A 56,363-nucleotide genomic window follows, 5' to 3' on the forward strand; every position below is an offset into this window, starting at 1 on the left:
GGAGCTGGAGGAGCAGGCCCTCGCGCTCAAGACGGCCTTCTACGACCAGTTCCTGCCGGCCGTGGACCGGGTGGCGGTCTGACCGGGCACCCGCCGGGTGCGCAGGCCGGGGCCGCGGTCCGTCGGTGGGCGGGAAGGCGTGGGCGTCAGCTCGCGGCCGTGGGCCGGCGTCGGCGTCGGTACGCATACCCCGCTGCGGCGGCGGCCAGGGCGGCGGCGCCGCAGCCGAGGAGGAGTCCGCCCGTGGGCCACGGCCGTCCCGGCTCCGGCGCGGGCGGGGTGCTGGCCGCGCACGTGCGGCGCTCGGCCGCGTCGGCCGGGGCCACCCGGTAGCGGGCCCACACCCCCTCCCGGTCCGCCCGCCGGACCTCGTACAGCCCCGGTGCGGCATCGCAGCGGACGGTGGCGGTGGCGGTCACCGCCGCCTTCTCCCCGCGCAGGACGGGCCGGCCCTCGAACCCCGGCGAGTCGAGGGCCTGGTCGTAGCCCTCCGCCATGGCCGTGGCGGTCACCCGCTGCCCCGGCCGGAACGTGCGTACGTCCCAGGGGGTCTGCGGCCAGGAGTCGGCGGCCGGCCAGTGCTCCTCCACGCGCTCCGGCGGCAGCGCCGCCGCCTTCGCCGGACAGGCGGCGCGTTCCGCCGCGCCGATGTCCGCGACCACGACGGTGACCCAGCGGCTGCCCTTGACCCCGTCGGCCGGGCCGTCCGGCAGGGTGATCTCCACCGGGTACGAGCCGGGCCGGGCCGTGCAGGACACCGTGGCCACCGCAGTGAGCACCGGATCGTCCATCCGCAGGGTCCCGTGCCCGGTGAAGGCGGGGGAGACCACCCACTGCCCGTTCAGCCCCGGCAGGTGGCCGGGCGCCCGGAGCGCGACCCGCTCACCGGGGCGCGCCGGCACCCGCGCCCCCTCCGGCAGCGGCTGCGGGGCGGGCCCCGCGCTCGCGGTCCCCGGGAGGGCGGTCAGCACCGCCAGCGCGAGCAGGGCCGCGCGTCCCGCGTACCCCCGCCCCCGGCCGTCCCTCCGTGCACCGCGCATCACGCCACCTCCGCCGTCGGCCCTGCCTCCGGACAGTGAGAGTGCCGCGTCGCGCGCGGGGTTCCCGGGCTGCTCCGGCGCGCCGGGAAGGCTGCGCGCGCGGGCGCACCCGCCAGCGTCCCGAATCTCAAACCCCTCTGTCAACAGGGGAGTTAGGAAACCTTACGATCAGCACTTTATTGGTCCAGACCTGTTGACTGCGCTGGATTCGGAGGTCTAGATTCCCGGCGACGCGGCAGTCACCGCCCCGCCGCCCTCCGGCCCGTCCTCCCGCTCCGTCCCCCACCCCGGCCTCCCGCCACCCCGGCCTCCCGCCACCCGGGTCCGGAACCCCGGCGCACCCCTCACGGCGGCGGCTCCCGAGCCGCCGGCACCGTCCTGTCGCCACGCCGCGTCCCCGTCCCCAGGAGGTACTGCCTTGCACAGCCGCACCCGTGCCCGCACCCGCAGCCGCGCCCGGACCCGACTCGTCTCCGTGCTCGGCTCCACCGTGCTCGGCGCCGCCGCCGTACTGAGCGTCCCCGGCCCGGCGTTCGGCGCCAACCTGCTCTCCAACGGGGACTTCGAGACCGGTTCCCTGTCCGGCTGGTCGTGCAGCGGCGGCCTGGGCTCGGTCGTCGGCTCGCCCGTGCACGGCGGGACCAAGGCGCTCGCCGGCGCGGCCACCGCCTCCGACCACGCCAAGTGCACCCAGACCGTCGCGGTCCAGCCCAACACGACGTACTCCCTGTCGGGGTGGGTCCGCGGCAACTACGTGTACCTCGGCGTCACCGGCGGCGCCTCCACCTGGACCCCCTCCGCCACCACCTGGTCCAAGCTGACCGTCTCCTTCACCACCGGCGCCTCCCAGACCAGCGCCCAGGTTTACGTCAACGGCTGGTACGGCCAGGGCACTTACCACGCCGACGACATCAGCCTCGACGGCCCCGGCGGAGGTGCCGACACCCAGGCGCCCACCGCCCCCACCGGCCTCACGAGCACCGGGAAGACCTCCTCCAGCGTCTCCCTGAACTGGAACGCGGCCACCGACAACGTGGGCGTCACCGGCTACGACGTCTACCGGGGCACCGCCAGGGTCGCGAGCTCCGCCACCCCCGGTGCGACCGTCACCGGCCTGAGCGCGAACACCGCGTACACCTTCACCGTCCGCGCCCGCGACGCCGCGGGCAACACCTCGCCCGCCTCCGGCGCCGTCACCGTCACCACCGACCCCACGGGCACCCCGACCGGCTTCAAGCAGGCCGCGCCCTACTTCTACCTCGGCTGGGGCAACCCGCCCAGCCCCACCACCGTCATGAACGCCACCGGGGTGAAGTGGTTCACCATGGCGTTCATCCTCTCCTCCGGCGGCTGCAACCCGGCCTGGGACGGCCAGCGCCCGCTCACCGGCGGCGCCGACCAGAGCACCATCAACGCGATCCGGGCCGCCGGCGGGGACATCGTCCCGTCGATCGGCGGCTGGCAGGGCAACAAGCTCGGCCCCAACTGCTCCTCGGCCCAGGCGCTCGCCGCCGCCTACCAGCAGGTCATCGATGCGTACGGGCTCAAGGCCGTCGACGTGGACATCGAGAACACGGACGAGTTCGAGAACGCGGCCGTCCAGGACCGGATCCTCGGCGCCTTGAAGATCGTCAAGCAGAACAACCCGGGGCTCCGCACCATCCTGACCTTCGGCACCGGCACCACCGGCCCGACCAGCTGGGGCAACCGCCTGATCGAGCAGGCCAAGGCGCAGGACGCCGGCATCGACGTCTTCACGATCATGCCGTTCGACTTCGGGAACGCCTCGACGGACATGTACGCCGCCACGGTCTCCGCGACCGAGGGGCTGAAGGCCAAGCTGAAGTCCGTCTTCGGCTGGGACGACGCCACGGCCTACGCCCACATCGGCATCTCGGGCATGAACGGGATCAGCGACACCCAGGAGACGACGACCGTCCAGAACTGGACCGACATCCGCAACTGGGCCAACTCCCACCACCTCGCCCGGCTGGCGTTCTGGTCCGTCAACCGGGACCGCGGCTGCCCCGGCGGCGGCCTCCAGGAGACCTGCTCGGGCATCGCCCAGAGCGACTGGCAGTTCACCGGGCTGACGGCCGGCTTCACCGGCTGACCGGGCACCCCGGCACCCGGGTCCGGCTGGCCCGGCGCCAGGGGTCCGCACCGACGGCCGGCGAGCCGCCCCGCACTCAGCGGGGCAGCTCGTCGGCCAGCAGGTCCATCAGCAGCCCGTCGTGCCAGGTGCCGTCCGCGCCCCGCTCGTAGCGGCGCATGATGCCCACGGGCCGGAAGCCCGCCTTCTCGTAGCAGCGGATGGCCGCGGCGTTGTCGGCGGCCGGGTCGATCACCAGGCGGTGGTGGCCCACCTCGTCCACGAGGTGCCGGGCGAGGGTGAGCACGGCATCGGTGCCCAGCCCGCGGCCGTGCACGCCGGGATCGAGGAACAAGTCGATCCCGGCGTGCCGGTAGTCCGGCTCCTCCTCGGCGTGCCACTGGATCCCCCCGATGATCCGGTCGCCCTGCCGGACGGTCAGGAAGTGGAGTCCGGGGTCCGCCAGGTCCTCCGCGATCTCCTTCTCGAAGTCCGGTCCGCCGCGCCACCGGGCCAGGACCTCGGGCGTGGCGCGGATGGCGGCCAGCGCGGGCACGTCCTCGGGCACTGCCGTACGGAGCACGATCGCGGTTCCGTGGAGCTCGGTCATGGGACGACAGTAGCCGCCGGGCCGGAGCCGGCGCGCGCCGGTTTCCGGGGTCAGCTGAAGACGTAGAGCTTGGTCACGCGGCCCCAGCCGACGCCGCCGATCTTCGAGAACAGGTTCTTGATGTTGCCGGGGTTCAGCTTGATGCAGCCGTTGGAGTAGTAGTCGTTCGGGTTGCTGTTGGTCCAGCGCTCGGACTCGATCGTGCCCTGGGTGCCGTTGGGGCGCATCTCGCTGTGGATGAACAGCTCCGTGCGCTTGGTGCCGTTGTGACACTTGTGGTCGGAGAGCTTGATCACGTAGCCGTTGATGATCCCGTCGAAGTTCGTCCGGTGGAACTCGATGTTGTACGTGCCGTTGGGCAGCCAGCCCTTGCCGACGATGCAGGCGTTCGTGGACTGCCCCGAGCCCGCCTTGTAGCTCGCAAGCACCTTGTCGGGCCCCGCGACGCTCTTCATGAGGTACAGCCGGGAGTTGGTCACCGAGCTCTTGTCGAACTTCAGGTAGTACGCGGGCACCGCCGCGGGGGCGGCCGCCGCCTGCCCGGCCGTCGGATCGGCCTGGGCCGGCCCGACCGCCGCGGAGAGCAGACCGGCCGCGAGGGTCGTCGCGAGGGCCACGGGAGCGAAGCGGAAACGATTGCGCATGACGGCACTCCTGAAAGCGAGGGGACGGACCGGGGGCCCCGGCGGGAGGCTGGTACGGCGCTCCCCCGGCGGCCGTCGCCGAGTCTTGTGCGAGGCGCCTCCGGGCACAACGGCGTCCGCTGTCCCGGACAGCAACTGCCGTGTCCGGGCTGGTCGCAGGCGCGCGCGTGGCGGGGGCGGGGGCCCGTCCGGGGGCCGGCCGGGCCGATCCGCCCGTCCCGCCCGGGCCGCAGCACGGTGCGAGGAACCGCCCAAAGAGTGGCAGAAACCTTTCTTTTGGCGGATGTCCTTGACCGCACCTGTCACTGATCTTGCGTAGGCTCGGCCCCCGGGGCGGCATCGCAACCGCGAACCGCCCCCAATCCCTGCCTTTGCCCACACTGTTGAGGAGACCCGTGCGCCTGACCATCGACCGACGCCTCACCGCCGGTGCCGCCCTGCTCGCGGCCGTGGCCGCCGCCGTGCCCGCGACCGCCCACGCCGCCCCCGCGGCCGCCCCCGCCGCGCCGGCCGCCGCCCGTACCGCCGTACCGGCGCCCGACCTGGAGGGGATCTCGCAGGCGCTGCGCAACACCCTCGCCGCCGGCGCCCCGGGGGCCATGGCCCGCTTCAAGGGACCGGACGGCATCCAGTTCCGCAGCGAGGGAGTCCAGGACCGGACCACGGGTGCGGCCATGGACCCCAAGTCCCGCTTCCGGATCGGCAGCGTCACCAAGACCTTCTCCAGCGTGGTGCTGCTCCAGCTGGTCGACGAGGGCAAGGTCCGGCTGGACGACCCGGTCAACACCTACCTGCCGGGCCTGCTGCCGGACGACCGCATCACGGTGCGCCACCTGCTGACCCACCGCAGCGGCCTCTCCGACTACACCAACGCGATGTTCGCCCAGACCGTCCCCGGCTTCGAGGCCGTGCGGAACAAGGTCTTCACCTACCAGGAGCTCGTCGACCTCTCCCTCAAGGAGCCGCGGACCACCGAGCCGGGCGTCTCGTACAAGTACTCCAACACCAACTTCGTCGTGGTCGGCATGATCATCGAGAAGGTGACCGGCCACCGCGTGGCCAAGGAGTACACCCAGCGCATCATCAAGCCGCTGAAGCTCAAGAACACCTCGTACGTGCACCCGGCCACGGCCATCAAGGGCGTGCACGCCCGCGGCTACCTGCACCCGGACGAGGAGGGTGCGCCGCTCGTCGACTCCACCGAGCAGACGGTCTCCTGGGGCCAGTCCGCCGGCGCGATGATCTCCAACGAGGCCGACCTCAGCACCTTCATGTCGGCCCTCCTGCGCGGCAAGCTGCTCTCCGCGAAGACCCTGGAGGCGATGACCACCGTCACCCCGACCGACGCCACCAACACCCGCTTCTACGGGCTGGGCCTGCGCCGCTACGACCTCACCTGCGGCACCCAGGTCTTCGGGCACACGGGCACCGTCCAGGGCTTCTACACCTACGCGTTCACCACCCGCGACGGCAAGCGCAGCCTCAGCGCCATGGCGAACACCTCCAACCGCGGCCAGGCCAACACGGCCCTCGGCGGCACCCTGGAGGCCGCGTTCTGCGGCAAGAAGGCCTCCGCCTCGGTCATGAAGCGCGGCTTCGCCCCGCTGCGGGCCGCCGAGCAGGACCTGCCCGAGCGCGGCTCCCGCTGATGCGGCACACCCCCGCCCGGCCCGCGCGGCCCGGCGGGGGTGTCCCCGTACCGCAGGTCAGGCCGCGACCGCGGCGGTGACCACCAGCGGGGGGCGGGTCCGCTCCGCCGTCCACTCCCGGCTGCGCACGTGCTCCGGATCGGCGAGCAGGAGCGCCTCGTCCACCGTGGGCCGCCGCTGCACGACCTCCCGGAACCCGGACCGCTCCAGCAGCGCCGGCAGCACGTCCACCGGCCACGCGTGGTTGCGGACCTCCTGCCAGGAACCGTCCGTGCGCCGCAGCTGCACCGGCATCTCCTCGCCGGGCCGGTACACCGCCCCCGCCGTCCCCACCCGGAGCGAGGCGTACTCCAGCCCCGTGCACGCCGGGTCGGTCGTCAGCAGGACGACCGGGCCGCCCGGCCGCAGCAGCCGGCGGATCTCCGTGAACACCGCCAGCACCGCCCCCTCGTCCGGCACCGAGGCGAGCACGTGATTGCACATCACCGCGTCCGCGGAGCCGTCCGGCAGGCCCGTCACCCGCCCGTCCTCGACCAGGTGGAACCCGGCCACCGCGGTCGCCGTCCGCCGCGCCAGCTCCAGCATCTGCGGAGAGGTGTCGGCGCCCAGCACCCGCATCCCCGTCACCCGCGCCGCCCGGTCCGCCACGCGCCCCGGCCCGCACCCGTAGTCGACGAGGACCCCGCCCGCACCGCCGAGGCGGGAGGACAGGGCCTCGAACACGAACGGATACCCGAGCAGCCAGTCCGTGGCCGCCGAGACCGCGGCGAAGGCTTCGGCCCCGGCCTGCCCGGCCCAGGCACCCCCCTCCGCCGCGTCCGGCTCTCCCGCTCCCCGCTTCGCTTCGCCTTCCCTGCTCACAGCTCCCCACTATCGGCCCGGGACCCCGCCCTCCGGGGGGTACGACACGGCTCGTCAGCGCAGCGGGCGCCCGCGGTGGTGCGGGAAGCGGTGCTCCCGACCCGGCCCCCCGGGGCGGCCGAAGCGGAACCTAGCGAAAGTCGTACGGCTTGCGCGCGTTCCAGTAGGTCACGTCGGCCGAGGCCCAGGTGAACTTCGAGGGCAGGCCCTTCGCATCGAAGACGTCCTGCTCGTAGCCCGGACCCGAGTCGCCCGTCCGGTCGCGCAGCGCGATGCTCAGCCCCCCGTCCGTGTGCGTCCCGGCCCCGTCGCGGAACAGGGCCACGGCCGCGTAGACCGTGGCTCCGGGCCGCAGGGTGAGCCGCGCGGCGCCGCCCGGCGCGTCGTGGCGCGAGTGCCCCAGCACCCGGTCCGAGTCCCCGAGCATGACGGACGGGTACGAGGTCACCCAGCAGGGCCGGGAGTCGGCGTTCTCCGCGCTGATGAGCAGGTGCTCGCCCGGCTTCCCCGCCTGGCGGTGCACGACCATGAAGGAGAGCTCGTCCCCCGCACACGCGCGGACCTGTCCGGAACCCCCGGCGGATGCTTCCCCCGCCGGCCGCCGGACCGTGCCCGAGGCGCCCGCCGTACCGGCGTGGGAACGGGAGGCGGCGGCCGCCTTGGCGGGAGCGGGAGCGGCAGCACCCCCGGAGGCGGCGGTGTCCCCGCCGGCGCCCGCCTGCGCCACCGCGCCGCTCCCCGCGCCCTTGCCGGCGGCCGGGCCGTCCGCGCCGCCCGCCGCCGCGCCGCCCCCGCAGGCGGTCAGCGCCAGGGCGAGGCCGGCGGTGGACGCCGCGAGGGCGGCGGTACGGATGCGGTGCTTGTGCATGAGGAGGCTCCCCGTGTCTGGTGCGTTCCGCACGGGCTGGTCCCCGTGACTCCACCACCCTCGCGACCCGGGCTGGCGTCGCGTTCATGCACCGCTGACGTTCCGCTGATGCCCACGGACACCGCGCCGCGCCCGGGCCCGTCGGCGCCCCCTCACGACCGGTCGGACAGCCGGACCAGCGCCGCCGCGTGCCGCTCCCGGTAGTCCTCGCACGCGGCCACCCGCAGCAGCGCGGCCAGCACCTGCACCGCGCCCTCGTCGAAGCCGAAGTCCTCGGCCTGCCGCGCCGCCTCGTCCAGGCGGCGGATCCCCTCCGCCCGCTCGCCGAGCCCGATCAGCGCCTCCCCGGCCGCCGCGAGCAGCATCGCCCGCGGGGCGGACGGCAGGTCGGGCAGGTGCAGCGCCGCGGCCGCCGTCGCCGTGTCGAGCGCCTCCTGCCACCGCCCGGCATCCAGCCGGTGCCGCGACAGGTGGTACAGCGCCAGCCGTTCGGTGTGCGCCAGCCCCGCCGCACGCGCCAGCTCCGCCCCCCTTACGCAGCCCCGCGCAGCCTGTTCCAGATCGCCCAGGGCGGCCTGCGCCAGGGAGAGGTTGACCAGGGCGGTGGCCTCGCCGCCCAGGTCCCCGCAGCGGGCGGCCAGCGCGGGGGCGGCCTCCAGATGGGGCAGCGCCTCCGCGATCCGCCCCTCCTCGGTCAGCACCCAGCCCAGCAGTGCCAGCACCCGCGACTCGGCGTTCGCATCCCCCTCGGCACGCGCCGCCGCCAGGGCGGTGTACAGCAGCGGCGCCCAGCCGTCGAGTACCCGCCACACCATCAGCGGCCACATCACCAGCACCACCCGCCAGGTCCGGCCGTGCAGGCCCGCCGCCTGCGCCGCGCCCGCGGCCAGCACCAGGTCCTCGCGCTCCGCCGCGTACCAGGCCATGGCCTGGTCCCGGCCCGCGAACTCCGGCACCAGCGCCGGCGGGTGAAAGTCCGCGGGCGGGGCGAAACACGCCTCCCCGTCCTGCTCGGCCGCCGCCGCGGCCGCGAGCCCGGCCGCGCTGTAGTGGTCGAGCACCCGCTCCAGCGCACCCGGCCGCGCCGGCATCCCGCGCGCGTACAGCCGCGCCAGGTCGTGGAGGGTCCACCGGGACGGCGTGCTCTGCGTCAGCAGGTGCGCGGCGGCCAGCTGGTCGAGGGCGGCCTCCGCGCAGGCCGCCCCGGTGCCCGCCAGGGCCGCCGCCGTGCCGCGGTCCACGTGCGTTCCCGGATGCCGTCCGAGCTGGGCGAACAACTCCGCGGCCGCGGACGGGAGCTGCCGTACCGACAGCTCCAGCGCCGCCCGGACCCCGGTGTCCTCGGCGTCGAGCAGGGCGAGCCTGCGGTTGGCGTCCGAGAGCTCGTCCGCCATGGCGGCCAGGGTCCAGTGCGGCTGGTCCGCGAGCCGGGCGGCCGCGACCCGCAGCGCCAGCGGCAGCCCGTCGCACAGCTCCGCCAGCCGGCGGGCCGCCGCCGGCTCGGCCTGCACCCGCTCAGCCCCCAGCACCGCGGCGAGCAGGGCCGTGCTGTCCTCGGGCCCCAGGACCCCGAGGGGCACCGGCCGGGCCGCGTCCGAGGCGATGAGCCCGCGCAGCCGGTGCCGGCTGGTGACCACGGTGACGCAGCCCGGCCCGCTCGGCAGCAGCGGCCGCACCTGCTCCGAGGTGCGGGCGTTGTCCAGGACGACGAGCAGCCGGCGGTCGGCGGTCAGCGAGCGGAACAGCGCGGCGGCCGCCGCCTCCGACTCCGGCATCCGGCGCGGGGCCACCCCCAGGGCCGGCAGGAACTCCCGCAGCACGTCCATGGCCGAGGGCTCGCCGGTGTCGCTGAAACCGCGCAGGTCGGTGTGGAGGCGGCCGTCGGGGAAGAGGGAGTCGTTGTGGTGCGCCCAGTGCACGACCAGGGCGCTCTTGCCGACCCCGGCCGGGCCGGTGACCAGGCACACCGGGGCCTCCCCGGACGCGGCCCGGGACAGGGCGGCGAGCTCGGCCCGGCGGCCGTGGAACCCGCGCGGCGCACGCGGCAGCAGATCGGCCGCGAGCAGGGCCGGGCCGGGCGCGAGGGGTGCGGGCGGCGACGGCGCGGGCCCGGCCGCCGGAGTCGGCGGGGCCGGGGCCTCCTCGTCCTCGTCGGGGCCGCCGTGGCCCCGCAGCGCCAGCGTGTAGGCCCCGGCCAGCTCGGGCCCGGGATCCACGCCCAGCTCCTCGGCGAGCAGCTGCCGGGTGCGGTGGAACCAGTCCAGTGCCTCCGAGCGGCGGCCGGCCCGCCGCAGCGCCGACACGAGCGCGGCCGACAGCGACTCGTTGAGCGGGTGCGCGGCGGCCTCGGCCCGCAGGATCGCCGCCGCCCGGGCGTGCTCGCCCAGCCGGCCGTAGCAGTGGGCGAGCTGTTCGACCGCGGCGAGCCGGTGCTCCTCCAGGGCGTGTGCGGCCGCCTGGAGCGGGGGGCTGGGGTGCACCCCGGTCAGCGCAGGGCCCTGCCAGAGCGCCAGCGCCTCCTCGTACATGGCGGCCGCATCCCCCGGCGAGCCCTGGCCGCGGGCCAGGGAGACCATCTCGTCGAAGCGGTGTGCGTCGAGGAGCATGTCGGGCATCCGCAGGGTGTACGTGGCCCCCTGGGTGGCGAGTTCCACCCCGTACGCCCCGGCCTCCGCGGAATCCAGCAGGACGCGCAGCCGGGAGACGTGCCCCTGGATCACGCTGCGGGCGCGCGCGGGGGGCTCCTCGTCCCAGAGGGCCGCGGTGAGGTGGTCCACCGACACGGGATGGTTGGGCCGCAGCAGCAGGGCGGCGAGCAGACTGCGCCGCTTCGCCGGACCGAGCGGCAGGTCCCCGGCCCCGGTGGCCACGGCCACCGATCCGAGCAGCCGGAACTCCACGAAAACCTGTACCTCTCCAGAAGCAGAACGACGGACAGCCTATCGGCCGTACGGGTGCACGTGGCGCGGGAGTGGCCCGCCACGTGCGCAGGGGAGGCATTGCGGCCGCCGCTCCGGGGGGAGGTGGAGATCACCGAGGCCGACCGCGCGGCCACCGAGGCGGCCGCCCCGTCGGCCCCGCCCGTCAGCCGTGGCCCCCCTCGGCCCCCGCCCGTCAGCCGTCGCCCTTCAGCAAGCGCGACCGGAACAGCTCCAGCACCTCTTCCAGGGCGTCCCGGGTGGGCTGGCCCGGCTCGTCGATCAGGTGCTCGGTCAGGACCGAATGCGCGGAGATCCGGCCCGCCGGGTTCGCGGCGCTGTCGTCGAGCTCCACGGCGACGAAGCCGTCGCCCAGCTCCCGCCGCAGGAAGGCGAAGCGGTCCGCGGGCACGAACTTGTCGCCCTTGAACCGCAGCCCCATGACCTTCAGCCCCTCGCGCTCGCAGCGCCCCCGCACCACGGCCAGGTCCTCCGGGCTGATGTCGATGCTCCGCCTGCGGTCCGCGGTGACCGGCAGCGGGAGCGAGGGCTGCGAGAGCACCGGGGCGAGGAGCCGGTCGTCCGTGGCCATGGCCAGGGCGAAGCCGCCGGTGAGGCACATGCCGACGGCCCCGACCCCCGGCCCGCCGCACCGCTCGTGCTCGTACGCGGCCAGTGCCCGCAGCCAGTCCACCACCCGGGAGCTGCGGCCGGTGGCCAGCACGGTGAACTCCCGGCTGACGCACACCTTCAGCACGGTCGAGGCACCGTACAGCGCGGTGGCCAAGGCGCCCCGGGTACCGGGATTCGGGTCGCGGCCGGGCGTCCCGAAGAGCACGGGCAGTACGGCGGTGCAGCCGAGGGCCGCCACCCGTTCGGCGAACTCCAGCACTTTGGGGGTGATCCCCGGGATCTCCGCCATCACGATCACGGCCGGGCCGGTGCCCCGGCGGAGCACGCGGTGCGTGGCGCCGCCGTGGCTGAAGGCGGTCTGCTCGTAGCCGGTCAGGTCCTTGTCTGCCATCGGGTCAACTCTTTTCAGAGGGCGGGACGTCGGGCCGGCCGGGGCCCCGCGGCGGGGCCGGCCGGTGGAGCGCACCGGCCGAGCCTACCCGCGAGTAGCGTGGCGTGGCGCCGTATCCGCCCCGCGCGCCGACGCCCGTGCCGGCGGGCGTCCCCGGATGCGGGGGCCGGACCGGCGGCCGATCATGAGGGGCACCACCGCACGGCCGGCCCGGCGCCGGCTGCTCACCGCGGGCCCACGGGCCGTGCCCGGCAGCCCGCCCTATGCCCGCGCGACGGGGCTGGGAGTGCCGATGCCCGAGCACGACGCCGCCGACCGGCCGTCCGCCGCGGCCTGGGGCAACCTGGCCTTGGTCACGGTCGGTTTCACGCTCACCTTCTGGGCCTGGGACCTGATCGCGCCCCTGGCGGGCAGCTTCGACGACCGGCTGCACATGAGCTCGTTCGCCCAGTCCGTGCTCGTCGCCGTGCCGGTGCTGGTCGGCTCCCTGGGCCGGGTGCCCGTCGGGGCGCTGACCGACCGTTACGGGGCCAGGCTGCTGTTCCCCCTGGTCAGCGCCCTGACGATCGTGCCCGTACTGCTGCTGATCCCGGCCAAGGGCTCGTACCCGGCGCTGCTCGCCGCGGGCTTCGCCCTCGGCCTCGGCGGTACGACGTTCGCCATCGGCGTGCCCCTCGTCAACGCCTGGTTCCCGCCCTCGCACCGGGGCGCGGCCCTCGGCATCTTCGGCATGGGCATGGGCGGCGTGGCCCTGTCCGGCTACTTCACCCCGCGCATGTACCGGCACTCGGAGAACCTGCCGTTCCTGGTCATGGCCGGTGCGCTGGCCGCGTACGCGGTGCTCGCCGCCGTGCTCCTGCGCGACCGGCCCGGACGGCCGGTCCCGACCACCCCGCTGACCGCCCGGCTGGCCGGGGCCGGTCGGCTGCGCGTGACCTGGGAGCTGTCCGCCCTCTACGCGATCGGCTTCGGCGGCATCGTGGCCTTCGGGGTGTACCTGCCCACCTACCTGAAGACGTGGTACGAGCTGGGGGCCACCGACGCCGGGACCAAGGCCGCCGGATTCGCCCTGGTCACGGTGGTGTTCCGGCCGGCGGGCGGGTGGCTGGCCGACCGCGTCGACCCGGCCGTGGTGACCGCCTGCGCCCTCGGCGCGGTGGCGCTCCTGGCCGTGGTGCAGGCCTTCGACCCGGCGCTCGACCCGACCGCGACCGTCTGCCTGCTCCTGATGGCCGCCGGCCTCGGCACTGCGAGCGGCTCGGTGTTCGCCCTGGTCGCCCGGGTCACCCCGCAGCCGCAGGTCGGCAGCGTGACCGGCATCGTCGGGGCCATGGGCGGACTCGGCGGCTTCCTGCCGCCCCTCGTGATGGGTGCCGTCTACAGCGCCGAGGGCTCGTACTCCATCGGCTTCATGCTGCTCTCGGACCTCGCCCTGGCCGGCTGCGTGTACGCGTTCGGGCGCATGCGCGCGGCCGGCCGGGGTGCCGGGGCCGTCAGATGACGTGCCGGCCGCCGTCCACGGTGAGCACGTCGCCCGTGGTGTAGGCGGCGCCGATCAGGTACTCGACGGCCCCGGCCACGTCCTCCGGGGTGCCGACCCGGCGCAGCGGGGTGTTGGCGGTGATCCACTCGCGCGAGCTCTCCCACACCTCCTCGGCGCCCTCGTACCAGGGGGTGTCGATGAGGCCGGGAGCCACCGCGTTCACCCGTACGGCCGGTCCGAGCTGCGTGGCCAGCAGGCGGGTCATGTGGTTCACCGCAGCCTTGCTGACGGCGTAGGGGACGGAGCTGCCCAGGGCCCGGGTGGCCGACACCGAGGAGATGTTGACGACCGAACCCGCGCCCGAGTCCCGCAGGTGCGGGGCGGCGGCCGTGATCATCTGCCAGACCCCGATGACGTTCACGTCGAAGATCTGCCGCCAGGCCTCGGCGTCCGCCGCGCCGAGGTCGTCGAGCGGGATGAAGCGGGTGGTGCCGGCGTTGTTGACCAGCACGTCCAGCCGCCCGTACGCGTCGACGGCCGTCTGCACGATCCGGCGCGCGTCGGCGGGGTCGGCCACGTCCCCCTGCACGTACAGCGCGTCGGGCAGTTCCGCGGCCAGGGCCTTGCCCGCCTCCTCGCTGCGGGCCGAATTCACCACGACGCGCAGTCCGCTGCCGGCGAGGCGGCGGGCTACGGCGGCGCCGATCCCGGACGAGGACCCGGTGATCAGTGCGACGCGGCTCTCACTCATGCGTATCTCCTGCGTGGCTCGGGGAAGATCGACTGCCCTGTCGACGCGGGAGCGTAAGCTATCGCTATATGGAATCCAAATTCCGTGATGCGGAATCAATGGAATTCGGGTCGAGTCGGCCGTGCCGAGCTCCACCCTTCGGCGTGCAGCCGCTCGAACCCGTCCAGGAGCAGGTCGAGTGCGAACTCGAACTCGAACTGGTCGTCACAGCCCCCGCCCAACACCGACCCCTCGTCGTGCGCGCGCACCGCGAGGATCTCGGCGATGTGCGGGTAGCGCGCGGCCAGGCCGCTCCGTGCCTCCTCCTGTGCCTGCTGCTCCTCGGGCGTGCCCGCGGCCGGGGTTCCGCCCGGTGCGGCCGGCGCGAGTTCCCGGGTGAACCCCCACACCCGGCTCCCCAGGGCGTGCATCGCGTGGTGGGCGAGGTCCACGGAGAGCCCGCCGGACCGGAGCAGGCCGATCACCGAGTCCAGGTACCCGAGGGCCCCCGGCGTGGGTCCGGTGCGCGATTCGATGACCTGCAGGGCCCAGGGGTGGCGGAGCAGCACCTGTCGGGCGGCCAGCACCCGCTCCCGGACGGCGGCCTTCCAGGGGGCCGCGCCCTCCGTGCCCTCCGCGTCCGCCGCCGGTGCGCCGATCTCCCCGACCACCACGTCCACGATGCCGTCGAGGAGCTCCTCCTTGTTGGCCACGTGCTTGTAGAGCGCCATCGGCACCACGCCCAGCTCCTGGGCCAGGCTGCGCATGCTCAGCGCCTCGATGCCCGCGCGGTCGGCGTGCGCGACGGCCGCCCGCAGCACGCGGTCCCGGCTCAGCGGCGCGCGGCGCGCGGCATCGGTCCTTCCGGCCATCCCCGACCGCCTCCCGTCCGACCGGCCGGCGCCGGTCCTCCTTGACGAGTGTACGGCGTACACCCTAGCGTCTGGGTGCCGGTGTACGCCGTACACCTCGCGTGGCCGCCCGTGGCGCCCGTGCGCCCGTCCGCCGTGCGCCGGCCGCCGAGCGGAGAACCGACCGAAGGAGACCCCGTGCCCTCACAGAGGAAGCTCGCGACAGCGGCGGGCACCTGCTACCTCGTCACCCACGTCACGTCCATAGGCGCCCTCGTCCTCTACGGGCCGCTGCTGAAAGGGGCGGACCGGCTCACCGGGACCGGCGCGGGCACCGGGGTGCTGCTCGGAGCCCTCTTCGAGGTGCTCCTCGCCCTGTCCGTGGTCGGCACCGCCATCGCCCTCTACCCCGTGGTCCGGCGGCACGGCGAAGGCGCCGCCGCCGGCTACCTCGGCCTGCGCACCCTGGAAGCCGCCGTGATCGCGGTCGGAATCGTGAGCCTGCTGGCAGTCGTCACCCTGCGCCGGGAACCCCCGGGCGGGGCGGCTCCGGAATCCCTCCTCGTCACCGTGCGGGCCCTGGTCGCGGTCCACGACTGGACCTTCCTGCTGGGCCCCAATTTCGTCCTCGGCGCCAACACGGTCCTGATCGCCCACCTGCTGTACCGGTCGCGCCTCGTACCGCGGTTCATCGCCGTCCTGGGGCTGGCCGGCGGCCTGCTGATCTTCGCCTCCGCGACCGCCGTCCTGTTCGGCGCCTACGAGCAGCTGTCGGTCTGGGGCTCGCTCGCCGCCCTGCCGGTCTTCGCCTGGGAACTCGCCCTGGCCGCCCGGCTCCTCACCCGCGGCTTCCGGACCGCGGACCCGGCCGCCGCCTGAGGCCCGCGGCCGTACCCCTGCCGCCGCCTGAGCCCCGCATCCGTACCTCGGCCGAGGGCGCCCGGCCCGGCGTGGTGTCCGTTCCCCGGCCGCCTGAGTAGCCGTACTCAGGTGCGCCCGGCGGGGGCGGCAGCACCATGGTGATCACCGCGGGGCCGGCAGTCGCCCGCCCCGGCGGATCCCACCGCCTCACCCGAGGAGTTCCATGTCCCCCCAGCCGCTGCGCACCCGGGCCCGCCTCGCCTTCGGCAGCCTCGCGCCCCGCCTCGACCTCGCCCCGGGCGTGCTCGGAGAGCTCGTACGGCGCAGGCAGCACGGCGACGGGAGTGCGCGCCGCGGCGCGGGACCCGTGTGGGAGGCCTGACCGTGTCCCCCGACCGCGTTTCCCTCGTGCCGCGCTTCCTGCGCTCCTTCGCGCGGACCGCCTTCGGCAACTGGCTCTCGGGCTCCTACCTCTGCCTGGCCCTCGTACTGATGCTCGCCGGCTCGGGAGCGGACGGCAGTCAGGAGGCAGGGCTCTTCTCCCTGCTGCTCGCCGTGCCGACGGGCGCCGTGCTGCTCTCGTTCGTGAACTCCCTGGACGCCTCCGCCCAAACCGGCGCGGCCATCTACACGATCCTGCTCGTCTCCTACACCGTCCACGCCTTCCTGCTGGGCCTCCTGGCCCGCGCCGCCCGCCGCGCCCTGGGCCGCGGCGGCCCAGGGCGCCGGGAGCCTGGGGGCCGGGAGCCTGGGCGACGCAGCTGAGACCCGGCCGCCGAGAGCCCGCCGGGCCGCGGCCGAGAGCCGGCCGCGGGGCAGCGGTGACCAACCCGATCGCCGGACGGGCGGTGTGTGCCGCGGATCCGCGTCAGGGGGCGTCGTACCAGGAGAAAGCGGCGATCCGCCAGCCCTCGGGGGTGCGCACGAACTGGAAGGTCTTGGTGCCCACGCCCTCGAACGGCTCCCCGTCCAGGACCCCGGACTTGCCGTAGCCGCCGATCCGCGAGGCGACGTCCCCGGAGATCTCGGTCCGCTCGGACGTCTCCCACTCCGAGAACCCGGTCAGCCGGCCCCCGCTCAGCAGCTCCTCGCGCGGCCCGATGAACTCGTCGACGGTGTACGACGTGAAGTCGTCACCGGCCTTCACGATCACCCCGCCCGGGATCATCAGCCGGCGGATCCGGGCCAGGTCGGCGGCCTTCCCGTCGCGGTTGTCGAAGGCGCCGAAGAACTCGGCGGCCAGTACGTCTATTTCGGCCTTGGACATGGGACCGACGGTAACACCTGTACCACGCCTTCCGGTTGGCCGGACGGGGCGCGGAGCGGGGAAGGAGGACGGCCGCCCCCGGGAAGACCCCGGGGGCGGCCGCCATCGCACGGAGCAGGGTCAGCGACCCAGCAGCCCCAGCATGCGCTTGCCTTCCTTGGACTCGCCCAGGGTCTTCCAGAGCTTGGCCGAGCTGGTGGAGGCGTACACGCCCGGGGCGCCCTGTTCGGCGCAGCCCTCACCGTACGAGACGATGCCGATCTGGTAGGTGCGCCCGGCCACCTTGCGGAACAGCGGGCCGCCGCTGTCGCCCTGGCAGGAGTCCTTGCCCTCGACACCGGCGCAGACGTTGACCGTCTTGTCGTAGGTGCGGTTGGTCGCCTTGCACTCCGGGTGCGACAGCAGCGGAACCTGCACCCCGCGCAGCCGGTCCGGGTAGTTGGTGATCTCGGTGTCCGTGTTGCCCCAGCCGATGACCGTCGCCTTGGCGCCCGGGCGCAGCAGCGCGTCGGTGCCGGGGGTCGGCAGCTTCACGGGGGCGATGCCGGTGACCGGCTTCGCCAGCTCGATCAGCGCCAGGTCGTACGCCTCGTTCTTCTTGTAGCGCGGGTGCGTGACGATGTTGAGCACGTTGCGCAGCTGGCCCTGGTTCTTCTTGGACAGCACGGTCCGGCCGACGGTCACCTCCAGCTGCTCCGCCTTCTCGCCGGTCACGCAGTGCGCGGCGGTGAGGACGACGTTGGGGGCGATCAGGCTGCCCCCGCAGAACTGGCGCTGCACGGGGCTGGCCTTGCCCTTGCTGAGCAGGGCGGCCATCCACGGGTAGACGCCGTCGGGCAGCTCGGTGCCGCCGATGATGTACGCGGCGGGCTTGTGCGGCTGGGCGCCGGACGAGCCCTGCGGCGCGGTGGCCGCCGTGGCCGCGGTGGCGGCCGAGGCGACGAGCGCCAGGGCGGCGCCGGTCGCGAGTGCTATGGATGCCGACCGGCCGGTGCGGCCGGACAGGTGCTTGCTCATAGGGGGGTGGTCTCCAATGTCCTGTTTCGAGCAGTAAAGGCCCGTATAGGATGGGCTGTTGATCCCATCAAACGAACCGCCCTGCCAGACTCGAAACAGCCCCCGGAGGTTCACTCCCGTCGCAGACTTTCCGGAGTCGACGGGCCAGGTCGGATGCCGAGCGCATCCCAAGGCGGAGGGTGGACCGCATGACCGGACGTACGTGGTCTGCCCGGCAAAGCGGCGAGCCGCGGCGCGGTGCCAGCGTCGCGGGCCAGGCACGTTCCGGAAGGCATGGCCTAGAGCAGGGGCTCGGCGAGGAGTTCCGCCAGCCAGTGGGCGCGCGCGGTGCCGCACGCGTCGTCCGCGTCGGCCGCCGCCTCGGGGAAGACGCGGCCCCAGGAGCAGGCCCGGCCGAGTGCGCCGAGCCGGCACGCCAGCCCGGCAGCCCGCCGCAGGTCCGCGGCCGTGCGGCCGGGCCCCGTCCACGGCTCCAGGTACGCGTCGCGCAGCCGCGGCAGCGCCTCGGCACCGTGCCGCTCGCGCACCACCCGGGCCGGCACCAGCAGGCTGCAGAAGGGGTGGGCGACGGCCGCGTCACCCCAGTCGAAGAAGGTGAACCGGCCCGCCGACGGGGCGAAGAACTGCACGTCGTGCAGGTCGGAGTGGTCGAGCGTGTCGGCGATCCCGTACCCCGCCAGCTCCGTGCACCAGTCCGCCAGGCGGGGCCGCAGGGCGAGCAGCCGGGCCCGGACCTCCGGGTCCAGTACGGCGTTCTCCTCGACCAACCGGTCGAACACCCCCGGAAGGGCCGTCGTGCGCAGGCTGGGCACGCCCAGTGCCTCCAGCCGTTCGGCGTGGGGGAGGAGGGCCTGCTGCATCAGGGCGTACTGGCGCAGCGGCTCCTCCCAGACCCGGGCCCCGTCCGCACCCGCAGCCTCCGCCGCGCCCCCCACGCTCTCCACGGTCTCCGGCGCGAGCGTGTCGCGGAAGACTCTGCCGCCGTCCGGGAGTAGGGACCAGCCCCGCGCGGGGTCGACGGCGAGCGGCCGCAGGACGTGCCCGGGGACCCACCGGGCCAACGCCTCGCCCAGACCGGCCTCGAACGCGCTGGCCGGCGGGTTCGCCTTGAACCACACCGCGTCCCCGCCCGCCACGGGCAGGCGTACGAGGACCGACCAGGGCCGCAGCCGCACCCGGTACGGACCGGCGGGCTCCAGCCCCTGCCCGGCGAGCGCGCGCTCCGCCCAGCCGAGGGCGGCCACCCGCCATTCGGGCCGGTCCCACGGAGTCACCCCGTGCGGGAACTCGCCCCGGTCCACCGTTTCCGCACCGTCATGTGCCATCGCACCATCCCACCACCGCAGCGCACCGCCCCTCAACGCATTTCGGGGCGGGACCGATGGGGCGACGGCCCCGCCGGGGCGCTTGGAGCCCACCGCCCGATCTTCGCCGTGCGCACGGCGGGCACGCCATCGAGCGCTGTCCGCGCCTCCCGCTGTGGAGGGCGGTCATGCCGCGGCGCGAAACCCGGAACCCGGTGCACGGGAACGCTCCCTAATCGCGCAGCGACCGCAAGCAGGCCTCGGTGAACTCCGCCACGTCCGCGTCCAGTTGACGGAGGCTCGCCGCGGTCGGCGTCTTCCGCGCCTCCGCCGTGACGACCACCGTGATCATCAGGTTGCTGTCGCGGACGTCCAGCTCCCGTATCTGGCGCAGTTCGGAAGGCGGGTTGAAGTTGAACTGGTACGCCTCCTTGCCCACTCCCTCCACCAGGGCGAACCCGTTCTTCGCGCGGCTCTGCCGCCGCTCCTCGCGAAGCCTTCCGTGCACGTCGCGCGCGAAGTCGACGCTCTCGGTGAAGGCGAAGTCCAGCTCGACCGACACGTTCCCGTACTGCGCAGGCCCCTCCTCAGCAAGCTTCTGGATGCACTTGAACCCGGGCGCCCCACCGCCCTCGCGGTTGCTCCGGTCGGCGACCTCCTTGCGCGCGCCCAGCGTGTCGGGGAGCTCGTCGTAGGGCAGGGCGTTGCAGATCTCGTCGGTGGCCACCCACGGGTACCCGCCCTTCCCCTCCTGCGCGACCTCCTTGTCGCCCGCCCCGCAGGCGGCGGTGACGAGTACGAGCCCCAGCCCGACGACGGCGTGGCGGAACGTTCCCTGACGGCGCATCGAGTGCCCCCCTGTGGCAGTCCGTGTCCGGGTGTCCCCTCCATTCCCCCGGACTCCGGACATCCGCGCAAGAGGGTCGCCCCCCGGCCCCCGACCGCTCACCCCTCAGTCGGCGCAGCCGCTCCCCTTGGCCATCGGCGCTGGCGGCGCGGCTCGGCACCCCGCCGCCGAGTTCCCGGGACAGCGCGCGCCACACGGGCAACCGTCGGATCAGGCCCGCCCTTCCGTCCCCGCCACCTGCGCCGACCACCGGTTCAGGTCGGCCAGGGCCTCCGCCGATGCCGAGGGGGCCGCCCAGCCCACGTACCCGTCGGGCCGTATGAGGAACAGCCCCCGGCCGTAGGCTCCGTAGGCGCCGAGCCGTGCCGTACGCAGGCGGCGCAGCGGCGGGAGCTCCGCCGGCAGGTCCGTGTCCACGGCGAGCAGGGTGAAGTGCGGGCCCCGGAAGACGTCGAACAGGCGCAACCCGTCCCGTCGGCCGTCGGGGGCGCGGTCTCCTGCGGTGAGTGCCTCTGCGGCCAGGTCCTGACGGGTTTCGCGCGTCAGCGAGGAACGGCGGTGGTGCAGTCCGAGCTGGCGGGTGGCGGCTCCGCGGCGGTCCTCGCCGCGGTGGATGCGCGTGGAGAGCCCCAGCATGTCGGCCGCCTGCGGCAGGCGCTCCTCCTCGTAGGTGTCGAGCAGGGCCTCGGGCGCCCCGTCGCGCAGTACCGCAGCGAGCTTCCAGCCCAGGTTGTAGGCGTCCTGGATGCTGGTGTTGAGTCCCTGGCCGCCGGCCGGCGAGTGGATGTGCGCCGCGTCCCCGGCCAGGAAGACCCGGCCTTCCCGGAAGCGGTCGGCGAGTGCGGCGTTGACCGTGAAGTCGGAGGCCCAGCCGACCCCCGTCACCTCCTCGGCCCGCAGGTGGGTGAGGTCGGCCACCAGGGCGCGGACCTCGTCGGCAGAGAGCTCGGGGCGGGCCTCCGGGTACTGCGCGACGAACTGGAACTCCCGGGTCTGCGGCAGCGGGCACAGCGCGGCGAAGCCGCGACTCCCGTCCTCGGCCGGCGGGAAGATGTGCCAGTGGTCACGGTCGAGGGAGTCGATGACCAGATCCGCGACCACCATGGGCGTGGGGTCCACCTGCTCGCCCGTCATCTTGATGCCGGTGAGCCGGCGGACGGTGGACCGCCCGCCGTCCGCGCCCACCGCATACCGCGCACGGACCGTGGCCGATGATCCGCCACCCGCCTCATCCCCGTCGCACCCGGCCGCCGCCCGGAGTTCGGCGGTGACCCCCGCCGAGTCCTGGGCCAGGCCGGTCAGTTCCACGTCGAACCGCACGTCTCCACCCAGCTCGCGCAGCCGCGCCAGCAGGATTTCCTGGGTGCGCCACTGGGGCAGCATCCACGGGCCCGGGTACGGATCCTGCTCGCTGGGCCCGGTCTCCTCGAACATCCGGTGCTCGCCGAGGCGCACGCCGTCCTTCCAGGCCATCCCGCCCGGAGCGGGACCGCCCCGGTGCAGCACCTCCTCGAGCACCCCGAGGTCGTCGAGCACCTCCAGTGTCCTGGGCTGGATGCCCTTCCCCCGGGAGCCGGGGAAGAGCCCCGGTGCACGCTCCACCACCAGTGGACGCACCCCGCGTCGCGCCAGGTCGCAGGCCAGTGCCAGGCCGGTCGGCCCGGCTCCCACCACGAGTACGTCCATGTCGGTTTCCGTCTGCGGCACGCCGATTGCCATCCCCGTCCCCTTTCCATCCTCCTTAACGGCGTTAAGGAGCTTGTGGCGACAGCGTGCCCTTAACGCCGTTAAGCTGTCAAGGAGGAATGTGGCGGACCGCCGCGGATTCACCCGAGAGAGGTAGCGATGACCCCCAAGAGCGAGCCCGAATCCGCCCGGACGCCGGAGCCCGGGCCAGGCTCCCCACCGCCCCGGATCCCGCCGCTCAGCCGCGTCACCGTCGCGGAGGCGGCCCTGCGCCTGCTCAACGAGACCGGTCTGGAGAAGCTCACCCTGCGTGCCATCGCGGCGGAGCTGGACGTCAAGGCCCCGGCCCTGTACTGGCACTTCAAGAACAAGCAAGAGCTGATCGACGAGATGGCCACGCAGATGTTCCGTAACATGGCCGCCTCGCCATCGGAGGAGGGGCCGGCCGAATCGCCCGTGCCCGCCTGGCGCGACATGGTGCTGACCTCCAACCACGGCCTGCGGCGCGCCCTGCTCGCGTACCGCGACGGCGCCCGCGTGTTCAGCGGCTCGCGGTTCACCGGCACCGACCACGCGGAGCAGTCCGAAGCCCACCTCCGGGTCCTGGTGGAGGCGGGCTTCGAACTGCCCCAGGCGGTCCGCACCCTGGCCACGACCTTCGCCTACACCATGGGATTCGTCATGGAGGAGCAGGGCGTCCATCCCGTGCAGGGGGAGCGGCGCGAGGGCTACGACGTGTCGGAGCGGGCGGACCGGCTGTCCAGCTTCCCCCTCGCCGCGGCCGCCGGAACCCACCTGTTCGAGGACTACGACGCCCACTTCGAAGAGGGGCTCCACCTCATCCTCGACGGGGTCGGCGCCCGCTACGGCGTGCACTGACCCATGGCCTCAGGCGCGGTCGCCGCCCCGCTCAGCGCGGCGAGTCGCCGGTCCACCTCGTCGGCCGTGGCCGCGCGCCAGTACGGCGGTCCGGTCGCCGGCGACGGCGAGCAGGGTCGGGAATGCGGTGACGCCCAGTCCCGCGCGCGCCGGAAATCGGATTCCGCCTCGGCCCGGGCGTCCGGGCTCTGGGAGGCGGTCACGACCGCCTCCCCGTCCAGCCCGGCAGCCGCGGCGATCCTCCGGTAGGTCGCGGGGTCGGACAGGTCGTGCCCGCCGACGTAGAAGGCCGCCTGCATCGCCGTGGCCCGTTCCGCGGCCCGGCCGGGGGCGGCTCCGCGGAGTGCGGCCGGGCCGCGGGCGGCCGCGGCCACGACGAAGGAACCTTCGTCCACCAGCCGCCGGTAGGGCGTGCCGATCTCGGCACTGGTCAGCTCGCTGATGCGGTCGTTCGCGCCCTGTATGTAGCCGAAGGCGCGTACGGGGACCCGGCGCTCGCCGGTGAAGAGCCGATTCCGGTGACTCCGGACCGCGTTCCGATCATGCCGTGCGCCCCTGCTGTCGGTCGGGGCGGGGGGATCGATTCTTCCTGGTCCGAACGGGTGAGAAACGGCGTGACTCCGGTGGTGGCCGCTGCGCTTGGGTACGGGGGTGTCCGGGGGCCGTTCGCGTCGGCGCGGGGCCGGCACTACACCGTCACGAAGGCGACCACCCGCAAGGGCAGCGGGGACTTTGGTGATGGCAACGGCATAGGGAACAAGGGGGAGTTGAGGACATGGCACGCTTCAAGCGCCTGTGGCGCATGCTCGTGACCGCGGGGGCGGCACTGGTGCTGTTCACCGGGATGGCGACCGGTACCGCCCAAGCCGCGACGGGGACGTTTTCCTACCGGTCCTCCCAGTCGGGAGACCTGGAGATGGAGGACCCCGACAACGGGGAGTGCAGGCTGCTCCTCCAGGGCGCGGTCAAGGCGTTCAACGGCACCGACACCACTGCCAGGCTCTTCGCGGACCGGGGCTGCGAGGAGCCCCTGGCCTCGATGCGACCGCGCGAGTCCCGGACCTTCCGCGCACCCCTCCCGCGCAGCGTGATATTCGGCTGATCCGGAGTCCGGAAGGTGCGTCCTAGGCGGGGCAGTCGGCGAGGGAGCCCCACCGGAGGAAATCCTCGCCGCCCTCGCCGCCGAGGATCAGCACCGCGTACTTCGTGTACGGCCAGTTCGCCCAGGTACGGGCCTCCCGGCGCAGCGCGTCGCGGACTCGCGCTCGGCGGTCCCGGCCCAGGTCTCGCGCATGGCCCGGCTCCACCAGGGCTTCTTCGCCCACACGTACACCACCCGGCTGGCGGGGTCGAAGCCGACGGCCATCGTGTCGTGGCCGAGGCGGTCCGGGCCGGCCGAGACCCCCGGGGTGGACTGCCAAGAGGAGATGATGCGCTTGGCCATGGCGTCGGCCACCCGGATCACGTCCGGGTCGGTGCTGGGGACCTGCGCCGCCCGCAGGCCGGACTCGTCGGGCTGCCAGTCGGCCGCCTGCCCCGCGGGCGCGGGGGTGCGCTCGGTGATGGACACCTCGCATCCGGTGTTCGTGCGGAAGTCGTCCTCCCACACGATGCTCGGCCCCTCCCTGCGGGCGGTATCGACCACCACGTACGACCGGTAGGGGAGTTCGGGGTAGCTCCTGACGAGGTCCCGGAGGCCCAGGCACACCGTCCGGGACACCTCCTGGACGGCCACCGGGGGGAGTGCGTTGCCACCCATCGCCACGTACACCTCCCGCCGGGCCCGGTGGAACGTGATGGTGCGCGTCAGCGCCGGGTAGGCCTCGGCATCCAACCAGGCGCCCGTGCCCATCGCGCCGGGGGCGTCGTTCTCCGCCTGGCCGCGCGGCGGCCGGGACTCCCGCCAGGTGGCGAGCGTGGCCTCGTTCGTGCCGGCCTTGGGGTCGGCGGTGCTCCGGCCGGTCCCGGCCGGCTGCCCGACGACCGCGGCCCTCCCGCCCGCGGCGCCCGGGGACGGGGTGGAGGCCGCGGACGGGGGCCCGCCGGCCGCCCCGCCGCCGGTGGCTGCGCCCGGGCCGCTCGTGGCGGACGGCAGGGAGGCGAGTACGGCGCCCACCACGCCGCCGACCGCCACCGCGCCCGCGACGATCCCCGCGTACAGGCGGGCGCGGGAGCGGGCCGTGGGAAGGGGGTGCCAGGCGGGGTCGGGCAGGATGGGGAGGGCCCACTCGGCGGACACGAGGCTGCCGGCCACCGTCGGGGCCATGCCGGTGACCGCGCCGATCACCTGGGTGCTCTGGGCGGCGAGGAGGTGCGCGCACTCCTGTGCCGCGGAGAACGCTGACGGGCGGTCCCCGGGCTCCTTCGCCAGGGCCCGGGCCAGGAGTGCTCGCAGCTCCGCCGGTACGCCGTCGAGGTCGGGCTCGCCCGACATGACGCGGAAGGCGACCGCTTCGGGGGCGCCGGAGCCGAACGGGAGCCGCCCCGTGGCCGCATGGGCGACGAGGGCGCCCCAGGCGAACACGTCCCCGGCCGGCCCGGCGGCGCCGGAACGGTAGTGCTCCGGGCTGATCCAGCCGGGCGTGCCGGTCATGACCCCGGTACGGGTGACGCTCGTCCCGTCGGCGGCGTGCGCGATGCCGAAGTCGAGGACCCGGGGGCCGGCGGGGGACAGGATCACGTTCTGCGGCTTCACGTCCCGGTGCACCACCCCGGCCTGGTGGACGGCGGCCAGTGCCTGCGCCGTCCCGGTGGCGAAGGCGTGCAGCACGGCGCCCGTCAGCGGGCCGTGGGCGGCGAGGTACTGGCCGAGGGTCGGGCCGGGCACGTACGCGGTCGCCAGCCAGGGCGCGGCGGCCTCGGGGTCGGCGGCCAACAGCGGTACGAGGCAGGGCCCCTGGACGCGGGCGGACAGCTGCACCTCGCGGCGGAACCGGGCGCGGAACTCGGGATCCGCCGCCTGCGCGGCGTGGACGACCTTCACCGCGACCCGCAGTCCGGCGGGGTCGAGGCCGGCGTGGACGGTTCCCATGCCGCCGGATCCGAGCCGTCCGATGATCCGGTACGGGCCGATCCGGGACGGGTCCCCGGGGAGGGCGGGCAGGACCCGCCCGCCGCCAACGCCGGCAGTGCTCAAAGCCGTCTCTTCTCTTCTGTTCTCGGGTTCTTCTGCCGTCGGGTCGCGGCGGCCCGGTGGTCCACGGGTGCAGCCGAAGGGGCCGCAGACGGGCAGGCCCGGAGCCGGACGGCAGGTGCAGGTGCAGATGCTAGCCGGGTCCGGGCGGGTGCGGCGGGCCGTCTCAGGCGGTGGGCAGCGGCGGCCGGGGTGCTGTCCGTGGCCCCGTCAAACCCTGGGCGGGCCACGCCCCTTGGTGGCCCGGGACACCCGGCCCCGGGCCGTCGCCGCCTTCCCCTAGCGCAGGCGCAGGAACAGCTCCACCGGGTCCATGTCCGCCGCCTCCAGGACCGGGTGCAGGTCCCTGGCCGCGGCATCGCCCGTGGCCGTCGGACGGGAGCTGCCGCGCTGAAAGGTGGCCGACGGGGTGGCCGGGGGCTGGATCCGGTGGCTGCTCCACTGGAGGCCCACGCGCCGGACGAGCACCGGCCGGTGCCAGGCCATGAAGCAGGGGATCCCCCGCCCGGTGGCCCGGGCGAGGACCGGGCCGGACCACAGCCCGCCGGGCAGGTCCGACACCACCGTGACCGCCTTCGCGCACGCTCCCTGAGGGTTGCTCACCTCCCGGAGCTCCCACACCCCGTTTTCATACGAGGCGTTCAGGCCGGCTGCCGCCAGCGCCTTGCGGGCCTCTTCGACGGGGTCCGGTACGGCGCGGGCCTGCGCGCGCAGGGCCCGGAGGTCGGAGGCGGTGGCCACCGGGGCCCAACGGGTGGCTGCCGGCAGGAACAGGTCCGCCGCATCACGGGTCCGTGCGCGGGCCACCGCGGCCCGGCTGCGGCGCCAGGCCGCGGCCGCGGGGGGATCCGCGTCGGGCCCCTCGATCTCGTCGTGCAGGCTGAGCAGCGACATGTGGACGGCGATCACCGCGTCGATCCGCTGCCACAACTCCTCCGGGGCCTCCCCGGCCTTCGGGGCGCCCGAAGCCCCGGAAGCGGGCGGGGTGTCGGCCGACCCGGCGACGGCGGGCTCGTCCTCCGGCTTGCCGTCCACGCTGGTCAGGGCGGCGATGACATCCACCGCGACCTCGCGCCAGCCGTAGTCGTGCTCGTCCCACGCCCCTGCGGCGAGCAGCCGCAGGTAGAGCCCCGAAACCGCCAGCACGGCCAGCACGGCCGGAAGGGACCGGGACGGCCGCCGCGCGCCGTCCCCGGCCTCCGGAGCCGCCTGCGGCGCGTCCTGAGCATCCTGCGCGTCCTCGGCCAACTGCCGGACCAGGCCGCTGATCCACGCACGCGCGGCCTCCCGGGCCTCTGCCGGGACGGAGGCCGGAACCGCCTCCTCCGGCGCGAGGTGCGGCTGCTCCTCGGCCAGCGGGCCGAAGGCCAGCGCGGTCAGGTCCGCGCCCAGGGTCCTGCGGGATTCGGCGAGCACCGCGGACAGGGTACCCGGCTGCGCCCCGGGACCGTCGGCCCCGGGCTCCCGCAGGCGCAGCACCTCCGCTTCGAAACGCTGCGCGGCCGCCGGATCGCCGAGCAGTTCGTCCACCGAGTAGCCGTGGGAGAGGTGCCCGGCCGTCCCGGCCTGCTCGGCGCCGTACAGGAAGGCCACGGCCGATTCGAGGCGAGGGCCGCCCGCCGGCTCGCAGGTCGCGCGTATCGCGGATCCGGGTGCCGGGGCGGCGGACAGTTCGAGGACGGCGGTGAGCGCGCCGTCCGGGAACGAGCCGGCCTTCTGCCAGGAGCCGGGAGCACCGGGGGTCCGGGTGATCTCCACGTCCACCCGCGCCCCAGCGGGGCGGCGGGCGAGCACGGGCCGGAGGGTCAGGCCGTCCGCCCGCACCCCGAGCAGCACCAGCGCGGGCGCGGCGGTCCCGAGCGCCGGACCGCCATCCGTACCGGCGCCGGCACCGGCCCCCGGAGCGCCGGCGGTGCCGGCGTTCCCCTCGGCCGCGAGCAGCGCCTCGTCCACCACCGCCAGCACGGCGAGCTCGCAGTCGGCAGCAGCACCCGCGCCCGGCTCCCCGGCCGCGCCCGGGCGGGCAGCCGGGTCAGGGCCGTTCGCCGCCGCCGGCGCAACCGCCGCTCCGAGGCCGTCCCCGGCCGGGTCCGGGCCGCCGATCAGGGCCTGCCAGCCCTCCCCGATGCGCCAGGCGACGGCCTTCCCGCGGGCCGCCCCGCCCTCCCCGAACGCTCGGCCGCGGGCCGCCGGGGGCAGCTGGTCGCGGAGGGGCCGGTGCAGATTGTGCACGAGCTGCACACCGGTGCCTGCGGGTGTCACCTCGGGTGCCTCGCAGTGGAGTTCGGTGAGCCGGTCGGCCAGGTGGCGCAGGTGCTCCTCCCACCACGGCGTGAGGTGCACCGCCCCGGGCAGCGCCTCCAGCCAGTCGGCCAGGTCCGCGATGAGGGGGTGGGAGGCGCCGCCCTCGGTCGCGACCACGGTCCACAGCCCGCCGTCCCCGCCCCAGCCCGACCGGGTCGGATCAGCCGGGCCGATCGCGACCCGGCACGCGCCGTCGCCCAGCAGCAGGGCCAGCCTCGGGCGGAACGCGCTCCGGCCGCCCCGGCACGCTGCCAGCCCGTGGAGGTACCCGCGCCCCGCCTGCCGTACGTCCGCCGCCCCGCGGGCGGCGTGCGCCGCGTCGCCGAGCACCGCCACCCGGGCCCCGAGGCCGAGGGCCCGCGGGACGGCCTCCGCCTCAAGGAACCCGAGGTCCGTGCGGCAGCCCAGCAGCAGCAACTCCCGCAGCGGCGCCCCGTCCGCCCGCTCCTGCCACTCCCGCAGCAGGGCCGGCGGGAGGGCCGGGCCGGACCGCACCTCCGCCCACGCACGCGCCGCGGGTGCGTCCGTACCGCCGGCCGGGGCCGTCCCGCCCCCCGCCGCAGGCGCCGTGCCGCTGCCGCCCCCCGTGCCCGTACTGCCGTTCCCGGTCTTCGCGCCGGCTCCGCTGCCCGTCATTGCGTCCGCTCCGATCCCCGTCCTGCGCCACGCCCTGCATCCAGCCAGCGCCGAAGATACAGCGGGCAGCTGACACCAACTCAGCCAGGGGTGCGGGCCGCGGCCGCAAGCGACTGATCACCAGGCGTTCCGTTCCGTTCCCCCCGCCCTCGCCCGGGTGCCCGCGGGGCCTGCCTGAAGCCCGCCGGGGGGCCGTGGCGCTCCGGCTGCTCAACCGTGTCCGGCGCGATCCACGGGATGATCCCGGCCTTCGCCGTGACACGGCTGACCCGAACTCCGGACCCGCACCCGGCCCCCCTGTACTCCGGCCCCCGTACTCCGGGCGCTGAACGGCCGAGCCGGTGAGCGGGAGGGACCGGCCGGTGTGGATGATCGGTGGGTGCTGTTCGAAACCCTGTCCGTCGCCGCGCTCGCCGTGGTGCTGGTCTGCGCCGTCATCCGTCCGTTCCGCTGGCCGGAGGCCGCCTTCGCGGTGCCCGCAGCCGGCCTCCTGGTGGCCATGGGGGCGATCCCCCTGGACGTGGTCGGGGAGGAGGCGGCCCGGCTGGGGCCGGTCATCGGCTTCCTCGCCGCGGTCCTGGTGCTGGCCCGGCTCTGCGACGACGAGGGCCTCTTCCACGCCTGCGGCACCTGGATGGCCGGCTGGGCCCACCGCCGGCCGCGCCGGCTGCTCGGGGCGGTCTTCGCCCTCGCCTCGCTCGTCACGGCGGCCCTCAGCCTGGACGCCACGGTGGTGCTGCTGACCCCGGTGGTGTTCGCCACCGCCGCCCGGATGGGCGCCCGGCCCAAGCCCCACGTCTACGCGAGCGCCCACCTGTCGAACACGGCCTCCCTGCTGCTGCCGGTGTCGAACCTGACGAACCTGCTCGCCTTCACCGCCACCGGGCTGACCTTCACCCGCTTCGCGCTCCTGATGACCCTGCCCTGGCTGGCCGCCATCGCCGTCGAGTACGCCGTCTTCCGGCGCTTCTTCGCCGCCGACCTCGACGCGCCCCCGGCGCCGGCCGCGGCCGAGGAGACGCCCGAGCTGCCCCTGTTCGCGCTGGTGACGGTGGGCCTGACCCTGGCCGGTTTCGCGGTGGCCTCCGCGGCCGGCCTCGACCCGGCCTGGGCCGCGGCGGCAGGCGCCGCCGTCATGGCCGTACGCGCCCTGGTCCGGCGGCACACCACCCCGGCCGCGATCGTGCGCTCGGCCGCAGTGCCGTTCCTCGCCTTCGTCCTCGCGCTCGGCGTGGTCGTGCGGGCGGTGGTCGACAACGGGCTCGGCCGGGCGCTCGACGGGCTGCTGCCGGACGGCTCCTCCCTGTCCGCGCTACTGGGCATTGCCGCGCTCGCCGCGCTGCTCGCCAACCTCATCAACAACCTGCCCGCCGTCCTGGCCCTCGTACCGCTGGCGGCGCCCTCCGGGCCGGGCGCCGTGCTCGCCGTCCTGCTGGGCGTCAACATCGGGCCGAACCTCACCTACGCCGGCTCGCTGGCCACCCTCCTGTGGCGGCGCATCGCCCACCACCACGAGCACGAGGTGGAACTGAAGGAGTTCACCCTCCTCGGGCTGCTCACCGTGCCCGCCGCCCTCGCGGCGTCGACCACCGCCCTCTGGCTGTCCCTGCGGGCCCTGGGCACCTGATGCCGGGGGGTGGTGCGCCTCCGCCGACGCGCACCACCCGTGCCGGCCCGGCTGCTAGCGGTCCATCGACAGCCGGACCAGTTCGGCGAAGGCCCCGCCCTCCGCCCGGGACAGCTGCTCGTACGTGCCCTGCTCGATGATCCGGCCGCGGTCGAGGACGATGATGCGGTCGGCGAGGCGGCAGTTCTCCATGCGGTGCGTGACGATCACCGTGATCCGCTCGTCCTTGGTCTCCCGCAGACCGGAGAAGACCATGTGCTCACCGCGGGGGTCCATCGCCGAGGTGGGCTCGTCCATGACGAGGAGCGCCGGCCGGCGGTGGAAGGCGCGGCCGCAGGCCAGGCGCTGCCACTGCCCGCCCGAGGGCTCGTGACCGCCCCACAGCGAGCGGGCGAGGAGCGTGTCCAGGCCGTTCGGGAACCTCTCGACCGCCTCCTTCATGCCCACCGCTCCCAGGGCGTCCCACACCGCCTGCTCCCCGCGCGCATCGGGCCGCCCGAGGGTGACGTTCTCGCGGGCGGAGAACGGCCAGTGACCGTACGACTGGGTGACGAGCCCGACGTGGTCCCACGCCGACCGCTGGTCCGCGCCCGAGGTGTCCACCCCGTCCCAGGCCACGCTCCCGGAGGTCGGGGCGGTCAGCGAGGTGAGGAGCCGGATGAACGTGGACTTGCCGGCGCCGTTCTCGCCGACCAGGGCGATCACCTCCCCGCGGTGCAGCGTCAGGTCCACCGGCCCGAGCGCCGGCTCGTCCTTCCCCGGATACGTGTACGTCGCCCCCTCGAAGCGGATCTTCTCCGGCGGGGCCATCTCCTCGGGGCCGCGGGGACCGGACTGCTCGGCGGCCTGCGCGAGGAAGGCGGCGTAGTCGCCCAGGTAGAGCGCGTGCTGGAACATCGCCGCCCCGTAGACGACCAGCTTCGACAGGGCGGCCGTCGAGGTCCGCATCGCGATGATCGCGGTGCCCGCGGCGCCGATGGCCATGTACCCGCCGAGGACCAGAGCACCCAGGGCGGCCCAGGTCAGCACCGTGAACAGGCCCGAGACCAAGGCCGCGGTCAGGTAGACGGCCAGGTAGCGCGGGGCGGAGCCCACCAGTTTGGCGTCGATGCGCGCGCAGACCGCCTCGTACCAGTGGTGGGCGTACGGCCGCATGCCGTTGCCGCGCAGTTCGTCCGCGAGCTTCGGGGTGGTCAGGTGCCAGCGCATCATGTTGCGGATGTTCCGGGAGGCGATCGTCTCGTTGTGGAGCCGGTAGTCGAGGCGGGCGGCGAACACCGATCCCAGACCCCGGGGGACCACCGACAGCAGCAGGAGCGGCAGCAGCACCGGGTGGACCACGGACAGCACCGAGGCCACGGCCACCATGTCGATCAGTCCGCTGGTGAAGCCCAGGGCGTCCTGGAGGAGCATGCCGGAGCGGGCCGAGCCGGTCTCGGCGGCCTCCGAACGCTCGGTGAAGTCGGGGGCGTCGTACGCGGCCAGCTCGACGTCCATGTGGGCGTCGACCATGGCGAGGTCGGCGACGGTGGCCATGCCGGGGTTGAGACGGCGGGCGGCGCTGTTGGCGGCGATCGAGGCCAGCGCGCCGAGGGCCGTCATCGCCGCTGCGGCCGCCAGCGGCCAGGCGGCGCCGGTGAGGCGCTGGTGCACGGCGCCGGTGGCCAGCAGGGGGCCCATGGCCCGGGAGACGGCGGCCAGCGCGGCGGCCGTGCAGATCCCTCCGGCGAGCTGGGCGGAGACCAGCCAGACGAAGGCGGTGCGGTTCACCGCCCAGGCCAGTTTCGCCGTCTGGGCGAGTGCGGCCGGAACCCGGCGGGTCATCTGCCGCAGCGAGAGCTGCTCCATGGCGGAGTTGTGGTGCCCCCGGGTGTACGAGAGTTCCGGCGGGGCGGGGAGCGGCGGGGCGGTGGAGGTGGCGGCAGTGGTGCCGGTACGGCGGGGCTTCGGTTGCTCGGCCTGCTGGCGGGACATGCGCTGCTCCTTCAACTCGGCGTTCTGGAAGCCCGATTGACCCGGCCGGAGGCATGGTGAGGGGACCCGCCCCGCGGGTGCGGGGGAGGGGCCGGTGGCTGCCGGAGGGGAACGGGAGCGTCGAGTACACCGCAGCGCAGAGGGCGGAGCAGCCGGATCTGGCCGACCTGCCCCGGTGCTCGGAGGCGTCCCCTGGGCTGATCGTTTCCCGTGTGCGCCGGGCACCGGGCCGCGCGGGGCGGGGAGGTTGGCCGGAACCCGACGGTGCACGGGGCGCGCGGTCGGAAACCACTTGCGGGCCGCGCGGCGGGCGCCGGGCGGGGCGCCCGGGAACCGGGGACGCGGTGGAGGGGCGCCCGGGAAGAGGGGCGGGCCGGAGGCGGGTCGGCTGGGCGGGCAGGGCGGACGTACCGGGCCCTGCGGGGTCGATGCCCGCGACGATGCCGGCGCGGCGGCCTGCCGGCGCGGGCGCCACCGGACTGGCGGCCGGGCGCCTCGCGGAGCTGCTCGAACCGTCCGGCCACGCTGCGGTGGGTGCCGTTGCCCGGTCGGTGCGCCGGGACGGGGGCCGTGGCCCCGGCGGAGCCGCGGGGCGGCTCAGTGGACCGAGAAGCCGCCGTCCACGAAGATCGACTGGCCCGTCACATAGGCGGAGGCACTGCTCGCGAGGAACACGGCGGCGCCGGCGAAGTCCTCGGCCAGCCCGTTGCGTCCGGTCATCGTGCGCTCTGCGAGGGCCGCCACCTTCTCCGGGTCGGAGGACAGCCGCGCGTTCAGCGGGGTCATCACGAAGCCCGGCACCAGGGTGTTGCAGGTGACCCCGTGCCGCGACCAGGCCTCCGCCTGGGACCGGGCCAGCGACTCCAGCGCCCCCTTGGAGACCCCGTACGCCCCGCTCTGCACGAAGGCGCGGTGGGCCTGCTGGGAGGTGACGTGGATGATCCGCCCGTGGCCGCGCTCGGCCATGCCCGGCCCGAACCGGCGGCCCAGGCGGAACGGCGCCTCCAGGTTCAGTGCCATGGTCGTGTCCCAGACCTCGTCGCCGAGCTCGTCCATCGGCGGACGCAGGTTGACCCCGGCGGAGTTGACGAGGATGTCGGGCTCGCCGAAGAGGCCGGCCGCCTCCTCCGCGGCCGCGTCCACGCCCTCACGGGTGCCCAGGTCGGCGGCGACCCAGCCGACCCGGCAGCCCTGGGCCGTCAACTCCTCCACGGTGGAGACGAGTTGCTCCTTCCGGCGGGCGACGACCACCACACTCGCCCCCGCCCGCGCCAGCGCCCCGGCGATGGCCCGGCCGATGCCGGAACTCCCACCGGTCACCACGGCGACCCGGCCGTCCAGCGAGAACAGTTCGGAGAGGTAAGCGTGCGAGGTCATGGCGTGCAGCGTAGACCGCGGACCTCCGCCGCCCGCGCCCGCCCCCCGGGCCGAGGCCGCCCTCGCCGGGGCCTTCCGGCGCCGCCCGGTAAATGCCGTGCCCCCGCCCGCCCCCGCTGCCTACACTCGCAACGCGCTCCGCCCGCAGCACAGCAGACGGGCGGGCGCCCGCCGTCGTACGAGCAGCACGAAGAGAAGGGGAACCGGGTCATGTGCCGCAACCGCACCACCGCCTTCGTTCCCCCGTCCCGGTACGACGTGATCCCGGTGTCCCGGAGCGCGCGGTGCCGGCTGCGCGGCCGCCACCGTATGACCGCGACGCACACGCGTATCTGAGGCCCCCTCCTGCCTTCCGGTGTCCTCCTGCGACACCCGCTCCGTCCTGCCCCGCCCGTTCCCCCGCCCCCGCACAGGGGCCGCTGCGCCCCGACCCGTCGTACGGGCGGACCGGAGCGGGGAGCGGCCCGCCGCGCGGGATCCGGGGCAGAGTCGGCAGGTCCCGGTCCTCCGGCCCGCGCCGTCCGTCCGCAATCGCGCACCCCACCCACCTGCTTCGGAACACCGAAAGGCCTCCGGCCATGTGCGCAATCCGGCGAACCTCCGCTGCCGCTCCCCTCACCACCGTCCGCAACCTGGGCATCCTCGCCCACGTGGACGCCGGGAAGACCACCGTCACCGAACGCGTGCTCTTCGCCACCGGCGCCATCCACAAGCGGGGCGAGGTCCACGAAGGCACCACCGTCACCGACTTCGACGCGCAGGAACGCGACCGCGGCATCACCATCTTCGCCGCCGCCGTCAGCTGCGCCTGGGACGGGCACCGGCTCAACCTGATCGACACGCCCGGACACGTGGACTTCGCCGACGAGGTGGAGCGTTCGCTGCGGGTCCTCGACGGGGCCGTGGCCGTCTTCGACGCCGTCGCCGGCGTGGAGCCGCAGAGCGAGGCCGTCTGGCGGCAGGCCGACCGGCACGGGGTCCCCAGGATCGCGTTCGTCAACAAGATGGACCGGGCCGGCGCCGGACTCGACACCGCCGCCGCCTCCCTCCGGGACCGGCTGGGCACCGTACCCCTGGTCGTCCAGCTGCCCATCGGAGAGGAGGACGGGTTCACCGGGGTCGTGGACCTGGTGCGCATGCGCGCCCTGCGGTGGCCGGACGGCGGGGCGCAGGAGACCGGGCCCGTGCCCGGCGAGCTGCGCGAAGAGGCCCTCCGGCGGCGCAGGGCGCTGGAGGAGGCGGTCGCGGGACTGCACCCCGAGGCGCTGGAGGAGTTCTGCACCCGCGGTGCGCTGAGCGAGGAGGTCCTCACCCGGGCCCTGCGCGCGCTGACGCTCGGCGGGGAGGGCGTGGTCGTCCTGTGCGGCTCGGCGTACCGCAACCGCGGGATCGAGCCGCTGCTCGACGCCGTCGTGGCGTACCTGCCCTCGCCGGCGGACGTCCCGCCGGTGCACGGCCTGCGGGACGGCGTACGGGAGGACCGCGCGGCGGATCCCGCGGGCCCGTTCACGGCCCTGGCGTTCAAGGTGACGGCCACGCCCACCGGCCGGCTCACCTACCTGCGCGTCTACGCGGGCACCGTCCGCAAGGGCGATCAGGTGCTGGACGCCGGAACGGGACGCACGGAGCGCATCGCCCGCATCCTGCGCGTCCAGGCGGACCGGCACGAGGAAACGGAGGAGGCGGTGGCGGGCGACATCGTGGCCGCGGTCGGTCCCAAGACCGCCCGCGCGGGCAGCACCCTGTGCACCCCGCAGGCGCCCCTGGTCCTGGAACCGCCGCGGGTGGCCGAACCGGTGGTGTCGGTGGCGGTGGAAGCCCGCCGGAGCACCGACACCGGCCGACTGGCCACGGCGCTGGCACGGCTGGCCGAGGAGGACCCCTCGCTGGTCGTCCGCTCGGATCCGGAGACCGGTCAGACCGTGCTCTCGGGCCTGGGCGAACTCCACCTGGAGGTCGCGGTGGAGAAGATCCGCCGCGGCCAGGGTCTGGAGGTGGCCGTCGGGCGGCCGCAGGTCTCCTACCGGGAGACGGTGGTCCGCGGGGTCGCGGGCCTGGTGTACCGGCACGTCAAACAGGACGGCGGGGCCGGGCAGTTCGCCCATGTGGTGATCGATCTGGAACCGCTGGAGGAGGTGCAGGACGCGCAGGGTGCGCAGGGAGGTGCCGGGGACGGCGGCAGCGGGCCCGGAGCGGGGACCGGGTTCGTGTTCCGGTCGACCGTCGTGGGCGGCCGGGTGCCCCAGGAGTACGTGCGGGCCGTCGAGGCCGGCTGCCGGGACGCCCTCGCGGAAGGTCCCCTGGGCGGCCACCCGGTGACCGGGGTGCGGATCACCCTCACCGACGGTGCGACGCACCCGAAGGACTCCTCGGAGCTCGCCTTCCGGGCCGCGGGCCGGTTCGCGCTCCGCGAGGCGCTGCGGCGGAGTGGGATGCAGCTGCTCGAACCGGTGTCGGAGGTCTCGGTCACCGTCCCGGACGAGGCCGTCGGCGGGGTCCTCGGCGACCTCGCCGCCCGCCGCGGCCGGGTCACCGGCTCCACCGCGCAGGCGGGCACGACCGTCGTCACGGCGGCCGTCCCGCTGGCGGAGCTGTTCGGTTACGCGTCCCGGTTGCGCAGCCGTACCCAGGGCCGCGGCACGTTCACGGCCCGGCCGGCGGACTACGCGCCGGTGCCGCGTGCGGTGGCGGAGGCGGCTCTGGCCCGCTGAGCGGGTGCCGGGTGCCGGGTGCCGGTGCCGGTGAACGGGGGCGGGGGTGCGGGGGCTCGGCCCGCGCGCCCCCGCCCCTCCGCGCCCCGCACCCCCGCGCCCCGCGTTTCCGCACCTCCGTGCCGACCGTGGTGCCCGGGCCCGAGCCGCCTTCTGCTCGGGCCCGGTGCGCTCCCGCCGTCACGGCCGGTGGAACTTCACCTCCGGGTCGGCCTCGGACGGCCCGTCCAGCCGGGGCTGCGGGATGCCGCGCAGGTGCAGGTCGAAGAAGGCCGCCAGGTAGGTGCGGGTGAGGCCGAGGGCGCGGTCGGCCGGGACCGGGGGCCTCGGCAGGCCGAAGTGCTCCTGGATGACGGGCGAGTCGCTGAAGGAGAAGTGGTCGGTGCCGGCCACGGTCAGCCACCTCTTCCAGCCGTCCCCGAGGGACTGCCAGGTCCTGTCCCAGGTGCGGTCCCGGCCGCCGGGCCGGTGCACTTCGTCGTCGGTGCCGAGCATGAGGAACGGCCGCCCGTCGAGGCCGTTCGCGGGCAGGGTGTCGTGGAAGGCGCCGTCCATGTTCGCGCCGGCCCTGATCCGCCCGTCGGCCAGCATCGCCGTGGCGGCCGAGGCCCCGCCGATGGAGTGCCCGGCCATGCCGATGCGCTTCGGGTCGATCATGCGGGCGTACTTCCGGACCGGATGCCGGCCCGTCAGCCGGTCCAGCACGAACCGCACGTCCTGCGCCCGCCCGGCCGTGACCTTGCTCCCCGGCACCCCGCCGCCGGCCACCGCCTCGCAGGCCACGCAGGTCAGCACGCGGCCACCGGGCACCGCGATGCCGAAGGACTCGTACGCGTGGTCCACCGAGGCCACGACGTACCCGCGGCTCGCGAGGTCCTCGGCCAGCGCCGTGAGGGTGTAGCGGGAGACGGTGAATCCGGGGGAGAGGACGACGAGGGGGCGGCGGCCCGGCGCCGCGGGTGCGCCGGCCCTGCCGTAGGTGCGCATCGCGCTCAGCGCGCCCGGTGTCACCGCGGAGCCGAACCCGGCCCCCTCGATGAGCAGCCGGGCCTCCTCGGCGGTGGCGTAAGGGGCGGGTCGTCCGCTGCCGGAGCGGGCGGCCGGGTAGTGCAGGGTGACCATCAGCTCCCGGCCGTCGGCCGCGGCCACCCACGGGTCGGGGCGCGAGCGGTCGACGAGGTGGAGGACCGCACTCCCCACGGGTAACGGGCCGGTGGGACGGGGCAGTTCCGGACCGGCCGCAATGGGCGCCTCCGGCAGTACGGGGCCGACCGGTGAGGCAGGGGCTGCCGGGAGGGCCGATGTCTTCGGGAGGCCGCCGCCGGAGGCCGCGGAGGCGGAGCCCGCGGCGACCGGCAGGGTGAGGGCAAGGGCGAGTGCGGCGGTCGTTGCCGCCCTGGTGAACCGGACCATGCCCCGAAGCTAGCCCCGCCTCCCACGGCCCCGCGTCACACCGCAGTCGCACCCGCCCTCAGCCCGCGGAGCGACGCCCGTTCCGCCCCGACGGCGATGCGCGCGGGCGGAAATGGTGTGCGGCGGCGCGGTCGGATTGCGGACACTGCGGGGATGAGCACCGAAGGAATACAGAGCCCGCAGGAACGCGCCCTCCGGCATCTGGGCGGGCTGGCTTCCGGGCCGCCCGTCGAGCCCGGCCTGCGGGTGAGCCTGAACTTCCACCCGGACCGGTCCGCGCAGGGCCGGACCGTGCTGGAGGCGTTGGCCGAAGGAGGCGTGTACCTGTCGCAGTTCGCCACCGGGACGAGCAACGGCGGACTCACCGCCCATCCCGGCGGGGACCGGTGGCGCTGGGAGAGCCGGATCTTCGGCGGGGCCTACGACGGGGCCGCCGCCCACGAGCGGCCCGTCTACGGCGCCCTGAACTTCCGGCAGAAGCCGGCCGGGGCAGCCCCGCGCTTCGGGTCCGCCCATTTCCGGCTCACCGCCCGGACCCTGGAGCGCACCACGTTCTGCTATCCCGACAGCTTCCTGGAGCCCGCCGACTTCGGCACCGCCGAGCGCATGGGGCTCGTCGAACTCGCCCTGGCCGACGAGCAGGACGCCCTCGACGACTACATCGAGGCCCAGGTGCACGGTCCCGTCCGGCTCGACCGCGACGTGGAGGCCCTCGTCCTGGACCCGTCGTACCGGGGCACGCCCGTGGAGGAGGCCGCCCGCCGTCTGCCGTGCCCCGTGGAATGGCACCCCGGCTTCCGCCTCACGGTCGGCGAACTGCGCCGCCATCCCGCCTACCGGGGGCCGGAGTACGTGGAACTCGGCGCCCGGATCGCCATCGGCGGGGCGCTCGATCCGCGGATCCTGGGAGCGGCGGCCGCCACCGGACGGCACGACCCGCAGGCACTCAAGAAGGTCTGGCACTGCCTCGCGCGCTTCGGCTCGCCCGAGCCGGCCGGGTGGACCGGCGCTCCCCGGCCCCAGGACACAGAGCGGCACCAGCACCGGCGCCTGCACCAACACCGGCCTTGAGGGCTCCCGTCAGGCGGAGCTTCCTGCGGACTCCATACGGCGGGTGGCCTCGCGGCGGGTGAGCGGGGCGACGGCGCTCCCGTGGCGGTCCAGCCAGGCCGTCACGAAGGCCGGGTCGCGGGTCGAGGTCTCGCGCAGCACCCAGCCCAGGGCCTTGCGCAGGAAGAACTCGCGTTCGCCGACCAGGGCGTCCGCGTACCGCGTGAGCCGGTCCGCGTCGATCCGGTCCGCGCGGACCGCGGGCAGCAGCGCGAGCACCGCCGACCTCCGCAGCCAGAAGTCGGGGTCCGCGATCCACCGGTCCAGCACCGGCCCGGCCGCGGGATCGCGCAGGGCGACGGCCCCGGCGCAGTGCACGGCCAGCGGATCCACCAGCGCCCAGGTGCGGCATTCGCGCAGCAGGTCCTCGACGGTTCCGAGGTCCTCGGCGGCCAGTGCCTTCGCGTACTGCACCAGCAGCTCGACCGCGGCCAGGCGGAACTCGAACACCGGCTGCGCCGCCCCGGCCGGCACCGACCACAGGTCCCGGGCGAGGGCCCGCACCTGCGGGCCGGTGCGCGTGCCCAGCCGGCGTCGCGCGTGGGTGACGCAACGCCGCAGGTCCGGTACGCGCAGCCCGAGATGGTCGATCTCGCTGTGCAGGTAGGCGCGCTGCTGCTCGGCCCGGACGGGGTCGGCCAGCGCGCGCAGCGCAGCGCGCAGCTCCTCGGCCACCAGGGCGTCGGCCTCCATGGGTCCTCCACTCGGCTCGCGAGACGGCGCGTCGGCGCTCCCGCCAGGATGCCGACGCGCCGGGTCCGTGTCAGCCCTGTTCGGTGATGTTGACCATCCACGTGATGCCGAACTTGTCCGTGCACATGCCGAACACGTCGCCCCACATCTGCTTGTCCAGGGGGACCGTCACCGTGCCGTCCGCGGACAGCTTCTCCCAGTAGCCGCGGAGGTCGTCGGCGTCGTCGCCGCTCAGGCTGACCGCGAAATTGTTTCCGGCCTGGCGTTCCATCCCCGGCGGATTGTCCGCGGCCATCAGGGTGAATCCGCTGGGGGTGTCCAGCTGGCTGTGCATGATCTTGTCGGTGAACCCGGGGGGCGCTTCGGAGCCGAAGTCTCCGTAAGTGTTCACGGCCAGGGTGCCGCCGAGGACCTCCTGGTAGAACTCCATCGCTTGCTTCGCTTCACCCGAGAAGCTGATGTACGGGTTGAGACGAGAAGCCACAATCCGCTCCTTTCGTGACGAATGGCGGGCAGGGGCAGCGTACGCCCCTGCACCGCCTGCGCACCGGATGCGCCATGGTGCCGACGGGTGCGTCCGGGCCGGGTGCACGCCCGGGTGCACGCCCGGGTCCCGTCGCGCCGAAATTCGGTGGCCCGCCGCCGGGCCCCCGGGCACCATTGCGGCATTGCCGTGCACGCCCCGTCCCGGTCCGGGAAGGATCTCCATGCCGACCGACGCGCCCGAGCCGACGGCCGCCGCCGCATCCGCCGCATCCTCTGCATCCCCGACGTTCTCCGCATCCGCGGATTCCGGCTCCGCCGGGCCGGTCGTCCGCACCGCGTCCGGAGCGCTGCGCGGACGTACGGAAGGGGGCCTGGCGGTCTTCCTCGGCATCCCCTTCGCCGAGCCGCCGGTGGACGCGCTCCGGTTCGCCGCCCCGCAGCCCGTCCGCAGCTGGGACGGGGTGCGCCCGGCCCTGGCGTACGGGCCGCCGCCCCCGCAGGCCGGGCACTTCGGCATGGACGCCCTGGCGAAGGACGCGGCGGGCACCGGGTGGCTGACGGTCAACGTCTGGTCCCCCGAGCCGCATCCGGGCGCGGACCTGCCGGTCATGGTGGCGATCCCCGGCGGCGCCTACAGCATCGGCATGTCCTGCCTTCCCGAGTACGACGGCGGCCGCCTCGCGCGCGAGGGCGGCGTCGTCCTCGTGACGCTCAACTACCGCGTCGGCATGGAAGGTTTCGCCGCCATCGAGGGGGCGCCCGCCAACCGGGGCCTGCTCGACCAGGTGGCCGCCCTGGAATGGGTGCGCGACAACATCCGCGCCTTCGGCGGCGACCCGGGCCGGGTCACCGTCTTCGGCCAGTCGGCCGGCGCCGGATCGGTCGCGGCACTGATGGCGATGCCCCGCGCCGCCGGGCTCTTCCGCCGGGCCATCGCGCAGAGCGTGCAGGGCACGTACTTCTCACCCGAACTCGCCGGGGACATCGCCGCCGCGTTCGGCGCCGAGCTCGGACTGCCGCCGACCGTGGCCGCGCTGTCCGGGGTGGCCCCGGACCGGCTCGCCGCCGCAGGGGACGCGGTCGCCGCCAAGTCGGCCTCGTACGCGCCGCGGTGGGGGCGGCCCGCGCTGCGGTCCATCCCGTTCTCGCCGGTGGTCGACGGGCAGGCGCTGCCCGCCACGCCCTGGCAGGCCCTCGCCGAGGGCGCCGGCCGGGAGGTCGAGCTGCTGACCGGGCACACCCGCGAGGAGCAGCGGCTGTTCACGGTGATCGAGGGCATGCTCGGGCAGGTGACCGAGGAGCAGGCCGAGACCGCGCTGCAGGCCTTCGCCCCCGGCCCGGACGGCGCCCGCCGGTACCGCGACGGCTTCCCCGCCGCCGGCCCGGAGGAGCTGTACGAACTGGTCCACTCGGACTGGCTGTTCCGCATGCCGAGCCTGCGGCTCGCCCAGGCGCAGACCGCCGGCGGGGGCCGCGCGCACCTGTACGAGCTGACCTGGCCCGCCCCGGGCATGGGCGGCATGTTCGGCGCCTGCCACGGCCTCGACGTGCCGCTCGTGTTCGGCAACCTCGGCAGCGGCCAGCCGGCGGCGCTGATCGGCGAGGGCCCCCCGGCCGCAGCCGAGGAGCTGTCCGCAGCCGTGCGCACGGCCTGGACCGCCTTCGCCGCCCGGGGCGCGCCGGGCTGGGAACCGTACGGGGAACTCCGGCGCCCCACCCGGATCTTCGGCGCCGGGCCGGAGGTGACCGGGTATCCCGAGGAGACCTCCCGCCGCCTCTGGGAGGACCACCCCTTCGCGGCGCTCCCGCTGCTCGACGGGCGGTGAACGGGCTTCCGGGGAGCGCACGGGCGTGCGGATCACGCTGCCGGTAGGGTGCGCTGCATGATCACCTCATATGCGGGTCTTGACGATGCGGACGTCGCGACGGCTGCCGCCCTGGCCGGGGCCGAGGTCGTGCACGCCATGTACGGGCAGCGGCTCGCCCGTGTCGACAAGGGTGCGGGGGACTTCGCGACCGCCGCCGACATCGAGGCCGAGAAGGCGATACTCGGCGTCCTGCGCGCCGCCCGGCCGGAGGACGCCGTGCTCGGCGAGGAGGGCGGGCAGCAGGGCGCCCGCGGCGCGGGCCGCCAGTGGCTGGTGGACCCGCTGTGCGGGACGCTGAACTACGCCGTGGGCACCATGCTGGTGGCGGTGAACGTGGCCCTGCGCGGTGGCGCGGCGGCGGTGGCGGACCCGTTCGGCGGCGAGGTCTTCGTCACCGACGGCGAGCGTGCCTGGGTGCGCCGGGACGGTGCGGACGCCCCCGCGGCGCCCGCGTCCGACAGCCGCCTGGTGGACGTCAACCTGGACCCGCCGTTCCCGAGCGCCCCCGGCTTCCGCGCCGTCGAACTCCTCGCCCGCCAAGGCTTCGTGGAGCGGTTCCGGCCCCGGGTCGGGTCCACGACCCTGGCCCTCGCCTGGGTGGCGGCGGGCAAGCGCGCCGCCTACGTCACGGACGGCGGTGACCTCACCGGGAGCGTCCACTTCGCCGCGGGCATCGCGCTGTGCCGGGCTGCGGGCTGCGTGGTCACGGGCATCGACGGAGCCCCGCTCGGACCGGACGGGCGCGGTCTCCTCGTCGCGGCCGACGAGGAGACCCACCGGGAGCTGCTCTCGCTGGTGTCGGCAGGCCCGCTGGGGAGCTGAACCGCGTGCTCCGGTGGGCTTCCGGCCGTGGTCGGGGGCCGGGGCCGGGCGAGACGGGGCAGGGGCCGGGCCGGGGCCGGAGAGGCGTGCCCGGCCGGTTCGCCCCGTCAGCCGAGCACGAACGGGAGGCGCTTCGCCATCCCGCCCAGCGCCGTCCGCTCCGCACCGGTGGGCGCACGCCGTCCGGTGCCGAGCAGCAGCACGTCCTCGTCCGAGAGAGATCCCGGGAAGGCGGCGCCTGCGATCTCCTCCAGCAGCCTGCGCGCCCCGGCGAGGCCTTCCGCCGGCGGGCGCGCCGCGTCCGGGAGGTGCGCGACCAGGTCGAGGTGGTGCAGCGTCCACTCCAGGACGTATGCGGAGAGGTAGTCGCCCGCGGTCAGGACCTCGCCGCGGGTGCCCACCGCGACCCGGGGGTCGGCCAGCGCGGCGGCGCGGCCTGCGGCGGATCCGACGTCCTCGAGGTGGAACTTCAGCAGTCCCGGATCCTCGTACGCGGCCGCCAGCCGGACGGTCAGCGCATCGAGCGGGTCCTCGCCGGTCGGGGCTCCGTCGCCGACCTCCCAGTAGGTGGCGGCGTTGCGGGTGGGCTCGGCGTCCGAGGGGGTCGCCAGGGTGATCAGCACGTCCTGGGCGTCGATGACCAGGTGGCAGACCAGGTCCTGCACCAGCCACCCGGTGCAGCCCGAGGGCCGGGCGAAGTCCCCGTCCGGGAGCGCGGCGACCGCCGTGCGCAGGGCCGTCCACGAGGTCGAGAAGAGGTCCACCACGGCAAGCTAGCAGGGCGGCCGGACCGCGACCGCCAAGGTTTGCGCCATGTCGGAACTGAAGGCGCGCAACGTCGGTCCGCGATCGCCGCGGCGATCTCGGGCCGCACGGCTGCCTTCATTCCGGCAGCCTACTGCGCGGGCCAGGGCCAGGCGGTGTCGGAATCGGTGCGGACGGTGCCGGTTACGACACTCGCGGACCGGGCAGGCCGCTCCTAGGGTCGAGCCATGACCACGTACGACACGAGTTCCGCCGCCCCCGTCCGCACGCGCACCCACACCTGGGAGCCGCGGCCCGAGAAGGCACCCGAGCTGCTCGGCATGAGCGGTCTGGAGATCCTGCGGGCCGCGCACCGGGGCGAGCTGCCCGCGGCCTCGATGATGAGCACGCTGGGCTTCCGCCTGACGGAGGTCGGCGAAGGCCTCGCCGTCTTCGAAGGGGACCCCGGCGACCACCTGCTCAATCCCATGGGAACGGTCCACGGCGGCTTCCTCGCCACCCTCCTCGACTCGGCGCTCGGCTCCTCCGTGATGACGCGCCTGCCCGCGGGGACCGCGTACACGACCGTCCAGCTGGGCGTGCACATGATCCGGCCGGTGCTGGCGGACACCCCGGCCCTGCGCTGCGAGGGCCGGGCCCTGCACGTGGGCCGCACCACCGCCACCGCCGAGGCCCGCGTCATCGGCACACACGACGGCAAGCTGTACGCCCACGGCACGACGACCTGCGCGATCCTGCGCGCCTGAGGCGGCGGCGGGGGGACCGGGCCCGGCCGCCAGGTCCAAGATCAACACGTGCAGAATGACCTGTATGCCGATAACGAACATGCCCAAAACGGCCACGGTCGATGACGCTGCGCAGGTCGCCGGCACCCTGGCGCGCGCCTTCGGCGACGACCCGATGATGTGCTGGTTCTTCCCCGACGACGCCACCCGCGAGGGCGCGCTCCGGCGCTACTTCAGGACGCTCTTCACCCGGCAGTACGTCCACCACGCCGTGTGCGAGCGCACCGCGTCCTCGGCCGCGTTCTGGGTGCCCCCGGAGGCGCAGCCCAAGGCCGTCCCCGACGCGGACGCCATCCGGGAGCTCCAGCACATCCTGGGCGACCGCGCCCCCGCCTTCCGCGAGGCCGTCGAGGCGGCCGCCGCGCACACGCCGGCGCAACCGCACTGGTACCTGGCCCTGATCGGCGCCGACCCGGCCGCCCGGGGCCAGGGGCACGGGGCCGCCCTGCTGCGCTCGGGCCTTGCCAAGGCCGACGCGGCGGGCCTGCCCGCCTACCTCGAATCCTCCAAGCCCGACAACCTCCCCTTCTACGAGCACTTCGGCTTCGAGGTCCGCAGCGAGCTCGAACTCCCGGGCGGCGGACCCGTCCTGTGGGCCATGTGGCGCGAGCCCCGCCCCACGGCCTGACCCGCACGCCGCCCCGGTGCCCCGGGGCCTCGGTCGTCCTGCGGGGCGGGGTCGGCGAGCAGCAGTGCGCCGCAGGAGGCGGAGCCGTGGAGGCGGATGCCGCGCCGCAGGCAGCGTGGGCGGTGTCCCGGACCCCAGCGGAGCACGGGCTTCTCCTCACGGCGACGACAGATGCACCTTCGGCGGTATGCACCCCCGCCGACGTGCGGCAACAGGATTGCCGCCCCCGTCCCCACCCGGCGGCCGGCCATGGGGACGGGCTGCGGGGGCAGGATGGGGGTAGGGGAGCGGCAGCGCTCGCCGCCTCCCGCGCGAAGAGGAGGTCGAGCCGTGTTCTTCATGGACCGTCGTGACGCCGGCCGGCGGCTGGCCGCCCGGCTGGGACACCTCAAGGGCCCGGGGGTGCTGGTACTCGCCCTGCCGCGCGGCGGGGTGCCGGTGGCCGCCGAGGTCGCCGAGGCGCTGGACGCACCGCTCGACATCTGCCTCGTGCGGAAACTGGGCGTGCCCTACCAGCCCGAGCTGGGCATGGGTGCGCTCGGCGAGGGCGGCGTACGGGTGATCAACGACGAGGTGGTGCGGGCCGCGGGGGTCCGCGGGGAGGATCTGGACCGGGTCGAGGCCCGGGAGCGGAAAGTCCTGGCCGACCGTGCCCGGAAGTACCGGGGGGACCGGGAGCCGGCGGAGCTCGCGGGCCGCACGGTGCTGATCGTGGACGACGGGGTCGCCACCGGGTCCACGGCCTCCGCGGCCTGCCGGATCGCGCGGGCCCGGGGTGCCGGACGGATCGTGCTGGCGGTGCCGGTGGCGCCGTCCGACTGGGCGGACCGGCTGGGCGCGGACGCCGACGACCTGGTCTCTGTCCACGCCCCGCAGGTGTTCTACGCCATCGGCCAGTTCTACGCCGACTTCACGCAGACCGAGGACAGCGAGGTCATCGCCTGCCTGGAGGCGGCAGCGGCCCGTACGGCCCGCGGCCGCCGGGGCCCGCAGGCCGGGGCGGGCGCCGGTGACCGGGACGGGCGGCAGCCCGGCGGAGGCGGGGCGGGCACCGAGGAGGGCCCCCGCGAAGTGGAGGTGCGGGCCGGTACGGTCACCCTGCGCGGGGAGCTGACCGTGCCGCAGGGGGCGGTCGGGCTGGTGCTGTTCGCGCACGGCAGCGGGAGCAGCCGGCTCAGCCCGCGCAACCGGTTCGTGGCGGCCGGCCTCAACCGGGCGGGCCTGGGAACCCTGCTGTTCGACCTGCTCACGCAGGACGAAGAGGCCGACCGGGCCAACGTGTTCGACACCCGGCTGCTGGCCGGGCGGCTGGCGGACGCGACCGCATGGCTGCACGGGCGGCCGGAGTCGGACCGGCTTCCCGTCGGGTACTTCGGCGCGAGCACCGGGGCCGCCGCCGCGCTGTGGGCGGCCGCGGAACCCGGCGCCCGGATCGCCGCCGTCGTCTCCCGCGGCGGCCGGCCCGATCTGGCCGGCCCGCGGCTGCCTTCGGTGGCGGCGCCCACGCTGCTGATCGTCGGCGGCCGCGACCACGCGGTCCTGCAACTGAACCGGGAGGCCGGGGCCCGGCTGCGTTGCGAGCACCGGCTCGACGTGGTCCCCGGCGCCACCCACCTCTTCGAGGAGCCGGGCGCCATGGAACGCGTCACCGACCTTGCCCGCGGCTGGTTCACCGACCACATGGCACCGGCCTCCCACGCCGCGGCCTGACCCGCCGCCCCGCGCCGCGGAGGCCGCCGCCGTCGGGTTCCGAGGGCGCTGCCTACGGGTGGACCGCCGCCGCCTCGTCCGCCTGCGGGCGGCTTTCCGCGGCGCCGGCCGCGGGAGCCCCCGAAGCAGCAGGGGCCCCTTGGCCCCCGCGGGTCCAGAGGAGGGCGCCGGCCAGGAGGACGGCAGCTCCCACGAGCCAGGGCACCGGGCCGGTGGGCAGTCGGCCGACCAGCAGGCCGACGAGCGCGCCCACCAGCTGGAGGGCCAGGGACTGGACGGACAAGTGCGGTGGCCCGGCCCGCGTCGCTGACGCGGCGGTGCAGGAGGTCGTTCTGGTTGGGGCCCGCCGCTCCGAGGCCCACGTACACCAGGGCGTAGCCGGAGACCGCGAGGACCGCAGCGGCCTTGCCGGTGAAGGCGGCAGTGGCGCCGAGCAGCAGGAGGCCGCCGGTGCTCGCGCCGAGGGCCAGGAGCACCGCCCGCTCCCCGCTGCCCGCGAGCCGGGCGGCGAGGGGTGCGGAGTTGCTGCCGAGCGCCGAGCATATGAACCCGACGCAGGCGAGCCCCGCGAAGAGCACGGCCCCCGACTCGGAGGCACCCGTGAGACCGGCCGCCCGGTTGGGCGTGAGCAGTTCCAGCGCGGCCAGGGCCCCGCCGGCCGCCCCGGCGGTCATCAGCACCCGCCGGACGAGGGCGTCCCGGCCGCCCAGGCGGAGTCCCCCGGCGATGGTCGCCGGTATGCCGCGCAGCACGGACCGGAGGGTGGCGGCCGGCCGAGGGGGCTCGGGCAGGGCGGTCAGGACGTAGAGGACGAAGACCACCTCCACCGCGGCGCCGAGGAGCACCGGCACGGACAGCGGCAGGACCAGCCCGGAGGTCGCCGCTTCGAGGCGCGCACCGAGGTCGGGTCCGAGGCCGAGGAGCCAGGGCAGGGAACCGCCGAGGAGGGTGCCCGCGGCCAGGGCCGCGGAGGTGACGGAGCTGCCGCGGGCCAGCCCGGGGCGCAGGTCCGCCTCGGGTCCGGAGTGCGCCCGGACGGTGTCCACGTACCAGGCTTCGGCGGGCCCGCTGGACAGGGCGCGGCCCGCCCCCATCAGGGCCGTGCCGAGCGTGAGGACCAGGGCGCTGCCGCCGAGTGCCTGGAGGGTGAGCGCCAGGAGGTTGCACAGCCCGGCGGCGGCGAGTATCGCGCGGCGTCCCAGGACGTCGGAGAGTCCGCCGGTGGGAAGCTCCAGGGCGGCGGCCGTGAGCGAGTGTGCGGCGATGAAGCCGGCGATGGCCGCCATCGTCATGCCGCGTTCGGTGAACAGGAGGACCAGGGGGGCGATGGTCAGTCCCAGCGGGAGCCAGAACAGGGCGCTGACCGTCGCATAGCGGCGGCGCGCGGTGCGGGGATCGAGAGCAGTGCTCACGACGCGTCCTCCCGATCTGCAGGGCCGCCCGCCGCGGGCCGGGCAGCCGCGGCCTCGGCCCCGGGGTTGCGCGGGGCCAGGGGCAGGCCGGCGGCGACCACGACCACGTGGGCCGCGCGCGGGTCCTGCGCGTCGCGCTCGGCCAGCTCGGCGACCTTCTGCTCGAACACCTCCCAGAGTTCGGTCAGCGACTCGGGGGTCAGACGGGGCATCAGATCGCTGATCCCGGACGGCTCCACCCATTCACGGCCGAGTCGCCCCTCGGCGAGGTCGGCCTCGTGCCGGACGAGGGAGTCCCCGAGGTGCTCGATCTGGCGCCGGCGCGAGAAGCCGACGAAAGCCCGGCTTTCGGGCGAGGCCTCCATCTCGGTGTTGCTCCACGAGGTCACGGCGTGCACCGCCTGCCAGCGGCGTTCGCGTCCGTCCCGGTTGCGGGCCTCGGTCACGAAGGCGTACTTCGCCAGCACCCGCAGGTGGTAGCTCGTCGAGGCGGAGGACTCCCCGGTCGCGACGGCGAGTTCGCTCGCGGTGGCAGGGCCGTCCTGCCGCAGCAGTCCGAGCAGTCGGATGCGCAGCGGGTGCGTCAGGGCCTTGAGGGCCCCGGGGTCCCGGCTCGGGTCGAGTACGCGTGCGCGCTCTTCGCTGTCCATGGCACCGAGCGTAGGGCCTGACGGACACTTTCCAAAAGACTTTTTGCAGAATTTCTTTTGGAGACCTGCCTTCCGGTTCCGCGCAGGCCGGCGGGCCGCGGGAGGGTTTCGGGGCGGCGTCGGAACGCCATACTCCGGACCGGGGGCAACGGGAGAGGAGCGCACGATGGTCTCGGACGGCGAGCGGCCGAGGGCAGTCCGAGGGGCCCCGACGGGTCGAGCGGCCCGGACGGGTCGGGCAGGCCGGACGGGTCGGGCAGGCCGGACGGGTCGGGCAGGCCGGGCCGCCCTCGGGATGCCCGCCCTCGGGACGCCCGTCCTCGCCGCGGCCGTCCTGACCGCCGTGGCCGCGCTCCAGATGGCCGTGGCCGTCTTCGGGAACCTCACCGACTTCGGCACGAACCGGCAGTTCGTCCGCCACGTCCTGGCCATGGACACCACGTTCCGCGACCCGGACCTGATGTGGCGGGCCGTCGGGTCGCGCGCCGTGCAGGACGCCGCCTACGTGGCCGTCATCGCCTGGGAGGCCGTCACCGCGGTCGTCCTGCTCCGCGCCGCCTGGCTGTGGTGCGCGGGCCTGCGCACCGGGGCCCTCGGCAGGGCGCGTGCCACCGGGAACCTCGGCCTGTCGATGATGCTGATGCTGTTCGGGCTGGGCTTCCTCGTCGTCGGCGGCGAGTGGTTCGCGATGTGGCAGTCCGAGCAGTGGAACGGACTGGACGCCGCCCTGCGCAGCGTCCTCCTGGCCTCGGCCGCCCTGATCCTCGCCCACCTCGCGCCTGCCCCGCCGGAGCCCGCTGCCCCGCCCGAGGCGCCCGCCCTGCCCGAGCCGCCCGACCTGCCGGCGACACCCGCCCCGGAGCCGCCCGAGCCGCCGGCCCCGGACCGTCCGTAACCCCGCGCCCCGGCCGCCCGACGGATCCGGTGCTCAGCCGGAGGCGTCCCGCCGCGCCGCGCCCCACTCCCACATGCTGCGCACCACCGGCTCCAGTGCCCGGCCCTCGCGGGTCAGCACGTACCGGACCCGCGGGGGCCAGCCGGGCATCCGGTGGCGCTCGACCACCCCCGCGCCCGCCAACTGCGCCAGCCGCTCCGAGAGCACCTTGTCGGAGAGGGCGGGCAGTGCCGCGGACAGCTCGGAGTACGTGGCCTCCCCGCGCCGCAGGAACTCGCGCAGCACCAGAGGGGTCCACCGGCCGCCCAGCACGGCGAGCGTGATGTCGACCGGACACGACGGTTCCTCACGTGCCGGGGGTACCAGGGCGCCGTCCGGACAGTCCGCCAGCGGTCCGTCCGGTCCGGCCGCCGCCACGTGGCCAACCGTTTGGTGAGTCACGAAGGCCCCTCCTAACGTCCGTTGAACAGCCCGCCCACGTGTTTCCAGGGGGACCGATGCACATCCACCACCTCAACTGCGGATCCCTCCGCAGGATTCCGCCGGCCGTAGAGGCGGCGACGGCAGCAGCCGGTGCCGCCGCGGACCGCGCCCGCGCCGCCGTCTGCCACTGCCTGCTCGTCGATACCGGTACCGACGGCCTGGTCCTGGTCGACACCGGTCTCGGCACCGCCGACGTGCAGCACCCCGAGCGGACCCTCGGCGCGGACTGGGTGTCCCACGCCCGGCCCGGCCTGCACCCCGAGGAGAGCGCGCTCCGGCAGATCGTCCGCCTCGGGTACGCGCCCGGGGACGTGCGGCACATCGTCCTCACCCACCTGCACCGCGACCACACCGGCGGGCTGCCGGACTTCCCGCACGCGCAGATCCACGTACACCCCGAAGAGCTGCGGGCCGCCACCGACCCGGCCGCGGCCCACCACCGGCACACCCTCGACCGGTTCATGCCGGCGCACCGGGCCCACCGGCCGCACCTGGTCCCGGCCCGCGTGGACGAGGGCGCGGAGTGGTTCGGCTTCCGAGGGGTGGCGCGGCCCCGTGGGCTCGCCTGCGAGCTGCTGCTGGTGCCGCTGCCCGGCCACTCGGCGGGCCACGCGGGCGTCGCGGTGCGCAGGGACGACGGCCGGTGGCTGCTCCACGCGGGGGACGCGTACATGTACCACGGAGAGATCGAAGACACCCCGCCCCTGTCCCACCCCGTCTTCGAACCGGTCCAGGAGGGCGCCCAGACCGACGGCGGCGCCCGCACCGCGACCCTCGGCCGGCTGCGCACCCTGCGCCGCGACCACGGGGACGAGGTCACCGTCTTCAGCGCCCACGACCCGTGGGAGTTCGCCCGCCTCACCGCGGACGACGCCCGGGGCCGGGCCCCCGGCGGGCCGCGCTGACCACGCGGCGGGCGCCCGCCCCGCCGGAGAGGCCGAGCCGGGCGGGGTGATCAATGCCACTGACCCGTGGTGCAGAGAGTCCGGTATTCCGAATGTAAGGTCCGTTGAGGCTCATCGACCGCGAGCCGGTTCGTACGTGAAAAAACAGGGGAAGAGAACACAGCCGTGCAAGGCGACAACATGGCTGTGAGGCGCCCCGCGCGCCTTTCGGCCCTCGACGGCATTCGCATTGCGGCTGCCCTGATCGTGGTCTTCTACCATTACATAGGACTGAATACGGCGTGGGGCGTCAATACGTCCCAACTCTTTCCGGCCCTCCGGCCGTTCGCCGTGTACGGATGGCTCGGCGTCGAGGTGTTCTTCCTCGTCAGCGGCTTCGTCATCTGCATGAGTGCGTGGGGGCGCACCGCAGGGGACTTCGCCGTCTCCCGCATCTCGCGGCTGTTCCCGGCCTACTGGGTGGGCGTGGCTTTCACCGCGTTCGTCCTCTGGCGGCTGCCCGAGGTGTGGCGGGTCGAACAGTGGAGCGACGCCCTCGTCAATTTCTCGATGCTGCAGGGCGGGCTGGGCGTTCCGCATCTGGACCATGCGTACTGGACGCTGTTCGTGGAGCTCAAGTTCTACGCGCTGTTCACCCTCGTCATCCTCCGCGGCGTCACCTACCGCAATTGCGTGCTGTTCTGCGGCCTGTGGACCGTTGCGGGAGTTGCCGCGCCGACCTCGGAATTCCGGCTCCTGCACTTCTTCGCCGTTCCGCAGTACTCCCCGTACTTCATCGCGGGAATCGCCTTCTACCTCATGCGCCGGTTCCGGCCCACCGGCCTGCTGTGGGCGATCGTCGGCTGCCAGTTCCTGCTCGCCCAGCACTACCTGCGCGGGCGCATGGAGACCAATCTGGGCAAGCACCTGGCCGACCAGCTGCCGACCTGGCCCGGACGGGCGGTCATCGCCCTGGGCTTCCTCGTCATGGCGGCGATCGCGCTGGGCCGCCTCGACCGCGTCCAGTGGCGCTGGCTGAGCACGGCGGGTGCGCTCACGTACCCCCTGTACCTGATCCACATGACGGCGGGCATCACCCTCATCCACCACTACCGGGACCGGCTGCCGGCCGGGGTGCTCGTGGTGGGCGTGACCGTCCTGATGCTGGGCCTCTCGTGGCTGATCCACCGGCTGGTGGAGCGGCCCCTGTCGCGCACCATCCGCAGCGGCCTGCAGCGCGGTGTCCGGGACATCCGGATCCACACGCCCCTGCCGCACGGGCCGAGTCCGGCGGCCTCCGCGGCTCCGGACCGTGGCGGTGCCGCGGCCGCCGCACCCGGGCAGGAGCGGGAGCGGCAGTTGGCCGGGGCCGGGGTCTGACCCCGGCCGCCCGTGCTCCGCGCCGCGCCGCCACTGCCGGAGCGCGCTTCCGCTGAACCGGCGCCTTCCGAGCCCCGTCCGTGACCTCCGCGTCACGGACGGGGCTCGGCCGTTCCCGGGGACGGGGAGGGGAGGAAGAGGGCCTCGGCGGCACCCACGGCGGCAGCGGCTCGGCTGCGGACGTGCAGGTGGCGTGCCGCGGGGTGGGCCGGGGGCCGCGCCGGGAGCTCCGCTTCGAGGGCGTACCCGCACCGGCGCGCCACTGCGCAGGAGGCGTCGTTGCCCACCCTGTGCACCAGCTCCAGCCGGACCACCGGCCGCGGGAACGGCCGGTGGCCCTGGGCCCCCGACGCTGCCCCCGCGCCCTCCCCGACGAGCGCCCACCGCGTGACCGCCTCCAGTGCGCGGGCGGCGATCCCCCGGCCCCGTGCCCCGGCGAAGGTCCAGTAGCCCACCTCGGCGGTGCCCGCGGAGCCCGGGGTCACCACCACGTGGCCGAGCGGCGGACCGAAGCCCGCGTCCCCGCGCTCCAGCACGGCCAGGCCGAAGCGGGTGCCGGACTCCCAGCCCTCGGCCTGCCGCGCGATCCAGCGCCGGGCGTCCTCCTCGCCGGTGACCAGGTTCCTGATCCATCGGCGCAGCTCCGGGTCCCGGTGCCCCGCGAGCAGGACTCCGGCGTCTTGGGGTGCCCACGGCCGCAGGGCCAGCGCGGGCAGGGGACCGCTCCGCGGCGCCGACAACAGCACCCCCACGCCCGCCTCCACGGCCACCTCCACCTCACCCCGGGCCGTCGCCGGTCCGGTCGCCCCCATTGATCGGCAACCTACCCCGTACGCGGCATCCCCGCAGGTCGCGACCCTGCGCGCGGGACGGCCGGGGCGGGAAGCCGGGCGCGCCGCCGACGCGGCACGGGGCTCATTCCCCGGCCGCCTCCGCCGCCGGGAACACCGCGAGGGGAGCGGTCCCCTGGAAGAAGGTCTTGGCGCGGACCGCGGCCCGTTCGTCATCGCGCACCTGGCCGGGCCGCGAGCCGTTGCCCAGGAGCACGCCTCCGAAGTGCATGCGGAGGTACGCGGCCGAGTGGTTGAGGGTGGTGACGAGGCCGTCCGCCCGGACCTCGTCGCGGTCCGCCATCACCGTCACCCCCCACAGCGTTCCGCCCGCCATCCGCGCCTTGAACTCCGAGCCCGGCGTGGACAGCCAGCCCGACCAGTAGTCGAGGTAGCGCTTGAGCTGCGCGGACACGGTGTACCAGTACAGCGGTGACACGAGCACGATGTCCGTGGCCTCCTCCGTGGCCCGCCGCAGCTCCGCCTCGTTCTCCGCAGCCGGCTCCCGCCCGTCGTCGTGGCGCCCGTCCTGGAAGTCGGGCAGCACCAACTCGTTGAGGTCCACCCACCGCTGGGCCGTTCCGGCGGGCAACTGCTCGGCAGCCGCGCGCGCCAGCAACTCCGAATTGCCGTCGCTGCGCGAGCTGCCGAGTACGAAGAGGAAAGAACGGTCTTCCAGGGGGCGGTACTTCGCATCTATGGTCATGCCCGCTTCCAACCCCCGCCTCGCCCCGGGAAATTCCCCACCCTCGGCGAGAACCGGACCGGTGGGACCGGCGGGTGCTTGCGGGGGGACCGGCGGCGGCCCGGTCCCGGTCGCGCAGGGGCTCAGAGGGAGGTCGTCAGGGGGTTCGGGAGCGGGAGGTAGCGGGGTTCCGTGCCCGATGCGTCCGTCCAGCGGGACAGGAGGTTGGCCTTGCCCGGTACGGTCGGGGCGGTCAGCAGGGCGGCGAGTTCCGGGAAGGGGCGCCGTCTGCCGTACTCCTCGAACGCCGCACGCGCGATCGGCCACAGGGCCCCGGCGGCGGGCGGGAAGCGGCGGGCCAGTGCCCCCGCGATCTCCGTGAGGTTGTTGACGACCAGGCAGTAGACGAGGCGCTTCCAGGCGGCCTCCCGCGGGGTTAGCGGGACCACCCGCGCGCCCTCCCCGTCCCGGAAGACCGCGTGGACGGGCAGGCCCTGCGCATCGAGCGCCGCCAGCGTGTTCTGGAGGTGGCACTCGACCGAGACCCCGTGGACGGCGTACGCGTCCAGGACCGGCGGCACGAGGCAGCGCACGTACGCCGTCCACCAGCGGAGCGGGTCCGTGAGGCGGTCCAGCGGGCTGCCGTCGAACCCCTCGGCCAGCGCCCCGGTCAGTACGGCGGTGGTGCCCGGGGCCAGGTGGCGGCCGAGGCCCTCGCGGATCAGCACGGGGAACGTTTCCTCCAGCCCGGCCACCGTGCGATGGCCCGGCTCGCGCAGCCAGGCCGCCGGGCCGCCCATCGCCCTGAAAGCGGCGGTGACGAACGGATCGACCTCGCGCATGTGGACGAGCTCGTGGCACTTCATGCGGCGCACGGCGTTGGTGATCCGCACGTCCAGGCTGAACTTGAGGAACAGGTCCTCGGCGGACGGCGACCCGGCCGGCCCGCGGCCGGCGGGCACGTGGACGGTTCGCACGGAGGCGGTCGCGGCGGCCTCCCACGGGGTGCTGCCGAGCCGCACGATCCGGCCGTCGGCGAAAGCCCGCCGGACCTCGGGGCGGTCCCGGGCGAGCCGGTACTGCCACGGGTGGGCGGGCAGCAGGCGGCGGCCGGGCGGTGCCTCGCCGAAGGAGTCGAGGGCGCTGGTGTCGCCCTCCTCGACGACGGCGTCCTCGCGGACCCCCAGCAGGACCAGCGGGAAGCGGCCGTACGCCTCCGGGGCGTAGCGCATCCAGGTGCCGGGCGGGCCACCGCTGCACGCCTTGGGGGCGGGGTGGAACGGGTGGCCCATGACGAGGGCCTGTTCGGAACGCAGCCACAGGTCCGCGGGCGGGGCGGTACGGGCGCGGACGGCGAGCGCGGCCTCCACGGCCGCCCGGCTGGCCGCCATCTCGGCCGCCAGCCCGGGATCCGGCCGGCCGGTGCGGGCGTGCATCTCCTCCGCGGCCAAGGCCACCAGCCCGGAGTGGCGCAGCGGGAGCCAGCTCCCGCCGCTCCACAGCTCGGGCTCGGAAGGCCGTGCCCCGCCCCGGACCCGCAGCAGCCGGCCGCTGCTCCGCAGCCGGTACACGGTGCGGTCCCCGGACGGCGGGGCCGGGGAGGGGGGTGCGGGGTGTGCGGGCGGTCCGGGTCGGCGCGAGGCCGGGGGCGGAGGTGGCGCGGCCGGTGCGGGCCGGGGCGAGCCGGGGGGCGGGGGCTCGGCGGGGCCGGGGATCGGCCCGGACCCCGTGCCGGTGCGGGTGCCGCAGGGGGGCGGCCCTCCCACGAGCTCGCCCCCCGCCGTCCACCCGGCAGCCGCCCCGCCGCCCGCGGGCGCGCCCGCGCCGCTGCCCTCGGCTCCTTCCCCCGCGCCGGCGCCCGTCGCGTACACGCGCCCGGTCCCGGGGGCCGCCGCGCCGCCCCCGGGCCGGTTCACCGCGCCGGTCCCGACCTCGGCCGGGTCCCCGGCACGGCGGGCCGCGCCTTGCTCTGCCGGGTTGTCCGCAGGCGGATGCCCCGCGGCCCTGCCGGTCGCGGGGGCGTCCCCGGTGCCGGGGGGTGCGTCGTCTTCCGGTGGGTCCCCTGCGCCGGTCCCGAGCCCGGCCGTGCCGGCAGTGCCGTGGTCTGAGCGTCCGGCTGCCGAGCCGTCGGCCATGAGGGCATGGCCTGCGCATGCCGCGGGCGCCTGCCCGGAGCGGCGGGGTGCGCCGTTCGCAGGCGGATCCCCGGCCCCGATCCCGGCCCCGGCTTCCTCCGAGGCGCCGGGGGCCGCGGGCTCCTCTGCCGTGCCGTCGGCCGCGAGCGCAACGCCTGCGCCGGGCTGGGGCGTGGTCGCTGTCGCTGTGCCCCGGGCTGCGGGCTCGTCCGCAGTGCCGTCGGCCGCGACGGGGTCGCCCGGGCCGCCGGGGCCGACTGCGGCCGTGTCTCCCGTGCGGCGGTCCGCCGACCCCGGTGCCCGGCCGTCGCCCGCAGGCGGACGACCTGTGCCGGG

Annotated in this window: 48 protein-coding genes and 1 pseudogene (1 of these 49 cut by a window edge); 20 read left to right on the plus strand and 29 right to left on the minus strand. The window is 75.1% G+C overall.

Annotated elements, in window-relative coordinates:
• Positions 1–82, plus strand: partial view of a hypothetical protein gene (locus ACZ407_RS23325; RefSeq protein ID WP_468131218.1) — the final stretch only. 653 nt of this gene lie to the left of the window's left edge; the window shows 82 of its 735 coding nt (coding positions 654–735); its start codon lies beyond the left edge, outside the window; its stop codon occupies positions 80–82.
• Between the two features lie 64 nt (positions 83–146).
• On the opposite strand, the gene ACZ407_RS23330 is transcribed toward ACZ407_RS23325, so the two are convergent.
• Positions 147–1,040, minus strand: a complete 894-nt coding sequence (locus ACZ407_RS23330) for a hypothetical protein (RefSeq protein WP_468131220.1) — start codon at positions 1,038–1,040, stop codon at positions 147–149.
• Positions 1,041–1,458: 418 nt separating this feature from the next.
• On the opposite strand from ACZ407_RS23330, the gene ACZ407_RS23335 reads away from it, so the two are divergent.
• Entirely contained in the window at positions 1,459–3,153 is a 1,695-nt protein-coding gene (locus ACZ407_RS23335) for a carbohydrate binding domain-containing protein (protein WP_468131222.1), read from the plus strand.
• 76 nt (positions 3,154–3,229) lie between these two features.
• On the opposite strand, the gene ACZ407_RS23340 is transcribed toward ACZ407_RS23335, so the two are convergent.
• Positions 3,230–3,742: a GNAT family N-acetyltransferase gene (locus tag ACZ407_RS23340; protein WP_468131224.1), complete on the minus strand. Its 513-nt coding sequence runs from the start codon at positions 3,740–3,742 to the stop codon at positions 3,230–3,232.
• Positions 3,743–3,792: 50 nt separating this feature from the next.
• Positions 3,793–4,386 carry a L,D-transpeptidase family protein gene (locus tag ACZ407_RS23345; RefSeq protein ID WP_468131226.1) on the minus strand — a complete coding sequence of 198 codons (594 nt, stop codon included), beginning with the start codon at positions 4,384–4,386 and terminating at the stop codon, positions 3,793–3,795.
• A gap of 395 nt (positions 4,387–4,781) precedes the next feature.
• Here ACZ407_RS23345 and ACZ407_RS23350 point away from each other — a divergent pair, with 395 nt between their 5' ends.
• On the plus strand, positions 4,782–6,035 hold the full coding sequence (locus ACZ407_RS23350) for a serine hydrolase domain-containing protein (protein ID WP_468131228.1): 1,254 nt from the start codon (positions 4,782–4,784) through the stop codon (positions 6,033–6,035).
• 57 nt (positions 6,036–6,092) lie between these two features.
• Here ACZ407_RS23350 and ACZ407_RS23355 read toward each other — a convergent pair whose 3' ends face one another.
• From ACZ407_RS23355 to ACZ407_RS23370, 4 genes are all read right to left on the minus strand, one after another.
• Entirely contained in the window at positions 6,093–6,896 is an 804-nt protein-coding gene (locus ACZ407_RS23355) for a class I SAM-dependent methyltransferase (RefSeq protein ID WP_468131230.1), read from the minus strand.
• A gap of 130 nt (positions 6,897–7,026) precedes the next feature.
• Positions 7,027–7,764 (minus strand): DUF4232 domain-containing protein, encoded by a 738-nt coding sequence (locus ACZ407_RS23360; RefSeq protein WP_468131232.1) that lies wholly within the window; start codon positions 7,762–7,764, stop codon positions 7,027–7,029.
• A gap of 152 nt (positions 7,765–7,916) precedes the next feature.
• Complete coding sequence (locus ACZ407_RS23365; protein ID WP_468131234.1) at positions 7,917–10,664, minus strand: AfsR/SARP family transcriptional regulator; 2,748 nt, start codon at positions 10,662–10,664, stop codon at positions 7,917–7,919.
• A gap of 214 nt (positions 10,665–10,878) precedes the next feature.
• Complete coding sequence (locus ACZ407_RS23370) at positions 10,879–11,706, minus strand: dienelactone hydrolase family protein (protein WP_468131235.1); 828 nt, start codon at positions 11,704–11,706, stop codon at positions 10,879–10,881.
• 292 nt (positions 11,707–11,998) lie between these two features.
• Between ACZ407_RS23370 and ACZ407_RS23375 the strand changes: the two genes are divergently transcribed.
• Positions 11,999–13,207, plus strand: a complete 1,209-nt coding sequence (locus ACZ407_RS23375) for an MFS transporter (protein ID WP_468131237.1) — start codon at positions 11,999–12,001, stop codon at positions 13,205–13,207.
• Here the strand turns inward: ACZ407_RS23375 and ACZ407_RS23380 are convergent.
• Together ACZ407_RS23380 and ACZ407_RS23385 are read right to left on the minus strand one after the other, a co-directional pair.
• Positions 13,200–13,940 (minus strand): SDR family NAD(P)-dependent oxidoreductase, encoded by a 741-nt coding sequence (locus ACZ407_RS23380; RefSeq protein ID WP_468131239.1) that lies wholly within the window; start codon positions 13,938–13,940, stop codon positions 13,200–13,202. The two genes, ACZ407_RS23375 and ACZ407_RS23380, sit on opposite strands and share 8 nt — an antisense overlap.
• 95 nt (positions 13,941–14,035) lie before the next feature.
• Positions 14,036–14,791, minus strand: coding sequence for a TetR/AcrR family transcriptional regulator (locus ACZ407_RS23385; protein WP_468131241.1), 756 nt, complete (start codon positions 14,789–14,791; stop codon positions 14,036–14,038).
• Between the two features lie 177 nt (positions 14,792–14,968).
• Between ACZ407_RS23385 and ACZ407_RS23390 the strand changes: the two genes are divergently transcribed.
• The 3 genes from ACZ407_RS23390 to ACZ407_RS23400 all read left to right on the plus strand — a co-directional run bounded on the left by ACZ407_RS23390 (position 14,969) and on the right by ACZ407_RS23400 (position 16,396).
• Positions 14,969–15,649 carry a DUF4386 domain-containing protein gene (locus ACZ407_RS23390; RefSeq protein ID WP_468131243.1) on the plus strand — a complete coding sequence of 227 codons (681 nt, stop codon included), beginning with the start codon at positions 14,969–14,971 and terminating at the stop codon, positions 15,647–15,649.
• A 205-nt stretch (positions 15,650–15,854) separates the two neighbouring features.
• Positions 15,855–16,013 (plus strand): hypothetical protein, encoded by a 159-nt coding sequence (locus tag ACZ407_RS23395; protein ID WP_468131245.1) that lies wholly within the window; start codon positions 15,855–15,857, stop codon positions 16,011–16,013.
• A 2-nt stretch (positions 16,014–16,015) separates the two neighbouring features.
• Positions 16,016–16,396, plus strand: a complete 381-nt coding sequence (locus tag ACZ407_RS23400; protein WP_468131247.1) for an SCO4225 family membrane protein — start codon at positions 16,016–16,018, stop codon at positions 16,394–16,396.
• Between the two features lie 103 nt (positions 16,397–16,499).
• Here ACZ407_RS23400 and ACZ407_RS23405 read toward each other — a convergent pair whose 3' ends face one another.
• From ACZ407_RS23405 to ACZ407_RS23425, 5 genes are all read right to left on the minus strand, one after another.
• Positions 16,500–16,898, minus strand: a complete 399-nt coding sequence (locus ACZ407_RS23405) for a Cif family virulence factor (protein WP_468131249.1) — start codon at positions 16,896–16,898, stop codon at positions 16,500–16,502.
• A gap of 120 nt (positions 16,899–17,018) precedes the next feature.
• Positions 17,019–17,915 carry a S1 family peptidase gene (locus tag ACZ407_RS23410; RefSeq protein ID WP_468131251.1) on the minus strand — a complete coding sequence of 299 codons (897 nt, stop codon included), beginning with the start codon at positions 17,913–17,915 and terminating at the stop codon, positions 17,019–17,021.
• Between the two features lie 278 nt (positions 17,916–18,193).
• The gene (locus ACZ407_RS23415; protein WP_468131253.1) at positions 18,194–19,240 is read right to left on the minus strand and encodes an aminoglycoside phosphotransferase family protein; all 1,047 of its coding nucleotides are present in this window, start codon (positions 19,238–19,240) and stop codon (positions 18,194–18,196) included.
• Positions 19,241–19,451: 211 nt separating this feature from the next.
• The gene (locus ACZ407_RS23420; RefSeq protein WP_468131255.1) at positions 19,452–20,066 is read right to left on the minus strand and encodes a hypothetical protein; all 615 of its coding nucleotides are present in this window, start codon (positions 20,064–20,066) and stop codon (positions 19,452–19,454) included.
• 210 nt (positions 20,067–20,276) lie between these two features.
• Complete coding sequence (locus ACZ407_RS23425; protein WP_468131257.1) at positions 20,277–21,785, minus strand: FAD-dependent monooxygenase; 1,509 nt, start codon at positions 21,783–21,785, stop codon at positions 20,277–20,279.
• 126 nt (positions 21,786–21,911) lie between these two features.
• Between ACZ407_RS23425 and ACZ407_RS23430 the strand changes: the two genes are divergently transcribed.
• Positions 21,912–22,631 carry a TetR/AcrR family transcriptional regulator gene (locus tag ACZ407_RS23430; protein WP_468131259.1) on the plus strand — a complete coding sequence of 240 codons (720 nt, stop codon included), beginning with the start codon at positions 21,912–21,914 and terminating at the stop codon, positions 22,629–22,631.
• Here ACZ407_RS23430 and ACZ407_RS23435 read toward each other — a convergent pair.
• Complete coding sequence (locus tag ACZ407_RS23435; protein WP_468131261.1) at positions 22,616–23,026, minus strand: hypothetical protein; 411 nt, start codon at positions 23,024–23,026, stop codon at positions 22,616–22,618. The genes ACZ407_RS23430 and ACZ407_RS23435 overlap by 16 nt on opposite strands.
• A 380-nt stretch (positions 23,027–23,406) precedes the next feature.
• Here ACZ407_RS23435 and ACZ407_RS23440 point away from each other — a divergent pair, with 380 nt between their 5' ends.
• Positions 23,407–23,733, plus strand: a complete 327-nt coding sequence (locus ACZ407_RS23440; RefSeq protein WP_468131262.1) for a hypothetical protein — start codon at positions 23,407–23,409, stop codon at positions 23,731–23,733.
• A gap of 87 nt (positions 23,734–23,820) precedes the next feature.
• On the opposite strand, the gene ACZ407_RS23445 is transcribed toward ACZ407_RS23440, so the two are convergent.
• Positions 23,821–25,767, minus strand: a complete 1,947-nt coding sequence (locus ACZ407_RS23445) for a serine/threonine-protein kinase (protein WP_468131264.1) — start codon at positions 25,765–25,767, stop codon at positions 23,821–23,823.
• A 276-nt stretch (positions 25,768–26,043) separates the two neighbouring features.
• Entirely contained in the window at positions 26,044–28,704 is a 2,661-nt protein-coding gene (locus ACZ407_RS23450; protein ID WP_468131266.1) for a hypothetical protein, read from the minus strand.
• 379 nt (positions 28,705–29,083) lie between these two features.
• On the opposite strand from ACZ407_RS23450, the gene ACZ407_RS23455 reads away from it, so the two are divergent.
• A complete protein-coding gene (locus ACZ407_RS23455; RefSeq protein ID WP_468131268.1) occupies positions 29,084–30,331 on the plus strand; it encodes an SLC13 family permease in 1,248 nt (415 codons plus the stop codon).
• Positions 30,332–30,385: 54 nt separating this feature from the next.
• On the opposite strand, the gene ACZ407_RS23460 is transcribed toward ACZ407_RS23455, so the two are convergent.
• Together ACZ407_RS23460 and ACZ407_RS23465 are read right to left on the minus strand one after the other, a co-directional pair.
• A complete protein-coding gene (locus ACZ407_RS23460) occupies positions 30,386–32,305 on the minus strand; it encodes an ATP-binding cassette domain-containing protein (protein WP_468131270.1) in 1,920 nt (639 codons plus the stop codon).
• A gap of 597 nt (positions 32,306–32,902) precedes the next feature.
• Positions 32,903–33,682 (minus strand): SDR family NAD(P)-dependent oxidoreductase, encoded by a 780-nt coding sequence (locus tag ACZ407_RS23465; RefSeq protein WP_468131272.1) that lies wholly within the window; start codon positions 33,680–33,682, stop codon positions 32,903–32,905.
• A gap of 578 nt (positions 33,683–34,260) precedes the next feature.
• Between ACZ407_RS23465 and fusA the strand changes: the two genes are divergently transcribed.
• Complete coding sequence (gene fusA, locus ACZ407_RS23470; RefSeq protein WP_468131274.1) at positions 34,261–36,393, plus strand: elongation factor G; 2,133 nt, start codon at positions 34,261–34,263, stop codon at positions 36,391–36,393.
• A 180-nt stretch (positions 36,394–36,573) separates the two neighbouring features.
• Here fusA and ACZ407_RS23475 read toward each other — a convergent pair whose 3' ends face one another.
• Positions 36,574–37,806: an alpha/beta hydrolase family protein gene (locus tag ACZ407_RS23475; protein WP_468131276.1), complete on the minus strand. Its 1,233-nt coding sequence runs from the start codon at positions 37,804–37,806 to the stop codon at positions 36,574–36,576.
• 153 nt (positions 37,807–37,959) lie between these two features.
• On the opposite strand from ACZ407_RS23475, the gene ACZ407_RS23480 reads away from it, so the two are divergent.
• On the plus strand, positions 37,960–38,877 hold the full coding sequence (locus ACZ407_RS23480) for a DUF3626 domain-containing protein (RefSeq protein WP_468131278.1): 918 nt from the start codon (positions 37,960–37,962) through the stop codon (positions 38,875–38,877).
• 9 nt (positions 38,878–38,886) lie between these two features.
• Here the strand turns inward: ACZ407_RS23480 and ACZ407_RS23485 are convergent, their stop codons facing one another.
• Together ACZ407_RS23485 and ACZ407_RS23490 are read right to left on the minus strand one after the other, a co-directional pair.
• Positions 38,887–39,609, minus strand: a complete 723-nt coding sequence (locus ACZ407_RS23485) for a DNA alkylation repair protein (protein ID WP_468131280.1) — start codon at positions 39,607–39,609, stop codon at positions 38,887–38,889.
• A 70-nt stretch (positions 39,610–39,679) separates the two neighbouring features.
• Positions 39,680–40,093 (minus strand): VOC family protein, encoded by a 414-nt coding sequence (locus ACZ407_RS23490; protein ID WP_468131282.1) that lies wholly within the window; start codon positions 40,091–40,093, stop codon positions 39,680–39,682.
• A gap of 223 nt (positions 40,094–40,316) precedes the next feature.
• On the opposite strand from ACZ407_RS23490, the gene ACZ407_RS23495 reads away from it, so the two are divergent.
• A complete protein-coding gene (locus ACZ407_RS23495; RefSeq protein WP_468131284.1) occupies positions 40,317–41,921 on the plus strand; it encodes a carboxylesterase/lipase family protein in 1,605 nt (534 codons plus the stop codon).
• Between the two features lie 57 nt (positions 41,922–41,978).
• Positions 41,979–42,785 (plus strand): inositol monophosphatase family protein, encoded by an 807-nt coding sequence (locus ACZ407_RS23500; protein ID WP_468131286.1) that lies wholly within the window; start codon positions 41,979–41,981, stop codon positions 42,783–42,785.
• 107 nt (positions 42,786–42,892) lie between these two features.
• Here the strand turns inward: ACZ407_RS23500 and ACZ407_RS23505 are convergent, their stop codons facing one another.
• On the minus strand, positions 42,893–43,549 hold the full coding sequence (locus tag ACZ407_RS23505) for a maleylpyruvate isomerase N-terminal domain-containing protein (protein ID WP_468131288.1): 657 nt from the start codon (positions 43,547–43,549) through the stop codon (positions 42,893–42,895).
• Positions 43,550–43,777: 228 nt separating this feature from the next.
• Here ACZ407_RS23505 and ACZ407_RS23510 point away from each other — a divergent pair, with 228 nt between their 5' ends.
• The 3 genes from ACZ407_RS23510 to ACZ407_RS23520 all read left to right on the plus strand — a co-directional run bounded on the left by ACZ407_RS23510 (position 43,778) and on the right by ACZ407_RS23520 (position 46,673).
• A complete protein-coding gene (locus ACZ407_RS23510; RefSeq protein WP_468131290.1) occupies positions 43,778–44,296 on the plus strand; it encodes a PaaI family thioesterase in 519 nt (172 codons plus the stop codon).
• A 55-nt stretch (positions 44,297–44,351) separates the two neighbouring features.
• Entirely contained in the window at positions 44,352–44,963 is a 612-nt protein-coding gene (locus ACZ407_RS23515; protein WP_468131292.1) for a GNAT family N-acetyltransferase, read from the plus strand.
• Between the two features lie 330 nt (positions 44,964–45,293).
• Complete coding sequence (locus tag ACZ407_RS23520; RefSeq protein ID WP_468131294.1) at positions 45,294–46,673, plus strand: phosphoribosyltransferase family protein; 1,380 nt, start codon at positions 45,294–45,296, stop codon at positions 46,671–46,673.
• Between the two features lie 52 nt (positions 46,674–46,725).
• On the opposite strand, the pseudogene ACZ407_RS23525 reads toward ACZ407_RS23520, so the two are convergent.
• A pseudogene (locus ACZ407_RS23525) lies at positions 46,726–48,085 on the minus strand (MFS transporter).
• Complete coding sequence (locus ACZ407_RS23530) at positions 48,082–48,735, minus strand: ArsR/SmtB family transcription factor (RefSeq protein ID WP_468131296.1); 654 nt, start codon at positions 48,733–48,735, stop codon at positions 48,082–48,084. Before ACZ407_RS23530 ends, ACZ407_RS23525 begins: the two are co-directional and overlap by 4 nt.
• Before the next feature lie 295 nt (positions 48,736–49,030).
• Here ACZ407_RS23530 and ACZ407_RS23535 point away from each other — a divergent pair, with 295 nt between their 5' ends.
• Positions 49,031–49,630 (plus strand): DUF2165 domain-containing protein, encoded by a 600-nt coding sequence (locus tag ACZ407_RS23535; RefSeq protein ID WP_468131298.1) that lies wholly within the window; start codon positions 49,031–49,033, stop codon positions 49,628–49,630.
• Between the two features lie 33 nt (positions 49,631–49,663).
• Here ACZ407_RS23535 and ACZ407_RS23540 read toward each other — a convergent pair whose 3' ends face one another.
• The gene (locus ACZ407_RS23540; protein WP_468131300.1) at positions 49,664–50,071 is read right to left on the minus strand and encodes a winged helix-turn-helix transcriptional regulator; all 408 of its coding nucleotides are present in this window, start codon (positions 50,069–50,071) and stop codon (positions 49,664–49,666) included.
• A 56-nt stretch (positions 50,072–50,127) separates the two neighbouring features.
• Between ACZ407_RS23540 and ACZ407_RS23545 the strand changes: the two genes are divergently transcribed.
• Together ACZ407_RS23545 and ACZ407_RS23550 are read left to right on the plus strand one after the other, a co-directional pair.
• Positions 50,128–51,018: an MBL fold metallo-hydrolase gene (locus tag ACZ407_RS23545; protein ID WP_468131302.1), complete on the plus strand. Its 891-nt coding sequence runs from the start codon at positions 50,128–50,130 to the stop codon at positions 51,016–51,018.
• 180 nt (positions 51,019–51,198) lie between these two features.
• Positions 51,199–52,377 (plus strand): acyltransferase family protein, encoded by a 1,179-nt coding sequence (locus ACZ407_RS23550; RefSeq protein WP_468131304.1) that lies wholly within the window; start codon positions 51,199–51,201, stop codon positions 52,375–52,377.
• 92 nt (positions 52,378–52,469) lie between these two features.
• Here ACZ407_RS23550 and ACZ407_RS23555 read toward each other — a convergent pair whose 3' ends face one another.
• From ACZ407_RS23555 to ACZ407_RS23565, 3 genes are all read right to left on the minus strand, one after another.
• On the minus strand, positions 52,470–53,189 hold the full coding sequence (locus ACZ407_RS23555) for a GNAT family N-acetyltransferase (protein WP_468131306.1): 720 nt from the start codon (positions 53,187–53,189) through the stop codon (positions 52,470–52,472).
• 103 nt (positions 53,190–53,292) lie between these two features.
• Positions 53,293–53,913, minus strand: a complete 621-nt coding sequence (locus ACZ407_RS23560; protein WP_468131308.1) for a flavodoxin family protein — start codon at positions 53,911–53,913, stop codon at positions 53,293–53,295.
• A 122-nt stretch (positions 53,914–54,035) separates the two neighbouring features.
• A complete protein-coding gene (locus ACZ407_RS23565) occupies positions 54,036–55,463 on the minus strand; it encodes an IucA/IucC family protein (protein WP_468131310.1) in 1,428 nt (475 codons plus the stop codon).
• Positions 55,464–56,363: the final 900 nt, after the last annotated feature.

The sequence above is a fragment of the Streptomyces sp. NPDC030809 genome, from assembly GCF_055572195.1.

Bases quoted from the DNA above. Each gene is read 5' to 3' on its own strand.
- ACZ407_RS23460 (WP_468131270.1), bottom strand. From the start codon at position 32,305: ATGTCCCGCCAGCAGGCCGAGCAACCGAAGCCCCGCCGTACCGGCACC.
- ACZ407_RS23535 (WP_468131298.1), top strand. From the start codon at position 49,031: ATGCCCGCCCTCGGGACGCCCGTCCTCGCCGCGGCCGTCCTGACCGCC.
- ACZ407_RS23405 (WP_468131249.1), bottom strand. From the start codon at position 16,898: ATGTCCAAGGCCGAAATAGACGTACTGGCCGCCGAGTTCTTCGGCGCC.
- ACZ407_RS23395 (WP_468131245.1), top strand. From the start codon at position 15,855: ATGTCCCCCCAGCCGCTGCGCACCCGGGCCCGCCTCGCCTTCGGCAGC.
- ACZ407_RS23465 (WP_468131272.1), bottom strand. From the start codon at position 33,682: ATGACCTCGCACGCTTACCTCTCCGAACTGTTCTCGCTGGACGGCCGG.
- ACZ407_RS23410 (WP_468131251.1), bottom strand. From the start codon at position 17,915: ATGAGCAAGCACCTGTCCGGCCGCACCGGCCGGTCGGCATCCATAGCA.
- ACZ407_RS23415 (WP_468131253.1), bottom strand. From the start codon at position 19,240: ATGGCACATGACGGTGCGGAAACGGTGGACCGGGGCGAGTTCCCGCAC.
- ACZ407_RS23545 (WP_468131302.1), top strand. From the start codon at position 50,128: ATGCACATCCACCACCTCAACTGCGGATCCCTCCGCAGGATTCCGCCG.
- ACZ407_RS23530 (WP_468131296.1), bottom strand. From the start codon at position 48,735: ATGGACAGCGAAGAGCGCGCACGCGTACTCGACCCGAGCCGGGACCCC.
- ACZ407_RS23370 (WP_468131235.1), bottom strand. From the start codon at position 11,706: ATGGCAGACAAGGACCTGACCGGCTACGAGCAGACCGCCTTCAGCCAC.
- ACZ407_RS23550 (WP_468131304.1), top strand. From the start codon at position 51,199: ATGGCTGTGAGGCGCCCCGCGCGCCTTTCGGCCCTCGACGGCATTCGC.
- ACZ407_RS23485 (WP_468131280.1), bottom strand. From the start codon at position 39,609: ATGGAGGCCGACGCCCTGGTGGCCGAGGAGCTGCGCGCTGCGCTGCGC.
- ACZ407_RS23555 (WP_468131306.1), bottom strand. From the start codon at position 53,189: ATGGGGGCGACCGGACCGGCGACGGCCCGGGGTGAGGTGGAGGTGGCC.
- ACZ407_RS23510 (WP_468131290.1), top strand. From the start codon at position 43,778: ATGACCACGTACGACACGAGTTCCGCCGCCCCCGTCCGCACGCGCACC.
- ACZ407_RS23380 (WP_468131239.1), bottom strand. From the start codon at position 13,940: ATGAGTGAGAGCCGCGTCGCACTGATCACCGGGTCCTCGTCCGGGATC.
- ACZ407_RS23560 (WP_468131308.1), bottom strand. From the start codon at position 53,913: ATGACCATAGATGCGAAGTACCGCCCCCTGGAAGACCGTTCTTTCCTC.
- ACZ407_RS23385 (WP_468131241.1), bottom strand. From the start codon at position 14,791: ATGGCCGGAAGGACCGATGCCGCGCGCCGCGCGCCGCTGAGCCGGGAC.
- ACZ407_RS23340 (WP_468131224.1), bottom strand. From the start codon at position 3,742: ATGACCGAGCTCCACGGAACCGCGATCGTGCTCCGTACGGCAGTGCCC.
- ACZ407_RS23450 (WP_468131266.1), bottom strand. From the start codon at position 28,704: ATGACGGGCAGCGGAGCCGGCGCGAAGACCGGGAACGGCAGTACGGGC.
- ACZ407_RS23430 (WP_468131259.1), top strand. From the start codon at position 21,912: ATGACCCCCAAGAGCGAGCCCGAATCCGCCCGGACGCCGGAGCCCGGG.
- ACZ407_RS23500 (WP_468131286.1), top strand. From the start codon at position 41,979: ATGATCACCTCATATGCGGGTCTTGACGATGCGGACGTCGCGACGGCT.
- ACZ407_RS23425 (WP_468131257.1), bottom strand. From the start codon at position 21,785: ATGGCAATCGGCGTGCCGCAGACGGAAACCGACATGGACGTACTCGTG.
- ACZ407_RS23345 (WP_468131226.1), bottom strand. From the start codon at position 4,386: ATGCGCAATCGTTTCCGCTTCGCTCCCGTGGCCCTCGCGACGACCCTC.
- ACZ407_RS23375 (WP_468131237.1), top strand. From the start codon at position 11,999: ATGCCCGAGCACGACGCCGCCGACCGGCCGTCCGCCGCGGCCTGGGGC.
- ACZ407_RS23420 (WP_468131255.1), bottom strand. From the start codon at position 20,066: ATGCGCCGTCAGGGAACGTTCCGCCACGCCGTCGTCGGGCTGGGGCTC.
- ACZ407_RS23495 (WP_468131284.1), top strand. From the start codon at position 40,317: ATGCCGACCGACGCGCCCGAGCCGACGGCCGCCGCCGCATCCGCCGCA.
- ACZ407_RS23480 (WP_468131278.1), top strand. From the start codon at position 37,960: ATGAGCACCGAAGGAATACAGAGCCCGCAGGAACGCGCCCTCCGGCAT.
- fusA (WP_468131274.1), top strand. From the start codon at position 34,261: ATGTGCGCAATCCGGCGAACCTCCGCTGCCGCTCCCCTCACCACCGTC.
- ACZ407_RS23360 (WP_468131232.1), bottom strand. From the start codon at position 7,764: ATGCACAAGCACCGCATCCGTACCGCCGCCCTCGCGGCGTCCACCGCC.
- ACZ407_RS23475 (WP_468131276.1), bottom strand. From the start codon at position 37,806: ATGGTCCGGTTCACCAGGGCGGCAACGACCGCCGCACTCGCCCTTGCC.
- ACZ407_RS23440 (WP_468131262.1), top strand. From the start codon at position 23,407: ATGGCACGCTTCAAGCGCCTGTGGCGCATGCTCGTGACCGCGGGGGCG.
- ACZ407_RS23515 (WP_468131292.1), top strand. From the start codon at position 44,352: ATGACCTGTATGCCGATAACGAACATGCCCAAAACGGCCACGGTCGAT.
- ACZ407_RS23330 (WP_468131220.1), bottom strand. From the start codon at position 1,040: ATGCGCGGTGCACGGAGGGACGGCCGGGGGCGGGGGTACGCGGGACGC.